The 52941-nt window shown below is 66.9% G+C and carries 48 protein-coding genes and 3 tRNA genes (1 of these 51 cut by a window edge); 19 read left to right on the top strand and 32 right to left on the bottom strand.

Annotation, left to right across the window (positions count from 1 at the left end):
* Positions 1 to 219: 219 nt before the first annotated feature.
* The 5 genes from IHE57_RS05295 (at position 220) to IHE57_RS05275 (ending at position 5459) form a co-directional block, all read left to right on the top strand.
* Positions 220 to 1329 carry a mannose-1-phosphate guanylyltransferase gene (locus IHE57_RS05295; RefSeq protein WP_209371313.1) on the top strand — a complete coding sequence of 370 codons (1110 nt, stop codon included), beginning with the start codon at positions 220 to 222 and terminating at the stop codon, positions 1327 to 1329.
* 163 nt (positions 1330 to 1492) lie between these two features.
* Positions 1493 to 2671, top strand: a complete 1179-nt coding sequence (locus IHE57_RS05290) for an amidohydrolase (RefSeq protein WP_209371311.1) — start codon at positions 1493 to 1495, stop codon at positions 2669 to 2671.
* Positions 2672 to 2709: 38 nt separating this feature from the next.
* Positions 2710 to 3858: a BMP family ABC transporter substrate-binding protein gene (locus tag IHE57_RS05285; protein ID WP_253719911.1), complete on the top strand. Its 1149-nt coding sequence runs from the start codon at positions 2710 to 2712 to the stop codon at positions 3856 to 3858.
* Positions 3859 to 3957: 99 nt separating this feature from the next.
* A complete protein-coding gene (locus tag IHE57_RS05280; RefSeq protein ID WP_209371349.1) occupies positions 3958 to 5061 on the top strand; it encodes an adenosine deaminase in 1104 nt (367 codons plus the stop codon).
* Between the two features lie 5 nt (positions 5062 to 5066).
* The gene (locus IHE57_RS05275; protein ID WP_343071756.1) at positions 5067 to 5459 is read left to right on the top strand and encodes a hypothetical protein; all 393 of its coding nucleotides are present in this window, start codon (positions 5067 to 5069) and stop codon (positions 5457 to 5459) included.
* A 291-nt stretch (positions 5460 to 5750) separates the two neighbouring features.
* Here the strand turns inward: IHE57_RS05275 and IHE57_RS05270 are convergent, their stop codons facing one another.
* The 4 genes from IHE57_RS05270 to IHE57_RS05255 form a co-directional block, all read right to left on the bottom strand.
* Complete coding sequence (locus IHE57_RS05270) at positions 5751 to 6929, bottom strand: FAD-dependent oxidoreductase (protein WP_209371309.1); 1179 nt, start codon at positions 6927 to 6929, stop codon at positions 5751 to 5753.
* Between the two features lie 55 nt (positions 6930 to 6984).
* Positions 6985 to 7695 (bottom strand): hypothetical protein, encoded by a 711-nt coding sequence (locus IHE57_RS05265; RefSeq protein WP_209371307.1) that lies wholly within the window; start codon positions 7693 to 7695, stop codon positions 6985 to 6987.
* A gap of 174 nt (positions 7696 to 7869) precedes the next feature.
* Positions 7870 to 8559: a GNAT family N-acetyltransferase gene (locus tag IHE57_RS05260; RefSeq protein ID WP_209371305.1), complete on the bottom strand. Its 690-nt coding sequence runs from the start codon at positions 8557 to 8559 to the stop codon at positions 7870 to 7872.
* Between the two features lie 50 nt (positions 8560 to 8609).
* The gene (locus tag IHE57_RS05255; protein WP_209323425.1) at positions 8610 to 9104 is read right to left on the bottom strand and encodes a MarR family winged helix-turn-helix transcriptional regulator; all 495 of its coding nucleotides are present in this window, start codon (positions 9102 to 9104) and stop codon (positions 8610 to 8612) included.
* A gap of 198 nt (positions 9105 to 9302) precedes the next feature.
* Between IHE57_RS05255 and sucC the strand changes: the two genes are divergently transcribed.
* The 4 genes from sucC to IHE57_RS05235 all read left to right on the top strand — a co-directional run bounded on the left by sucC (position 9303) and on the right by IHE57_RS05235 (position 13796).
* Positions 9303 to 10472 carry an ADP-forming succinate--CoA ligase subunit beta gene (gene sucC, locus IHE57_RS05250; protein ID WP_209371304.1) on the top strand — a complete coding sequence of 390 codons (1170 nt, stop codon included), beginning with the start codon at positions 9303 to 9305 and terminating at the stop codon, positions 10470 to 10472.
* Positions 10473 to 10490: 18 nt separating this feature from the next.
* Positions 10491 to 11387, top strand: a complete 897-nt coding sequence (sucD, locus tag IHE57_RS05245) for a succinate--CoA ligase subunit alpha (protein WP_209323423.1) — start codon at positions 10491 to 10493, stop codon at positions 11385 to 11387.
* A 472-nt stretch (positions 11388 to 11859) separates the two neighbouring features.
* Positions 11860 to 12927: a threonine aldolase family protein gene (locus IHE57_RS05240; RefSeq protein WP_209371348.1), complete on the top strand. Its 1068-nt coding sequence runs from the start codon at positions 11860 to 11862 to the stop codon at positions 12925 to 12927.
* A gap of 71 nt (positions 12928 to 12998) precedes the next feature.
* Positions 12999 to 13796 (top strand): 5'-nucleotidase, lipoprotein e(P4) family, encoded by a 798-nt coding sequence (locus tag IHE57_RS05235; protein WP_209323422.1) that lies wholly within the window; start codon positions 12999 to 13001, stop codon positions 13794 to 13796.
* 93 nt (positions 13797 to 13889) lie between these two features.
* On the opposite strand, the gene IHE57_RS05230 is transcribed toward IHE57_RS05235, so the two are convergent.
* Positions 13890 to 14297, bottom strand: coding sequence for a universal stress protein (locus IHE57_RS05230; RefSeq protein WP_209323421.1), 408 nt, complete (start codon positions 14295 to 14297; stop codon positions 13890 to 13892).
* Positions 14298 to 14496: 199 nt separating this feature from the next.
* Between IHE57_RS05230 and IHE57_RS05225 the strand changes: the two genes are divergently transcribed.
* A complete protein-coding gene (locus tag IHE57_RS05225; RefSeq protein ID WP_209371302.1) occupies positions 14497 to 15747 on the top strand; it encodes a class I SAM-dependent methyltransferase in 1251 nt (416 codons plus the stop codon).
* On the opposite strand, the gene IHE57_RS05220 is transcribed toward IHE57_RS05225, so the two are convergent.
* The 4 genes from IHE57_RS05220 to IHE57_RS05205 form a co-directional block, all read right to left on the bottom strand.
* Positions 15728 to 16696, bottom strand: a complete 969-nt coding sequence (locus IHE57_RS05220; RefSeq protein WP_209323419.1) for an HAAS signaling domain-containing protein — start codon at positions 16694 to 16696, stop codon at positions 15728 to 15730. The two genes, IHE57_RS05225 and IHE57_RS05220, sit on opposite strands and share 20 nt — an antisense overlap.
* Entirely contained in the window at positions 16693 to 17040 is a 348-nt protein-coding gene (locus IHE57_RS05215; RefSeq protein ID WP_209323418.1) for a PadR family transcriptional regulator, read from the bottom strand. Before IHE57_RS05215 ends, IHE57_RS05220 begins: the two co-directional genes overlap by 4 nt.
* A gap of 138 nt (positions 17041 to 17178) precedes the next feature.
* Positions 17179 to 18537 (bottom strand): APC family permease, encoded by a 1359-nt coding sequence (locus tag IHE57_RS05210; protein ID WP_209323417.1) that lies wholly within the window; start codon positions 18535 to 18537, stop codon positions 17179 to 17181.
* Between the two features lie 15 nt (positions 18538 to 18552).
* Positions 18553 to 20196: an amidohydrolase gene (locus tag IHE57_RS05205; protein WP_209371300.1), complete on the bottom strand. Its 1644-nt coding sequence runs from the start codon at positions 20194 to 20196 to the stop codon at positions 18553 to 18555.
* A gap of 148 nt (positions 20197 to 20344) precedes the next feature.
* Between IHE57_RS05205 and IHE57_RS05200 the strand changes: the two genes are divergently transcribed.
* The gene (locus IHE57_RS05200; RefSeq protein WP_209323415.1) at positions 20345 to 20974 is read left to right on the top strand and encodes a TetR/AcrR family transcriptional regulator; all 630 of its coding nucleotides are present in this window, start codon (positions 20345 to 20347) and stop codon (positions 20972 to 20974) included.
* Positions 20975 to 21050: 76 nt separating this feature from the next.
* On the opposite strand, the gene IHE57_RS05195 is transcribed toward IHE57_RS05200, so the two are convergent.
* The 7 genes from IHE57_RS05195 to IHE57_RS05165 all read right to left on the bottom strand — a co-directional run bounded on the left by IHE57_RS05195 (position 21051) and on the right by IHE57_RS05165 (position 28183).
* Positions 21051 to 21132, bottom strand: a tRNA-Leu gene (locus tag IHE57_RS05195).
* 105 nt (positions 21133 to 21237) lie between these two features.
* On the bottom strand, positions 21238 to 21711 hold the full coding sequence (gene bcp / locus IHE57_RS05190) for a thioredoxin-dependent thiol peroxidase (RefSeq protein WP_209323414.1): 474 nt from the start codon (positions 21709 to 21711) through the stop codon (positions 21238 to 21240).
* A gap of 172 nt (positions 21712 to 21883) precedes the next feature.
* A complete protein-coding gene (locus tag IHE57_RS05185; RefSeq protein WP_209323413.1) occupies positions 21884 to 23635 on the bottom strand; it encodes an acetyl/propionyl/methylcrotonyl-CoA carboxylase subunit alpha in 1752 nt (583 codons plus the stop codon).
* Between the two features lie 3 nt (positions 23636 to 23638).
* The gene (locus IHE57_RS05180) at positions 23639 to 25285 is read right to left on the bottom strand and encodes a 5-oxoprolinase subunit B/C family protein (RefSeq protein WP_209323412.1); all 1647 of its coding nucleotides are present in this window, start codon (positions 25283 to 25285) and stop codon (positions 23639 to 23641) included.
* Entirely contained in the window at positions 25282 to 26109 is an 828-nt protein-coding gene (locus tag IHE57_RS05175) for a putative hydro-lyase (RefSeq protein WP_209323411.1), read from the bottom strand. The genes IHE57_RS05180 and IHE57_RS05175 overlap by 4 nt, the downstream gene beginning before the upstream one ends.
* Complete coding sequence (locus IHE57_RS05170; RefSeq protein WP_216629495.1) at positions 26106 to 26891, bottom strand: LamB/YcsF family protein; 786 nt, start codon at positions 26889 to 26891, stop codon at positions 26106 to 26108. The genes IHE57_RS05175 and IHE57_RS05170 overlap by 4 nt, the downstream gene beginning before the upstream one ends.
* Before the next feature lie 2 nt (positions 26892 to 26893).
* Positions 26894 to 28183 (bottom strand): NRAMP family divalent metal transporter, encoded by a 1290-nt coding sequence (locus IHE57_RS05165; protein ID WP_209323409.1) that lies wholly within the window; start codon positions 28181 to 28183, stop codon positions 26894 to 26896.
* 209 nt (positions 28184 to 28392) lie between these two features.
* On the opposite strand from IHE57_RS05165, the gene IHE57_RS05160 reads away from it, so the two are divergent.
* Entirely contained in the window at positions 28393 to 29031 is a 639-nt protein-coding gene (locus IHE57_RS05160; protein WP_209323408.1) for a GntR family transcriptional regulator, read from the top strand.
* A 66-nt stretch (positions 29032 to 29097) separates the two neighbouring features.
* On the opposite strand, the gene IHE57_RS05155 is transcribed toward IHE57_RS05160, so the two are convergent.
* From IHE57_RS05155 to IHE57_RS05130, 6 genes are all read right to left on the bottom strand, one after another.
* Positions 29098 to 29170 (bottom strand) — tRNA-Lys (locus IHE57_RS05155).
* Positions 29171 to 29353: 183 nt separating this feature from the next.
* On the bottom strand, positions 29354 to 29674 hold the full coding sequence (locus IHE57_RS05150) for a GroES family chaperonin (RefSeq protein ID WP_209323407.1): 321 nt from the start codon (positions 29672 to 29674) through the stop codon (positions 29354 to 29356).
* A complete protein-coding gene (locus IHE57_RS05145; RefSeq protein ID WP_209371298.1) occupies positions 29667 to 29954 on the bottom strand; it encodes a DUF3618 domain-containing protein in 288 nt (95 codons plus the stop codon). Before IHE57_RS05145 ends, IHE57_RS05150 begins: the two co-directional genes overlap by 8 nt.
* 95 nt (positions 29955 to 30049) lie before the next feature.
* The gene (locus IHE57_RS05140; protein WP_209323405.1) at positions 30050 to 30772 is read right to left on the bottom strand and encodes an ASCH domain-containing protein; all 723 of its coding nucleotides are present in this window, start codon (positions 30770 to 30772) and stop codon (positions 30050 to 30052) included.
* A gap of 88 nt (positions 30773 to 30860) precedes the next feature.
* Complete coding sequence (locus IHE57_RS05135) at positions 30861 to 32447, bottom strand: hypothetical protein (RefSeq protein WP_209323404.1); 1587 nt, start codon at positions 32445 to 32447, stop codon at positions 30861 to 30863.
* Positions 32448 to 32578: 131 nt separating this feature from the next.
* Positions 32579 to 34330: a hypothetical protein gene (locus IHE57_RS05130; RefSeq protein ID WP_209323403.1), complete on the bottom strand. Its 1752-nt coding sequence runs from the start codon at positions 34328 to 34330 to the stop codon at positions 32579 to 32581.
* Between the two features lie 223 nt (positions 34331 to 34553).
* Here IHE57_RS05130 and IHE57_RS05125 point away from each other — a divergent pair.
* The 3 genes from IHE57_RS05125 to IHE57_RS05115 all read left to right on the top strand — a co-directional run bounded on the left by IHE57_RS05125 (position 34554) and on the right by IHE57_RS05115 (position 36518).
* A tRNA-His gene (locus tag IHE57_RS05125) sits at positions 34554 to 34626 on the top strand.
* A gap of 114 nt (positions 34627 to 34740) precedes the next feature.
* On the top strand, positions 34741 to 35607 hold the full coding sequence (locus IHE57_RS05120) for a ribokinase (RefSeq protein WP_209371296.1): 867 nt from the start codon (positions 34741 to 34743) through the stop codon (positions 35605 to 35607).
* A complete protein-coding gene (locus IHE57_RS05115) occupies positions 35604 to 36518 on the top strand; it encodes a dihydrodipicolinate synthase family protein (protein WP_209323401.1) in 915 nt (304 codons plus the stop codon). Before IHE57_RS05120 ends, IHE57_RS05115 begins: the two co-directional genes overlap by 4 nt.
* Positions 36519 to 36585: 67 nt before the next feature.
* Here the strand turns inward: IHE57_RS05115 and IHE57_RS05110 are convergent, their stop codons facing one another.
* From IHE57_RS05110 to IHE57_RS05080, 7 genes are all read right to left on the bottom strand, one after another.
* Entirely contained in the window at positions 36586 to 37404 is an 819-nt protein-coding gene (locus IHE57_RS05110) for a siderophore-interacting protein (RefSeq protein ID WP_209323400.1), read from the bottom strand.
* Between the two features lie 203 nt (positions 37405 to 37607).
* Complete coding sequence (locus IHE57_RS05105) at positions 37608 to 38939, bottom strand: glutaminase (RefSeq protein WP_209323399.1); 1332 nt, start codon at positions 38937 to 38939, stop codon at positions 37608 to 37610.
* A 116-nt stretch (positions 38940 to 39055) separates the two neighbouring features.
* Positions 39056 to 40300, bottom strand: a complete 1245-nt coding sequence (locus IHE57_RS05100) for a M20 family metallo-hydrolase (RefSeq protein WP_209323398.1) — start codon at positions 40298 to 40300, stop codon at positions 39056 to 39058.
* 128 nt (positions 40301 to 40428) lie between these two features.
* On the bottom strand, positions 40429 to 41157 hold the full coding sequence (locus IHE57_RS05095; protein ID WP_209371294.1) for an LmeA family phospholipid-binding protein: 729 nt from the start codon (positions 41155 to 41157) through the stop codon (positions 40429 to 40431).
* Between the two features lie 28 nt (positions 41158 to 41185).
* The gene (locus tag IHE57_RS05090; RefSeq protein ID WP_209371293.1) at positions 41186 to 41929 is read right to left on the bottom strand and encodes a LutC/YkgG family protein; all 744 of its coding nucleotides are present in this window, start codon (positions 41927 to 41929) and stop codon (positions 41186 to 41188) included.
* Entirely contained in the window at positions 41926 to 43434 is a 1509-nt protein-coding gene (locus tag IHE57_RS05085) for a lactate utilization protein B (protein ID WP_436627481.1), read from the bottom strand. Before IHE57_RS05085 ends, IHE57_RS05090 begins: the two co-directional genes overlap by 4 nt.
* A complete protein-coding gene (locus tag IHE57_RS05080) occupies positions 43431 to 44426 on the bottom strand; it encodes a (Fe-S)-binding protein (RefSeq protein WP_209323395.1) in 996 nt (331 codons plus the stop codon). Before IHE57_RS05080 ends, IHE57_RS05085 begins: the two co-directional genes overlap by 4 nt.
* Before the next feature lie 280 nt (positions 44427 to 44706).
* Here IHE57_RS05080 and IHE57_RS05075 point away from each other — a divergent pair, with 280 nt between their 5' ends.
* Positions 44707 to 45627, top strand: a complete 921-nt coding sequence (locus IHE57_RS05075) for an SCO6745 family protein (RefSeq protein ID WP_209371292.1) — start codon at positions 44707 to 44709, stop codon at positions 45625 to 45627.
* A 2-nt stretch (positions 45628 to 45629) separates the two neighbouring features.
* On the opposite strand, the gene IHE57_RS05070 is transcribed toward IHE57_RS05075, so the two are convergent.
* The 3 genes from IHE57_RS05070 to orn all read right to left on the bottom strand — a co-directional run bounded on the left by IHE57_RS05070 (position 45630) and on the right by orn (position 48454).
* On the bottom strand, positions 45630 to 47288 hold the full coding sequence (locus IHE57_RS05070) for a SulP family inorganic anion transporter (RefSeq protein ID WP_209371290.1): 1659 nt from the start codon (positions 47286 to 47288) through the stop codon (positions 45630 to 45632).
* Entirely contained in the window at positions 47285 to 47656 is a 372-nt protein-coding gene (locus tag IHE57_RS05065) for an ArsR/SmtB family transcription factor (protein ID WP_209323392.1), read from the bottom strand. The genes IHE57_RS05070 and IHE57_RS05065 overlap by 4 nt, the downstream gene beginning before the upstream one ends.
* A gap of 177 nt (positions 47657 to 47833) precedes the next feature.
* A complete protein-coding gene (orn, locus tag IHE57_RS05060) occupies positions 47834 to 48454 on the bottom strand; it encodes an oligoribonuclease (RefSeq protein WP_366933857.1) in 621 nt (206 codons plus the stop codon).
* Between the two features lie 180 nt (positions 48455 to 48634).
* On the opposite strand from orn, the gene IHE57_RS05055 reads away from it, so the two are divergent.
* The 3 genes from IHE57_RS05055 to IHE57_RS05045 all read left to right on the top strand — a co-directional run.
* Positions 48635 to 50254 (top strand): DUF8094 domain-containing protein, encoded by a 1620-nt coding sequence (locus tag IHE57_RS05055; protein WP_343071754.1) that lies wholly within the window; start codon positions 48635 to 48637, stop codon positions 50252 to 50254.
* Positions 50255 to 50399: 145 nt separating this feature from the next.
* Positions 50400 to 51371 carry a tetratricopeptide repeat protein gene (locus IHE57_RS05050; RefSeq protein WP_209324091.1) on the top strand — a complete coding sequence of 324 codons (972 nt, stop codon included), beginning with the start codon at positions 50400 to 50402 and terminating at the stop codon, positions 51369 to 51371.
* Positions 51372 to 51454: 83 nt separating this feature from the next.
* A protein-coding gene (locus tag IHE57_RS05045; RefSeq protein WP_343071753.1) for a hypothetical protein crosses the window boundary here: on the top strand, positions 51455 to 52941 show its 5' portion. The gene runs 238 nt beyond the window's last position; only the first 1487 of its 1725 coding nucleotides appear in the window; it begins with the start codon at positions 51455 to 51457; the stop codon falls past the right edge of the window.

Here is a 52941-nt window from a genome sequence, read left to right as displayed (position 1 = left end):
GACAGGGCAAATCAGCCATACCAGGACCAGCGACCAGACCCCGTTCAGGGCCTATGAATAAATATAGGGGCACCCCCCCCGGAGGTGGCGTTCAGGGAGTGCCACCCCCGAGGCGGCCCCACCGATGAGGCTGTCCCCACCCGAAAAGGGGAGGAGTCCGCATTCGACACGGCGGACAGCCTCGGAGAACCGGTGCCCGAACTCTGAGACACTGGCACCGTGAACACGCACTTCCACGCCATCATCCCCGCCGGCGGTTCCGGAACTCGTCTGTGGCCGCTGTCGCGCCGGGCGACGCCGAAGTTCCTCCACGATGTGCTCGGCCTCGGTCGCAGCCTGATCCAGGCCACCTGGGATCGGGTGGCGCCCATCGTCGGCGAGGACAACGTCTGGGTGGTCACCGGACGCAGCCACCTCGAACAGATCGCCCAGCAGCTGCCGGAGATCTCGCGGTCGAAGATCGTCGCCGAACCCTCGCCGAAGGACTCGGCGGCGGCGATCGGCCTGGCCGCCATGCTCATCGCCCGTGAGGATCCCGAGGCGATCGTCGGGTCGTTCTCCGCCGATCATTCGATCACGAACGTCGACGAGTTCCGTCTCGTCATCGATCAGGCCATCGCCGCCGCCGAGACCGGCGACATCGTCACGGTGGGCATCATGCCCCGCAACCCCGCTACCGCATACGGATACATCGAGACCGGCGAGCTGCTCGGTCTGCCGGGCGCGCCCACCGCCAGGCGAGCTCTGGCGTTCGCGGAGAAGCCCGCCGCGAGCACCGCCCGCACCTACGTGAACTCGGGCCGCTACCGCTGGAACGCGGGTATGTTCATCGCCAAGGCGGCGTCGCTCCTCGATGTCCTCGCCGAGGAGGACCCGGCCCTCTTCGCCGGACTCTCCCGCATCGCCGAGGCCTGGGACACCGCCGCTCACGACGAGGTGCTCGACGAGGTCTGGCCCGGGCTGGAGAAGCGGGCCATCGACTATGTGGTCGCCGAACCCGCCGCCGCTGCCGGCCGTGTGATCGTCATTCCCGGCGACTTCGGCTGGGACGATGTCGGCGACTTCGACTCGGTCGCGCGTCTGCGCCAGCCGGTGCCGGGGGAGCCGCGCGGAGTGATCTCCATCGGCGGCAACACGGACCTGCTGGAGGTCGACGCCTCTGGGGTGGTGTTCTCCGAGGGGCCTCGGACCGTTGCCATCGTCGGACTCGAGGATCTCGTCGTCGTCGACACCGACGACGTCCTGCTCATCACCTCCCGTTCGCACGCGCAGGATGTGAAGAAAGTCGTGTCCGTGGCCGGTGAGCGCGGACTCGACGAACTGCTCTGAACCGCACCGCTCGCGCCGAGACCGGCATCGCCGCTGCCGTCGCAGCGGACGACAGTGTGTCGAAATTGGTCGCAATCGGCACAATTGTGACGGTGAGTGCTTAGCATTGCAGTCAATGTTCGACTTCTCCCATCCCCGACCTGCTTTTCCTGAAGGACCCGACGTGATCAGCTCGACAATCGCTGAGATCGGTGCAGAGCTCATCGATTTCCGCCGCGACATCCATGCCCATCCGGAACTGTCCTTCCAGGAATTCGCGACCACGGACAAGATTGTGGCCCGCCTCGAGGCCGCAGGTCTCCAGCCGCAGCGGCTGGAGGGGACCGGCGTCGTCTGCGAGGTCGGAGAAGGCCCTCTGGCGGTAGGACTGCGTGCCGATATCGATGCTCTGCCCGTCGACGACCTCATCGAGGAGGAGTACCGCTCGACGGTCCCCGGCGTCGCCCACGCCTGCGGCCACGACGTGCACCTGACCTCCCTCATCGGCGCCGGCATCGCCCTGCAGCGACTCCACGAATCCCGGCCCGAAGGACTCGGCGGACGTGTGCGACTGATCTTCCAGCCCGGCGAGGAGGTGACCCCCGGAGGCGCGCTGCGTGTGATCTCCCAAGGCGTCCTCGACGGCGTGCCGGAGGTCTATGCCGTCCACTGCGACCCGAACGTCGACATCGGCAGGGTGGGTTCGCGCATCGGCGCCATCACCGCCGCCGGCGACACCGTCATCATCCGCCTGTCCGGCCACGGCGGGCACACCTCCCGGCCGCACCTGACCGAGGACCTCGTCTACGCTCTGGGCAAACTCGCCACCGACCTGCCCTCGACGCTGGGCCGCCTCATCGATCCGCGGCATGCGATCTCACTCGTATGGGGCGAGATCAGCGCCGGGCACGCCGCGAACGTCGTCCCCAGCGAGGGCATCCTGCGAGGCACGCTGCGGTGCCTCGACGTCGACGGGTGGAATCAGGTCGCCGAGGTGCTGCCCGAACTCGTCGACCGCATCGCCGGACCGTACGGGGTCGACGTCGACCTCGAACACCGCCGAGGCGTCCCGCCGGTGGTCAACACCGAGGACCAAGTGACGCTCATCGAATCCGCCGTGCGCGGCGAACTGGGGGAGAACGCCGTGCAGCTGACCCCGCAGTCGATGGGCGGAGAGGACTTCGCCTGGTACCTCACCCACTGTCCGGGTGCCCTCATCCGTCTGGGCACCCGCACCCCCGGCGGCACCACCTACGACATCCACCAAGGTGATCTGCTCATCGATGAACGCGCCGTCGCGATCGCCGCCCGCGTCTTCACTGCCACCGCTCTCAAGGTCCTCGAGCGTGACCGGAGCCGGTGATTACCGCGGTCGTCGATCGGGCCGATAATCTTGAACCCATGAGGATGAGAGCTCGGGGCATTCTGATCGGCGCCGTCGGTGCGGCCGGCGCACTGATGCTCAGCGCCTGCTCCGTGACAGCTCCCGAACCGCTCGAGGAATCGAGGCTGGGCTGTCTCATCTCCGCCCCTGCCGGGTTCGACGACCATTCGTCCGGGGCCCTGACCCTCGAGGAGACGGAACTGGCGCGTGCGGCCGGTGTCTTCTCCGGCACCTCGAGTCAGCGTGTCTCGGGAGGCGGGGCCACCTCGGCGGCCCTGCAGCGGATGCACGGGCAGGACTGTGCACTGACCACGGTCATCGGACCCGGCGGTGCCGATGAACTCGCGGAGTTCGCCTCCGCCCACCCCGATGATCTGTTCCTCGGAGTCTCCAGCGGCGGGCAGGACCAGCCGAAGAACGTGCTGAGCATCGACTTCGACCTCGTCCCACCGGCCTTCATCGCCGGCTATACCGCGGCCACGGCCTCGGAGACCGGAGAGGTCGGCGTCGTCGTCTCGCACCACTTCCCCCAGGCGGAGAAGATCCTCACCGCCTTCGACGCCGGAGTCGACCTGTACAACGAGGAGAGGGACGAAGGCGCCGACGAGGTGAAGTCCTACCGCAGCGCCTCGGCGATGAACCGCACGGTCGACGACACTCGTGCGGCGGGCGAGGAGTACTTCACTCAGGCCTTCGACTCCGACGTCGACGTTATCGTGCCCTTCGGGTCGGCCGCCGCCATGGGGGCGGTCACCTCGGCGGAGGAGGAGCGGAAGGACCTGCTCGCGTCCGCGGAGGAGGCCGAGGACTCCGATGATGAGGGCCCGAGCCTGCCGAAGCTCGTCTGGTACGGAACTGCCGGAGGATTCAACAAGACGATCGTGGCGACCGTGGAGCCGAACATCCGCCGGGGGCTGCGCACGATGTTCCCGGACTGGCCGCAGAGCAAGAATCCCGACGAGGTGGCTCCGGCGTCGAAAGCGCAGCCGGAGGAGGTCGGCGGCTTCCGCGTCGGCGACCGGCGGTACCACGGCACGATCGACAACGGCGGAGTCCGGATCGTCGCCGAAGACGGTTTCCTCTCCCGCGTCTCCGACGCCGGGCGCGGCATCACCGATCTGCGCGAGCGGATCAAGAGCGGGGAGATCGACCCGGAGAAGGGGTGAGCGCTCGCCTCGGGCGCGGAAGCCGGAGGCGGAGCCGGCCCGAAATCCTCCCACGCCGCACCGCCGATGTTCGGCGTCATCGGATAAGCTGAGGCGGTGATGAATGTACCCGCCGGCGTCGCTTCGGACGACCCCATCCTGCAGCTGCCCAAAGTCTCCCTCCACGATCACCTCGACGGTGGCCTGCGCCCCGAGACGATGATCGAACTGGCCGAGCAGAGCGGACACGAACTGCCCGCCGGCGACCCGGAGTCGCTGCGCGCCTGGTTCTCCGAGTCCGCGAACTCCGGTGACCTCGTCCGCTATCTCGAGACGTTCTCCCACACGGTGGCGCTCATGCAGAGCCGTGAAGGGCTGCAGCGCGTGGCCAAGGAATGGGTGCTCGACCAGGTCGCCGACGGAGTGTTCTATGCCGAGGCCCGGTGGGCTCCCGAGCAGCACCTCGAGGGAGGGCTCGAACTCGACGAGGTCGTCGACGCCGTCCAGGAAGGGCTCGAAGCCGGTGTCTCCGAGGCCGCAGCCGAGGGCAAGTACATCCGCGTCGGTCAGCTCATCACCGCCATGCGCCAGGCCGACAACTCCCTGGCTGTCGCCGAACTGGCCATCCGCCACCGTGAGAAGGGAGCGGACTCCGGCGTCGTCGGCTTCGACATCGCCGGGCCCGAGAACGGCTTCCCGCCCTCGGCGCACCTGTCCGCCTTCAACGCCCTCCACCAGGCCTATGTGCCGGTGACGATCCATGCCGGTGAGGCCGCAGGCAAGGAATCCATCCACGAGGCGATCACCATCTGCCACGCACAGCGTCTGGGCCACGGTGCCCGCATCGTCGAGGACATGGACATCGTCGACGGAGAGGGTCAGCTCGGCAGCCTCGCCGCGTGGGTCCTCGACCAGCAGGTGCCGCTCGAACTGTGCCCGAGCTCGAACCTGCAGACCGATATCGGCGGCACCATCGCCTCCCACCCGATCACCGGGCTGAAGGACCTCGGCTTCGCCGTCACCATCAACCCGGACAACCGGCTGATGTCGGGCACGTCCGTGACGCGCGAGATGCGTCTGCTCGTCGACGAAGCCGGATGGACGCAGACGGACCTCGAATGGGCCACCGTCAATGCCGTGACCGCGGCCTTCCTGCCCTTGGATGTGCGCGAGCGCATGCTCGACGAGATCCTCATCCCAGGTTTCGCCCGGGTGACCATTTGACCGACGTGAGTTCGACCGATGTGCCCACCCCCAGGGCGATGCTGCTGGTCGTCGTCGTCCTCGTGGTCCAGGCATTGGCCCTGGTCGGTTCGGCGCTGTCCTTCGTCATCACAGCCTTCACCGCCGGTGAGCTGGCAGCATCGCTGCTCGGCCTGGCCGTCATGTTCCTCATCTTCGCGGCCGGGGTCGGTGCCGCAGCGCGCGGCGCGTGGCGTCTGCACCGCTGGGCCCGGCCGGCCGCGATCGCCTTCGAACTGCTGGTCATCGTCTTCGGCTTCACCGTCATCGGCGGTTCTCTGTGGCTGGGGCTGGCCTGTCTGGTCACCGCCATCGCCGTGATCATGGGCTTCTTCCTGCCCGCAGTCGTCGACGCCTACAACCGGGCGCTGCACGACTGACATTCCGGAATACCGTGCCTCCACGGGAGAGGTCGGGAATCACCGCGCCTCCGCGAAAAAGCTCGGGAATCACAGTGCCTCCACGGAAGAGGTCGGGAATCACCGCGCCTCCGCGGGAGGGGCCCGGAAACACGACGCTGTGAGTGAGAGATGCTTTGCGATCGCGCTCGTACGGCCGAAGAGCCAGCTTAAGTGGTCCAAATGGGCGGATTTTTCCGGGGCCTGATCCGCCCAAAGCGCCCACCCAAGCAGCGTCCCGGCGAATTCCGCACCTTCCTTCGCACAATGAACTCACCGAGGTGGGGCCGGAGGTGACCATTTCTGGACGCTCGCGGCCTGAGCGGCGATGAGCCTCGCCGGAACGGCGGAGAAGATCGCGTCCCGCGCACCGGCCAGCAGCGGAGACTCGAGCTGGAACACCTGCCCCATGAATCGGGACTTCTTCGCGATCGACTGAGAGCGCGACCGACGCAGCGCATCATACCGGTGCAGAACCGCATCGAGATCCGTCTGCCGACCTGCGGGGTGACCTGTCAGCAGCGGGGTCAGCAGAGTCGTCAGCGTAGCTGCATCTTCGAGGGCCTGGCCGCCTCCCTGCCCGAGGTTCGGCGTCATCGCATGCGCGGCATCGCCGAGGAGCACGATCCGGCCGCGATGGTACCGGGGCAGCGGACTCGACAGGTCGGCGATCGGGGTCCGGTGAACCGCCTCGGCGTCGGTGGCGGCGATGAGTTCGGCGATGGGGGAGTGCCATCCTGCGAACATCTGCTCGACGGTCGATTTCTCATCGGCGAAGACCGCATCTTCGGGCATATTCGCGACGGCGAACCAGTAGACTCGGCCATCGGCCAGGGGCGCGATGCCGAACCGGCGGCCGTGCCCGACCGATTCCCCGGCCTGGCCCGACAGATCCACCGGCACCGAGGTGATGCCTCTCCACGCGGAGTATCCGGCGTATTGCGGGACAGCCCGTCCTCCGGCGACGACGGGGCGCATGCGGCTGTGCAGACCATCGGCGCCGATGATGAGATCGAAGCGCTCTTCGGCCTCAGGCGGCGCGGCGTCGGTGCTGAAGGTCAGAGCACCCAGGGGCGTCGCCGAGACCGCCTCGGCGTCTGTGCGCACCGTGTCCGGTGTCAGCCCGGCGAGCAGGAGCCGGTGGAGATCGGCGCGGTCGACGACGCGCAGAGCGCCGACCGCGTCCTCGGGGACACGTGCGATCCAGCGTCCGTCGGCGCGGCGTTGGCCGGCTGTGAAGCCTTCGACTCCACGGTCTGTCACGGTTTCGAATTCCGCCCGCAGTCCCAGCACCTCCAGAGCCTTCAGCCCATTGGCGAAGAGGGAGAGCCCCGAACCGCCGGCGCGGACTGCGGTGGCGCGTTCGAAGACGGTCACCTCGGCGCCGGCCCTCTGCAGCCCCACGGCCGCGGAGAGCCCGCCGATGCCGGCTCCGACGATGGCGATCCTCATATGACCATCGTTCCACGTCCGAGCTCAGCCGACGAGTGCCTCGGCGCCGATGCCGCTACTGGAGGTATTCGCCGCACGCCTCGGTGAGGAAGTCGCCGGCGACGCCGCCCTCCTTGCCGAGGCTGATCGCGGTCTTCTGGATGCCCCACCACACCTTCGGCGAACCGCCCCACTGCTGGCGGAACTCCTCGCGTCGACCGGGGTCCTCGGCGAGATCGTCGGCGGCGAGCCCGATCCTCTCCTGCGCGTCGTCGGCGGTGCAGCGAGTCTTGTCGTCGGGTCCCTTCGGATCGAGTTCCGGGATGTCCTCGTCGTCGACGGTCTTGAGGGTGTAGGCGGAGCTGCCGATCTCATCGACTTCGAAGGTGCCGTGGATGAGCAGGAAGGGAGAGAGATCGTCGTCGACGTTCTCGGCGTCCACGGTGACGCTGACGCTGTCGGGAGTGTCTGCGGTGACGGTCATCTCGCCGGAGTCGGGCACCTCCGGGTTGCCGGTGTGGACGTAGACCTTGAGATAGGCCTCGGTCTTCTTCTCAGCGGCCTCGGCGAGTCCCTGCCACAGTGGGTCGGCGTCTTTCTCACCGCCCGGCGAGGTGTCGACGACGGTCACCTCGGGCGCGCCCTTGGGCGTCTCGATCGGAGTGACCTCCTCTTTGCTCACCGACGGCCGCGGCTGGGGCCGGGTCTCCTCGGGCGTCGACACGCAGGCTGTCGTCGTGGCCAGCAGTGCAGCGGCGGACAGAAGAGCAAGTGGGCGAAGTCGCATGGTTCCTCGAGGTTTCGTCGGCGTCCCTGGGGGATGAGGACCCGCACTCTGCAGGTCCACGTCCTCAGCCTAATCCGAGTGGGGGCGAGAGCCGGGGCGGACGCGCGGTGCCGTGACGAACGGGGGCTGGCGAGAGCCCCGGGAACCGGGTCGAACGGGGACGAGGTGAGCGGCTCAGACGCCTCGGTGGACGGCGATGAGCTCCCGCAGTCCCTTCCTCTGTCCGCCGCGGTCATCGAAGTTCGCGTCGTCGAGCCACTCGATGTACGCCGCCCGCAGAGCCGGCCATTCGGCGTCGATGATCGAGAACCAGGCGGTGTCCCGGTTACGGCTCTTGACCACGAGGTGTTGCCGGAACACGCCTTCGAAAGTGAATCCGAATCGTTCGGCCGCACGCTTCGACGGTGCGTTGCCGTCATCGCACTTCCACTCGAACCGGCGGAACCCGCGGGCGAAGGCGAGATCGGCGCAGAGGAAGAGCGCCTCGGTGGCAGCGCGGGTGCGCGACAGCGCCGGACCCCAGAGGATGTGGCCGATCTCCATGACGCCGTTCGCCGCATCGATGCGCATGAGCGCCTGCCGTCCCACGGCCCGCCGGGTGGCACGGTCGACGACGGCGAAGAAGAGTGGGTCGGCGCCGGCGGCCGCCTCGGCGATCCAGGCATCGAAGTCCCCGCGCTCGGTCTGCGGGGTCTGCGGCAGATAGCGGAAGCGCTCCTCGATCCCGTCGGGCGCGGAGACCGCGGCGAAGAGACTGTCGCCGTGAGCGGCCGGATCCAAGGGTTCGAGATCGACCCAGCGACCGTGGATCGCTTCGCGCCGAGGCGGCTGTGCGCCGGTGTAGTTCGTGAGCTCATCGGTCATGGCTGGCTCCTCGTGGTCGAAGTCGGTCGGGTGTGTCGGGCCGGTCGGCGTCAGTCCTCGTCGCTGTCGAATCCGGTGGAGAGCTCGCGCAGCAGGGCGGCGAGCTTGCGGCTGCCCGCGGGGGTGAGACCGCTGAGGATCGCGCGCTCCTTGACGAGCAGATCCGCCAGCGCCGAGTCGACGGTGGCCCGCCCGCTGTCGGTCAGCTGGACCAGCACACCGCGACGATCTCCCGGGTCGGGCCGGCGCTCGACCCAACCGCGAGCGACGAGGCGATCGATGCGATTGGTCATCGTGCCGCTGGTCACGAGCGTCTCCTGGAGCAGCGTCGACGGGGAGAGCTGGTAGGGCTCGCCCGAGCGACGGAGGGCGGAGAGCACATCGAAGGCCCACCCCTCGATGCCGTAATCGGAGAAGCTCGTCTTCCGTGCAAGATCCAACTGCCTGGCCAGGCGCGAGACACGGGAGAGGATCTCCATCGGGGAGACATCGAGATCCGGACGCTCGCGACGCCAGGCTGCGACTATTCGGTCCACTTCGTCCATGGACCGATTTTACGTCCATATCAAGATTCTTGACGACAAAGATACTTTTTGACGAGATATTCCTTACGCTCGAGGGTCTGTCCAACCTGCAGGTTTGGAGCCGCGGGTGCGTTTGGGAATATGGTTGTCTTTGGTTCTTGCATCCGTCAACGAACCTGCAGGGGCAAACCACCCGGCAGTGAGAGCGAAGGAATACACGTGGATCTTTTCGAGTATCAAGCACGTGACCTGTTCGAGAAGCACGGAGTGCCCGTGCTCAAGGCCCAGGTCGCGACGACGCCAGAAGAAGCGAAGACAGCTGCCGAGGCCCTCGGCGGCGGAACCGTGGTCGTGAAGTCGCAGGTCAAGATCGGCGGCCGTGGAAAGGCCGGCGGCGTCAAGGTGGCGAAGAACCCCGATGAGGCCGAAGCCCGCGCCAAGGACATCCTGGGCCTGGACATCAAGGGCCACATCACCGAAAAGGTGATGATCGCCGAGGGTGCCGACATCGCAGAGGAATACTACTTCTCCGTCCTCCTCGACCGCTCCAACCGCACCTACCTGGCGATGTGCTCCAAGGAAGGCGGAATGGAGATCGAGCAGCTGGCCGTGGAACGCCCGGATGCGCTCGCCAAGATCCCCGTGTCGGCCATCGACGGCATCAACGCCGACAAGGCCGCCGAAATCGCTCAGGCCGCCGGCTTCGACGCCGACACCGCTGCGAAGGTCGCCCCCGTGCTCACCAGCCTGTGGACCGTCTTCGAGTCCGAGGACGCCACCCTGGTCGAGGTCAACCCGCTGGTCAAGACCGGTGCCGGTGACATCCTCGCCCTCGACGGCAAGGTCTCGCTCGACGACAACGCCGACTTCCGCCACACCGAGCACGAGGAGCTGCGCGACATCAGCGCGGAGAACCCGCTCGAGCTCAAGGCCAAGAAGCTCGACCTCAACTACGTCAAACTCGACGGCGAGGTCGGAATCATCGGCAACGGCGCAGGTCTGGTCATGTCGACCCTCGACGTCGTCGCCTACGCCGGTGAGAAGCACTCGAACGTCAAGCCGGCGAACTTCCTCGACATCGGAGGCGGCGCCTCGGCTGAGGTGATGGCCAACGGACTCGACGTCATCCTCGGCGATGACCAGGTCAAGTCGGTCTTCGTCAACGTCTTCGGCGGCATCACCGCCTGCGACGCTGTGGCAGACGGCATCGTCAAGGCCCTCGAGATCCTCGGCGACCAGGCCACCAAGCCGCTCGTCGTCCGCCTCGACGGCAACAATGTCGAGGAGGGACGCGCCATCCTCAAGAAGGCCGCGCACCCGCTCGTCACGCTCACTGACACGATGGACGGTGGAGCCGACAAGGCCGCCGAACTGGCTGCTGCCAAGTAAGGAAAGGTCTTTACAACAATGTCTGTCTTTCTGAATTCCGATTCGAAGATCATCGTCCAGGGCATCACCGGCGGAGAGGGCTCGAAGCACACCGCTCGCATGCTCGCCGCCGGATCGAACGTCGTCGGCGGTGTCAACGCCCGCAAGGCCGGCACCACCGTCAAGCACAACGACAAGGACGGCAACGAGCTCGAACTGCCCGTCTTCGGCTCCGTGACCGAGGCGATGGAGGCGACCGGCGCCGATGTGTCCGTGGCCTTCGTGCCCCCGGCGTTCTCCAAGGACGCCGCGATCGAGGCCATCGACGCGAAGATCGGTCTGCTCGTCATCATCACCGAGGGCATCCCGGTCCAGGACTCGGCAGAGGTCTGGGCCCGTGCGCAGGCGGCCGGCAACGCCACCCGCATCATCGGACCCAACTGCCCGGGCATCATCACCCCCGGGGAGTCGCTGGCCGGCATCATCCCGGCCAACATCACGAAGAAGGGCAAGCTGGGTCTCGTCTCGAAGTCCGGCACCCTGACCTACCAGATGATGTACGAGCTGCGTGACCTCGGCTTCTCGACGGCCATCGGCATCGGCGGAGATCCGGTCATCGGCACCACGCACATCGATGCACTTGAGGCCTTCGAAGCTGACCCGGACACCGAAGCCATCGTCATGATCGGCGAGATCGGCGGAGACGCCGAGGAGCGTGCCGCGGCCTTCATCAAGGACAACGTGTCGAAGCCGGTCGTGGGCTACGTCGCAGGCTTCACCGCGCCCGAGGGCAAGACCATGGGCCACGCCGGCGCCATCGTCTCCGGCTCCTCGGGAACCGCTCAGGCCAAGAAGGAAGCCCTCGAAGCCGCAGGCGTCAAGGTCGGCAAGACCCCGACCGAGACCGCCGACCTCATGCGCGAACTCCTCGCCTGAGAGTCGCCGGCCCGGCGCTGAGGCTCTGACGCTCTGAATCTGCGCCTCTGAGCCGATTTCACCGCGGCCCGTCTCCCCACAGCGGAGGCGGGCCGCGGTGTTGTGTATCCGATGCGTCGGGCGATGTGCGGGGTGCTTCAGCCGATGTGCGAGGTGTTTATGCGCTGACGTATCCACCAGGGCTCGATGCTGCCACGACGCACCGTTGCCGTCTCGTCCTACCATTGCACGCGCATCAAACATCGGTCCTCGCAGAACACCCCGCTGCAGCGGGTGTGGATGAAACCACCGATGAGGGATGGCCGAGCCCAGGACCGCCGTGCAAGGACGGCGGCCGAGAGGCTAGTCTGAGAATGTGAACACCCAGGCATCTGACCAGACAGCGCAGTCCCAGAACCCCTCGAACGCTCCCGCCGCACCTGCCGCCGCCAACGCCCCCGCCGGCGCCGCCACCGCGCACTCTCAGTCCCCGATTCCCGCGGTCGACACCAGCCCGGATGCGCATCCGCGCAACTTCGGCTCCGACAACTGGGCCCGAGCCCACCCCGAGGTCATCGCCGCGATCACCGAGGCGAATGTCGGCCACGCGCCCGGCTACGGCGGCGACCCGTGGACCGCGCGTTTCCACGAGCTCATGCAGCATCACTTCGGGCCTGAGGCTCAGGCGTTCCCGGTCTTCAACGGCACCGGAGCCAATGTGCTCGCCCTGCAGTCCGCATTGCCGAGGTGGGCCGCTGTCATCACCGCCGCCTCGGCGCACATCAACTACGACGAGACCGGCGCCCCGGAGAAGGTCGGCGGACTGAAGATCGTCGGCGCCGCCACTGAGAACGGCAAACTGACACCGGAGACCATCAAGGGCGCGATCATCGGCCGTGGCGACGAGCACAATGCCCAGCCCCTGGCTGTGAGCATCTCCCAATCGACCGAATGGGGCACCACCTACACGCCCGAGGAGATCGCGGCGATCGCCCGCACTGCACACGAACTCGACATGATCGTCCACGTCGACGGATCGCGTCTGGGGAATGCCGCCGCCCACCTCGACCTCGGCCTGGGGGACATCACGAGCGCGGTCGGCGTCGACATCATCAGTCTCGGAGGGACGAAGAACGGACTGCTCGGCGCCGAAGCCGTCGTCGTCCTCAACCCGGACATCGGTCAGGGCATGCGCTTCCTGCGCAAGATGAACCTGCAGCTGGCTTCGAAGATGCGTTTCCTCTCCGCCCAGCTGTGCGCTCTCTACGAGGGCGACCTGTGGCGCCGGTCTGCCGCTCACGCCAATGGGATGGCCCAGCGCCTTGCGAAGGGCCTCGCCGAGGTGATCGCGGAGAACCGCGTGCCCGGACTCGAGATCGTGCAGAACGTCGAATCGAACGTCGTATTCGCCCGAATGCCCGCCGAGGTGACCGCCCGTGCCCGGCAGAAGTTCGCCTTCGCGAACTGGCCGCTTGAGAAGGACATTGTCCGTCTCATGTGTGCCTTCGACACGACCGCCGACGACGTCGACGCCCTGATCGCCGCCATCGTCGGAGACTGAGCCGGACGGCTCGAAGAGATGAGGTCAGCGACCGCTGATCTGCAAGTGATGCCGATGAAGAAAGAAGATGAATGAAGAAGGTCCTCGTCCCTGCCCTGACTGTGCTGCTCGTCCTCATCCTGGGCGTCGTCGGCTACATCCTCAACTCGGGGCCGACTCCAGGTGAGGCGGGATCCGAAGCCGCCGATGACTGCGATGTCTCTGCCTACACCATGGGGGTGAAATGGCAGCAGCAGAGCGCAGAGGCCATGGCCCTGCAGGGACAGACCTACGAGCTAGCCAGCAGGCAGCTCGATAAGGCCGTGGCCGCCGCGCCGAAGGGCGAGGACCTGGCCATCATGAGCGATCTCGATGAGACGGCCATCGACAACTCGAAGCTGCTGGCTCGCGATATCGCGAAATGCCACGACTTCAGCGGCTGGGACACATGGGACGACTGGGAGAAGAACGGGGAGCCCACCCTGATCCCCGGTGCGATGGAGTTCTTCAAACATGCCGATGAGCTCGGAGTCGACATCTACTACGTCTCGGACCGGACCGAAGACAACCATGCTGCCAATGTCGCCGCTCTGCAGAAGCTCGGTCTGCCGCAGGCCGACGACGAGCACGTCATGCTGCTCGGCCCTCCGAAGGACGAACGGCGCGCGAAGGTCGAATCGGACCACACCCTGCTCATGCAGCTCGGCGACACCCTCCATGACTTCGATGGCGCCTTCGCCGATGCCTCGATCGACGAGCAGCGCAAGCTCGTCGAGGACAACAGCGCGAAGTTCGGCTCCGAATGGATCATCCTGCCCAACCCGACCTACGGCGACTGGAGCGAAGCCGAGCTCGACGAATGGGACGCACCGGTTCGCACCGATGACTGAGTCGCGCGACACGTGAGCACCGATGCGAAGAATGCCCCGCACCATCGCAGGTGCGGGGCATTCTCGTTCAGAGGGATGTCGAACAGGAGGGAGTCACTTCTTCGTCCGGTCGACCTTCACGGAGACGACGGGGACATCGGAGTCGAGGATGATGCGCTGAGCCGTCGAGCCCATGATGAGCTTGCCGACGGGGGAGCGGCGACGGGATCCGATGACGATCATACGAGTGTCGGCTGTCGCTTCGGCCAGCGCCAGCAGCTCTTCGACGGGGTCGTTGCCGCGGAGGAACTGGAGGATCTCATGGGAGACCTCGGAAGACTGCAGCGTCTCCTTGAGCTCCTCGATGTCCTTGCTGGTGGCCACTCCGCGTTCGTCAGGAGTCTCACCGATTCCGGCATTGAGCACGACGACGACATCGTCGAATGCGCGGGCCTGTTCGATGCCGAAATCGACAGCGGCCCTGCCTTCCGGCGAGGGGGAATAACCGACAAGGATTGTCATGATCTCTCCTGATGCGACATTGGACGAAGCTCCCTCAATTTGTAGCACACCCGCCCTTGTCCGACGGGTGTCCGTCCGGTCCGCGGAGCGATAAATCTTCGGATCCGGTCGAGATGTCTCCCGGGCGATCTCCGAGAGCTCGGTCACGGTCAGGCTCATGGGAGGCAGCTCGGCGGTGCAGTCCCACTAGACTGGTCGGATGCCTGCTTCTCTGCTCTCTCGCGACTCCGCCGCCCTCGAACGCAGTCGGAAGCTGTTGGCCGAATTCCCGTCCTTCGCCGACCGGCCCGGGCTGCCGCAGGCGCGGATGCTCGTCGACTACATCCTCGGCAGGCGCGCCGGCGAACTCGACGTCTCCGGGCGTGACGCCCAGGGCACCTTCGTGCCCGCCGAGGCCGTCGCCCGCCAACCGCAGCGCATCATCGTCGTCGATGATGCCCACGGCATGCAGACGACGCTGATGGGACGTCTCGCCGAGGTCGAGACCCGGCATGACCGGATCGACGAGGAGCGATCCGTCGAAGACACCGTCGAGGTAGCCGAAACCGCGGCCGAAACCGGAAGCCCGCCCGTCGAGGACGGTCAGGATCCCCACGAGACCTGGGCGGTCGTCAATGCGCCCAAGGCGACGAACGCCCTGGCCGAGACCATCGCCACGCTTCACCCGTCGGTGACGACGATCATCGTCATCGGACGCAGCGATGCGATGTCGCGGGCGGTGAACAAGGAGCTCGCCCGCGGTTTCGGCCGCGTCGATGTCTCTCCCGGAGTCGGCAAGCATCGGATGATCATCGGCAGCCGCCCCCTGCCGACCCCCAGCCTCTCCCGTTTCCCCGAGCACGGCACCATCACCCATCCCGGCAACGGAGACCTCGAGGTCAGAGCGCATGGTGCGTGCTTCTCCGGGATCAGGAAGGACGAAGGATCTGCTCTGCTGCTCGACTCCGTGCAGAGCCTGCTGACGGCCTCTGGCACCGGAGAGGAAGCTGCTCCGGACTCCGAGTTCGCTCCCGGCTCCGTGCTCGACCTCGGCTGCGGGAACGGCTGGCTGCTGACCGCGGTCATGCAGGCCACCGGCGCCGCCCGCGGTGCCGGACTCGACGTCTCTCGAGCGGCAGTCGCCTCGGCGCGAGCCACCGCAGAGGCCAACGGCATCGACGTCGACATCCGACTCGCCGACGCCGCCGACAGCACCGACCCCGAGCTGAAGGGGCTGGGCGAATTCGACCTCGTTCTCCTCAACCCGCCGTTCCACCAGGGCACGGCGATCGAGACCGACAGCGCCGAGGCGATGATGGCCGCAGCGGCCAGGCACCTGGCGCCCGGCGGAGTCGTGATCACTGTGTTCAACTCGCATCTGCGCTATCGCGGCCGACTCGAGGCCATCATCGGCGACAGCGAGCAGCTGGCGCGGAACAAGAAGTTCACGGTCATCGCCAGCCGCGGATGACCCGCCAGGTGCTCACCTGGTCCCAGACGACGATGATCCAGATCGCGATGACAGTGATGACCTGTTGCACCTCGGCGCCCGAGGCGCTCGTCAGCTCCGGGTGGAAGACCGGCTGAGTGAGCATGGCGGCGGTGAGGAAGACGGCCATGGCCACATCGATGATTCCGCCGATGATCGCCACGGTCGGTCGTGTCGAGGCGGTCACGAACCTGACGATTTCGACAGCGGCCAGGAGGGCGAGGAAGGCCCAATAGCCGACCAGCCAGCCTGTGCCGAGGTCCGGATTGATGAACGTTCCACCGCGGTTGAGGTGGCCGACGTAGAGCAGGGTCGTCGGAATGAAGGGGATGGCTGCCAGCGCGAGGATGAAGACCAGCCCGAGGGCCGCCTCGGCGCGGGTCTGCCTGCCGCGGATATCGCGGCGATCGAGGTCATCGATCGTCCACGGGACCTTCTGACGTCCGGGCACGCGCGGGAGCGCATCGTCGTCGACTCGGCGGTCGCCGAGGCCGATGAGGATCGTGATGACGGCGAAGGCGGTGAGCAGCGCGGTCACGGTGTTGCCGATCGCGGGTCCGATGGCTTCGCCGAGGTGGGCCTGCGGCGTGGTGGCGAAGGTGACGACGATGTTGTCGAGCAGGGCGATGAGACCGACGATGGGCAGGATCCAACGCAGCGTCCAGAGGAAGAGCGGATATGACTTCGGGCCGATGAAGTGCTGCGGCGAGTTCGAATACTCCCGCGACAGCACAGCGGGGTCGCCGAGTTCTTCGAGCACCTCGCGTTCGACCGCGGCCGTATGTTCGGGACTCGGCTGCGGATCCTCGCCGAGGCGGTCATCGATCATATCGCTGATCGTCGCGGTGATCTCGGCGGCGATATCGGAGCGGGAGCCCTCGGGCAGATGGCGGATGACGTTGTCGATGTAGATGCCGGTGAGCACAGTCATGGTGTGCCGTCCTTCCAGAGTTTCGTGATGCTGGAATCGAGGTCCAGCCAGTGCGTGTGGAGTGCGGCGGCGACTTCGGCGCCGCTGTCTGTGACGGTGTAGTACTTGCGGGGGCGGGCCTGTTCGGTGTTCCAAACGGCTGAGAGCAGGCCCTGCTTCTCGAGGCGCCTCAGCAGGGGGTAGAGGGTATTGGCCTCGGTGGGAATGCCGGCCTCGGTGAGCGTGGTCAGCAGTGAGTAGCCGTACTGGGGTCGGCGGCAGGCGACGAGGCTGGCGAAGACCACGGTGCCGCGGCGCAATTCCTGTTCGTGGGTGGCCAGTGCTTTCTCTGCATCCTCGTCCATGCACCACACAATAGTGTGTGTCACACACTATTACAAGAGGCGAGGTATGGCACGGTCAGAGATGAACCGCTCCTCGCCTTCCGGGCAGGCTGCGGCACCGGTCCCTGTCCGGGCCGGGCGCTGTGCCGGTGGGGTCGTTTACTCGGTCAGGTCGAGCATCGGAGTCGGGCGGCGGAAACCGCGGGTGACGAACGCGAGGTAGGCGACACCGAGGAGGAGCCAGATCACGCCGATGAGAAGCGTCCGCGGTGACAGGCTCGTCCACAGCCACAGGGTGAGGCAGAACCCGATCCCCGGCAGCACGAGGGAACTGAGGATCGCGTCGCCGCCCCGGTGCTTCTCGTCGATGATGAAGTGCTTGATGACCGAGAGGTTGACCGCGGAGAACGCGATGAGCGCACCGAAGCTCACCATCTCCGAGATGAAGCCGAGGTCGACTGCCAGTGCAAGCAGCGAGACCACGCCGACGCAGAGAGTGGCGAGCACCGGAGTGTGGAACCGCGGTGAGAGCCGTCCGAAGAAGCTCTTCGGCAGCACGCCGTCGCGGCCCATGGCGAAGAGGATGCGCGAGACCGAAGCTTGCGAGGTCAGTGCCGAACCGCAGGCGCCGGCGACATAGGCGGCTGTGAAGAAGATGGTGAGGAATTCGCCGCCGGCGGCGGCCATGACGTCCAGGGCGCCGGAGTCGACATCGGCGAAGTCATTCGACGGATAGACCAGCTGCGCGAGGTAGGACAGCACGATGTAGATGAGGCCGCCGGTGATCGTCGCGATGACGATCGCTCGCGGCACGGTGCGCTTCGGTTCCTTCGCCTCCTCGGAGAGGGTCGAGACCGCGTCGAAGCCGAGGAACGACAGACACAGGATCGCGGCACCGGCCATGACGCTGTCGAATCCCGGCGCGGTGCCGTCGCCGGTGAATGGGGCGGCGAGATCGACCGTTCCGGCTCCGGTCATCGACGAGATGCCGAGTGCGGCGAAAGTGACGATGAAGATCGCCTGAGCGGCGATGATGACGATGTTCGCCCGGGCCACGGAGACGATGCCGATGACATTGAGGACCGTGACGAGGCCGATCGCCGTGAGCACGAACACCCACGCGGGAATCATCGGGAACGCGGCAGACAGGTAGATGCCGATGACGAGGTAGTTGATCATCGGCAGGAACAGGTAGTCCAGGAGCAGCGCCCAGCCGGCGACGAAGCCGATGCCGGCGCCGAAGCTCTTCTGCGTATACGTGTACGCAGAGCCCGCGAAGGGCATCGCCGCGGCCATCCTCGCATACGACCGGGCGGTGAAGACCATGGCCAGCAAGGTGACGACATAGGCGGCAGGCACTCGTCCGCCCGTGACCTGGGTGACGATCCCGTAGGTCGTGAAGATCGTCAGAGGGACCATGTAGACGAGGCCGAAGAAGACGAGGGAGGGCACCCCGAGGGCGCGTTTGAGCTCAGTGTCTCCGCCCGCGGCCGTGGTGCTGCTCTGCTGATGGGGCATGACGGTCCTTTCGGCTCAGTCTCCGGTCTGCACGGCGACGCCGCGGAGGTAGGTGCTGCGCACGGATGCGAGCGCGAGCTCACGAGGTGCGAGTTCCCGCGGGTCACGGGCGAAGACGATGAGGTCGGCGCTCGCCCCGGGGCTGATCTCTCCCCAGGGGGCGGGGGAGCGGTCGGCGAAGGCCTGGTGGGCGACAGTGGCCGAGTACGCCTCGAGTGAGCGGTCGATGTCGAGGATCTCGTCCGGCGTCCAGCCGCCCGCGGGCTCGCCGTCCTCGTTCTGCCGGCTGACTGCGATAGCCAGACCCTCGACGGGATCCCCCGAGGTGCACGGCCAGTCCGAACCGAAGGAGAGGCGACCGCCGTCGTCGAGGATGCTGCGCATCCGATACTGGGTTCTCGCACGTTCTTCGCCGAGGCGGGGCACGGTGAGCACGGTCATGAGATCGTCGAGCTGTGCCCACAGGGGCTGCATATTGGCGATGACGCCGAGCTCGGCGAAGCGGGTGAGGTCGGCCGAGTCGACGAGCTGGGCATGCGCGATGACCGGGCGACGATCGCGCGGCCCGTTCTGCGCAATGGCCGCTTCGATGGCATCGAGCGCCTGCCTGACTGCGGCGTCGCCGATCGCATGGATGTGGACCTGGAATCCCTCGGCGTCAGCGGCGCGAACCGCATCGGCCAGGGACTCGCCCTCCCAGACGCGCAGACCGTGGTTGTGCAGGGACGAACAGTACGGTTCGAGCAGTGCTCCGGTCTCGTTCTCGACGACTCCGTCGGCGAAGAACTTCACGGTATTCGCGCTCAGCAGCGGGTCATCGAGTGCTGTGACGCGGTCACGGGCGCGGACCATCTCGGGCAGCTGCCGGGTGAAGCGGCGGGGATCGGCGTAGAACGCGAGGTTGAAACGCAGCTTGAGGCGCTGCTGCTCCGAGGCGGACAGGTAGGTCTCGACATCGGCCGGTTCGACCCAGGCGTCCTGAACCCAGGTGACGCCTCGGGCGAGGTAGTAGTCGGCTGCGAGTTCCAGTGCCCGCAGACGGACGGATTCGTCATGGGGTGGTTGCACTGCGTCGACGAGGTCGACCGCGCCCCATTCGCGCAGCGTGCCCAAGGGGGAGCCGTCGTCGCGGCGCGGAATCTCTCCCAGCTCGGGTTCGGGAGTCTCGGCAGTGATCCCGGCGAGTGCGAGAGCCCGGGAGTTGCACCAGACGGTGTGATAGTCCCAGGCGCGGAGGACGACCGGACGGTCGGCCACGGCCTCATCGAGCCAGCGGGCGTCGAAGAGCCCGCCTTCCACGAGGCTGCCGTCATAGGAGGCTCCGGTGATCCACTCGTCGTCGGGATGGGCTTCGGCGTAGCGGCGGACCTCTGCGACTATCTCGTCGACGCTCGAGCACGAACGCACCTGCGGTCCTTCCGCTTCCATCCCGCCGAAGATCGGATGGGCGTGTCCATCGCCGAAGGACGGCATCAGGAAGCCGCCGTCGAGATCGACGAGCTCGGGTGCGGCCTCACCGGTCGCCCGGGAGGCCAGGTGACGATTCACTTCGGCGGTGCCGACGGCGACGATGACTCCGTCGCGGATGAGAAGGGAATCGGAGGCCTCGGCCCCGGGTCCGAGCCAGATGGTGCCGTTGTGGAAATGCGTCGTCGTCAATTCGTTCCTGCTCCCGCTTCGCTGCGATCTGTCAGTGCCGTTCATCCGGATACGAACACTGTTCGTATGTGTGGCGAGCAACACGATACACTCCTAACGGAAATACGGAAAGCAGCGGCAGCAGGCAGCAAGGGAAGCGAGGGCCGACATGCGACTCGATCAGGAGCGGCTCGTGTCCGCCGCGCTCGCCCTCGTCGACGAGGAGGGCTCCGAGGTGCTGTCCATGCGCACGCTCGCAGCACGTGTCGATCGGCAGGTGTCCTCGCTGTACAACCATGTGTCCGGTCGTGCCGAGCTCATCGAACTCATGCGCGCCCGCATCGTCGCCGACATCGATGTCAGTGCGTTCGCCGCGTCGTCCACCTCGGCGGACGCGGTGCCCTGGGATGTGGCGCTCGAGTCGTGGGCACGATCGTATCTGCGTGCCTTCGCCGCCCATCCGAACCTCATCCGGCTGCTCGCGACGACATCGATCGGTGATCTCTCGACCTATCAGATGTATGACGCGGTGGTCGACGGCCTGCGCCGAGGCGGTTGGCCGGAGTCGCGGACCGTGGCCGTCATGCGCACGGTCGAAGCCCATGTCCTCGGCTCTGCCCTCGACATCATCGCCCCCGACGATCTCATCACCCAGGACTCTGCTGACACACGGTTCTCCGAGATCCGTGCGGCCCTCGATCCGCGCTTCGCCGAGTCCTCATCGGCCGCGGCAGCATTCGAACTCGGTCTGACAGCGCTGATCAAGGGCCTGCGGCAGGAGGTGGGCTCTGGCGGCTGACCGCAAGGTGCCGTGCGGACGAAACAGCCCTCCACCTCGACCCGCACGGGACTGGTGAAGGGCTGTCGTCGATCTGTACGCGAGAGGGGACTTGAACCCCTACGTCCGAAGACACTGGAACCTAAATCCAGCGCGTCTACCAATTCCGCCACTCGCGCCAGGCGGCCTCACTCGGCCGCGACGCCCTCAAGACTAGCAGGGCGCCGTCGCGATGCTGAAAACGCTCAGGAGCGGTGGAAGACCCGTGAATCCGATGGCTCGGTTCAGGCCGCGTCGATCCCCAGCGCCTTGCGCACGCGGGCGACGTGGCCGGTGGCCTTGACGTTGTACTGGGCGAGTTCGACCTTGCCCTCGGCATCGACGACGACGGTCGAGCGGATGACGCCCTGGACGACCTTGCCGTAGTTCTTCTTCTCGCCGAAGGCACCCCATTCTTCCATCATGGTCTTGTCCTCATCCGAGAGCAGATCGAAGTTCAAGCCCTCCTTCTCGATGAACTTCTGCAGCTTCTCCGGCTTGTCCGGGGAGATGCCGAGGACGACGAGACCGGCGGCCTTGAGCGCCGAGAGCGAATCGCGGAAGTCGCAGGCCTCGGTCGTGCAGCCCGGAGTCATGGCCGCGGGGTAGAAGTAGACGACGACGCGCTGGCCCTTGTAGTCGCTGAGGCTGACCGACTTCCCGTCCTGGTTGACGAGCGTGAAGTCCGGGGCGGTGTCGCCGACTGACAGACGTGGCATGGATGCTCCTTCTAGTGTGGGCGGTGTTCCTGGTGCGAGGCGGGCATGCCGGGACCGCACGGCCCATGGCAGTGTCGCACCAACGACACCCACCACTCTATTCGGAGTTCGCCTCCGCCCCCAATGCGCGAATTCCGCGCAGCGGCGACGGCACCGAGGCGGCCCGAGCTCTTCAGTCGACCCGTGCGATGATCTCGCCCACGGCCAGGACGTCACCGACGGCGGCCACCTGACGGAATGTGCCGGTCTCAGAAGCCTCGACCCTTGTCTCCATCTTCATCGCCGACAGCACTGCGACCTCGTCGCCGGCCTCGACCTCTTCGCCGTCGTCGACGAGATAGTCCACGAGGCTGCCGGGCACCGGCGCGGTCACCGTCCCTGCACTCGACTGCATATCGTCGCCGTCAGAGGCGGTCCGTTCGCCTGGTGCGCCCTGACCAGCCGCGGGTCCGAGAGCGGTCAGCAGCCCAGCGGGCAGCCCGATGGTGGTGATCCTCCCGTCGATCTCGATCGGCATGCGCCGCAGATGCTCGTCCGCCAGTGGCTCTGGTCGCTTCTGTGCCTCGAGGCGTGGCATGAGATCGGCTTCGATCCACTGCGTGTGGATGCCCTCGGCGCTGTCCGACCCGAGTGAGGTGAACGCGTCGTCGGCGAGGATCTCCAGTGAGCACGGCAGCACCGTTGCCGGTCCTGCGACGCGCAGCTCTCTGGCCGCGGTGATCGTGCGGGCGATCGCGGAGTCCCGGTCGGGACCGTGGACGATGAGCTTGGCGAAGAGGGAGTCGAAGGCCGGCTGCACCGTGTCCCCGGCGCGCACTCCGGCATCCCAACGGACCCCGGGGCCTCCTGGGACGTCGAGGCCGTCGATGTGTCCCGGGGTGGGCAGGAAGCCGCGTCCGGGATCCTCGGCGTTGATCCGCAGCTCGATCGCGTGCCCTCGGGGCTGCGGCGTCGAGTCGAGGGAGAGGCCCTGGCCGAAGGCGATGCGGAACTGTTCGCCGACGAGGTCGACGCCCGAGGTCACCTCGGTGACGGGGTGTTCGACCTGGAGACGGGTGTTGACCTCGAGGAATGTCATGGTGCCATCGGCGGCGAGCAGGAATTCGACGGTGCCCGCGCCGCGGTAGTCCACCTCGGCGCAGATGGCCTCGGCCGAACGGTGGAGACGTTCACGCTGGTCTGCAGTCAGTCCCGGAGCGGGGGCCTCTTCGATCAGCTTCTGGTTGCGGCGCTGGGCCGAGCAGTCGCGGTCTCCGACGGCCACGACCCGACCGGTGCCGTCGCCGACGATCTGGACCTCGACGTGGCGGGGGCGCTCCAAGTACTTCTCGACGAAGCATTCGGAGCGGCCGAAGGCCTCGGTCGCCTCACGGGTGGCCGAATCGAAGGCTCCGGCGACCTCGGTGAGCTCGTGGACGATCTTCATTCCGCGCCCACCGCCGCCGTGGGCTGCCTTGATGATGATCGGCAGTCCGGCTTCGGCGGCGAAGGATTCGACTTCGGCGGCGTCCTTCAGCGGCCGATCGATGCCCGGGGCCAGGGGAGCCCCGACCTTCTGCGCGAGCTGCCTGGCGGTGACCTTGTCGCCCAGCGCCGTGATCGTCTTCGCGGTCGGGCCGATCCAGATCAGACCGGCTTCCTCGACTGCGGCGGCGAAGTCGGCGTTCTCCGACAGGAAGCCGTAGCCGGGGTGGACGGCATCGGCACCGGCCTGCTTCGCTGCTGCGAGGATCGCGTCGATGCTCAGGTAGGTCTCGGCCGCAGTGGCCCCGGGCAGGGCGAAGGCGGCGTCGGCCAGGCTCGTGTGCAGGGCATCGGCGTCCTGATCCGCGTAGACGGCTACCGAGGTGTGTCCGTGCTCGGCGCAGGCGCGGATGATGCGGACGGCGATTTCGCCGCGGTTGGCGATGAGGATGGTCGACATGGTTCAGCTTTCGTTATCAGTCGTCGTGGCCGAGGTGGTGAAGCGCAGCTTCACTCCCGGCGGCAGCTGCGCGGCGAAGTCGAGGTCGTCGACGCTCGCGATGATCGGGTAGCCGCCGGTGAGCGGATGGTCGGGTCCGAACAGGACCGGCTGCCCGTTCGGCGGGACCTGGAGGGCGCCGGTGACCGCGCCCTCACTGGGCAGCTCCCCGGTCCGGGCCCGCTCCAATGGGACGTCACCGGACAGGCGCAGACCGACTCGGTCGGACTCATGCGTGACCGTCCACTCCTGGCCCAGCAGTGTGTCGATTCCTGACGTGGTGAACCAGTCTTCGCGGGGCCCCAGGGTCACCGTCATGGTCACGGTGTCCCCGGGCCGCGGCAGGTCCCGGTGCGTCAGCGGGACATGGGGGTCGACGAGGTGGGGCGCGGTCCGCGGATCGCGCAGGGGCAGGAGGCTGCCCTTCCCCAGCGCCGCAGGGCCGAGTCCCGCGAGGGTGTCGGCGGAGCCGCTGCCGAGCGCCGTGCCGACGTCGATCCCGCCGCGCACGGCCAGATACAGGCGGATTCCCCGATCGGCGCTCCCGAGGTCGAGTTCGTCTCCGTCGGCGATGGCGAAGGCCTCGCCGAGGCAGGGGCGATGGACAGTCCCGTCGGCCCCTGTCACGGTGACGGTGCCTTCGGCGCCGGTGACGGCGGCCACTGACTCACCGGTGAGGCGCAGGAGCGCGCCGCCGCCGAAGCTTTCGAGCCCGGCCGCGGACTCGGCGTTGCCGACCAGCCGGTTGGCGGCAATGAGCGCGGAGCGGTCGGCAGCGCCGGCGCCGGAGACGCCCATCGAGGCGAAGCCCGGACGCCCGAGGTCCTCGACGAGCAGCTGCAGGCCGGGCCGGAGGACCTCGAGAGCACGGGGCGGTGTGCTGGGCTCCGCGGCAGAATCGGCTTCCTGCGTCGCCGCGGGCTCCGAGCTCTCCTCCTCAGCCGTCGCCTCGTCTGATCCCGGTCCTGCACCGAGGTGCAGGGATTCCCGACCGGCGTCGTTGAACTTCACGATCGTCCCCGGCACGAACAGCGCGGGCGGCTGCCGGTCGAGATCCCACAGAGTCGCCTCGGTGCGGCCGATGAGCTGCCAGCCGCCGGGCGAGGACCGCGGGTAGACACCGGTGAATTCCCCGGCCAGGGCGACGGCGCCCACGGGCACGCGGGTGCGCGGGGAGGGACGGCGGGGAACCTCGAAGAGCTCATCGTCCCCGGCGAGGTAGCCGAACCCGGGGGCGAACCCGGCGAACGCGACCTGCCAGGTCGCGGCCTGGTGGCGGGTGATCACCTCGGCGGGGGAGACGGAGAGGAGGTCGGCGACCTCGGCGAGGTCCTCTCCGTCGTAGCGGACATCGATGGTGACCGCTCGGGCGTCATCGGTCGTCGACTCGGTGTGCCCGAGCTCGCGGATGGCCTCCGCGAGTGAAGCCGCCCGGGTGCGTGCGGGGTCGAAGCTGATGAGCACGGTGCGCGCTGCCGGAACGAGTTCGACGACGCCGGGCAGTTCTGCGGCTTCGAGGCTGCGGTGCAGCGCCATCGTCGTGGCCAGGTCGGTGCATTCGACGAGGAGGTGATGCTTCGAGGCGGTGTGGAAGGTCAGTTGGGAGGTCATCGGCGATAGGTGTCTTCCGGTTCGTCGGTGATGAACATGCGCCCCGGCGAATGGGTGATCGCGAACGGAACCTTCGAAGCCCGGATCGCGGCCTGCGGGGTGACTCCGCAGGCCCAGAACACGGGGATGTCGCCCTCGGCGATGACCGGCGGGTCACCGAAATCGGGGGAGCCGAGGTCGCTGATGCCGATCTGGGCGGGTTCGCCGATGTGGACCGGGGCACCGTGGACGGCGGGGAAGCGGTCGGTGATGCGCACCGCCTCGGCGACCTGAGCGGCCGGGATCGGGCGCATGGACACGACCATGTCACCGCTGATCCGACCGGCCGGGACGCACGCGGTCGAGGTGCGGTACATCGGCACGTTCCGCCCGGCCTCCTGATGGCGGATCGGGATGCCGGCGCCGGTCAGACCCGATTCGAAGGTGAAGGAGCAGCCGATGAGGAAGGACACGAGGTCCGGGTGCCGCTGCCACACCTCGGTGGCATCGGTGACCTCGTCGGCGAGTTCGCCGTCCCTCCAGATCCGGTAGCCGGGGAGATCGGTGCGCACGTCGCTGCCGGGGGCCAACGCCGATTCGACCTGTCCGGGTTCGAGGACATCGATGACCGGGCAGGGCTTCGGATTGCGCTGTGCGAAGAGCAGCACGTCGAAGGCCCAATCGGCGGGCACGGAGATGAGGTTGGCCTGGACCAGGCCGGGAGCCATCCCCGAGGTGGGGCCGTCGAATCCGGCCCGGATCCGTCCGCGGGCCCGGCTGCCGTCGGTCTTCGACTCGGCCGAGGGCGCGGCAATCGGTGTCCCGGCGTCCGACGACGCGCTCATCGACCGGCTCCGGCGAAGGCCGAGACGGTGACGCCTTCGGACTCGAGGAGAGCACGGGCGGCGCGGGCCATGTCGATCGAGCCCTGCGAGTCTCCGTGGAAGCAGATCGACTGGGCGTCGACGTCGACGAGGCTGCCGTCGATCGCCTCGACCTGACCGGTCTGGACGAGGCGCAGCACTCGGGCGGCCACGTCATCGGGGTCGTGGAGGACGGCGTTCGGTTCGCTCCGGGAGACCAGGGACCCGTCGGGGTTGTAGGACCGGTCGGCGAAGGCCTCGGCTGCTACGGTCAGCCCTGCCTCGGCGGCGATGCGGTTGGCCACGCTGCCGGCGAGGCCGAGGAAGACGAGGGAGTCGTCGATGGCTGTGATCGCGTCGACGACGACCTTCGCCTGCGCCTCGTCGCGGACGATCGCGTTGTAGAGGCCGCCGTGGGGCTTGACGTAGGCGACTTCGCCGCCGACGGCCGTGGCCAGGCCGATGAGCGCGCCGATCTGGTATTCGACCTGGGCCTGCAGGGTCGCTGCCGGCACGTCGAGGGCGCGTCGGCCGAAGCCTTCGTAGTCGTCATAGCCGGGGTGGGCGCCGATGACGACGCCGCCCTTGACGGCGGCATCGACGGTGGCATGGATGCCCTCGGGGTTGCCGGCATGGAATCCGCAGGAGACATTGGCGCTGGTGACCAGGCCGAGCATGGCCGCGTCATCGCTGACGACGCGGTCGGGCACGTTCTCCCCGAGGTCCGAGTTGAGGTCGATTCGCGTTTCGCTGTTGACAGACAATGTCACCCTCCGATTCCGATCATTGCGAAGATGGGGCCGATGGACTGCACGGCTGTGTACCACGTGACCAGTGTTGCCGCGGTGCCGATGATGAGCAACCACTTCGGATAGGAATCCGTGCGCAGCAGCTGAGGTCTGAACCAGCCGATGTACATGAAGATCGTCAGGCCGATGGGCAGGATGAGGCCGTTGAAGCCGCCGACGAAGACGAGCAGCGTGGCCGGAGCGGTGCCGACGATGAGATAGACGATGAGTGAGACGACGATGAACGCGACGGTCGCCAGCTGCAGCGGCCAGCCGCGGGCGAGGCGTCGGGAGAAGGCGGAGAGGAAGGTCGCCGAGGTGTAGGCGGCACCGATGACCGAGCTCAGCGCCGCGGCCCAGAAGATCGCACCGAAGATCCGCATCCCGGCGTCTCCGAGGACGGCGGCGAAGGCCTGACCGGCGGGGTTGGCGACCTGGCCCTGGACGTCGATGGCGACGCCGGAGGCGACGACTCCGAGGATGGCGAGGAAGAGGATATAGCGCATGACGCCGGTGACGAGGATGCCCGAGAGCGCCGAGCGCATCACGGATCGCGAGTTCTCCGGGCCGGTCTTGCCGGAGTCGAGGTAGCGGTGGGCACCGGAGTAGGTGATGTAGCCGCCGACGGTGCCGCCCACGATCGTGGTCACGGTCGCGAAGTTGATGGTGTCGGGTACGAAGCTCTGCCTGAGGGCCTCTCCGACCGGCGGATCGGAGACGACAGCGACGATGCAGGTGAGAACGATCATCCCGATGCCGAGGACGAGGACCACAGCGTCGACGACCTTGCCCGCGCGCTTGAACAGGAAGATGCCGATGGCCAGAACGCCGGTGGCCAGGCCGCCGAGCTTCGGATCGATGCCCAGCAGTGCGTTGAGTCCGAGTCCGCCGCCGGCGATGTTGCCGATGTTGAAGGCCAGGCCGCCGACGACGATGAGGATGGACAGGACGATGCCCGAGCCGGGCACCGCCGAGGACGCCAGCTGCGCGGCCCGCTTGCCCGATGAGGTGACCATTCGCCAGATGTTGAGCTGGATGGCGATGTCGATGAGGATCGACACGAGGATGGCGAAGGCGAATGCGGCGCCCATCTGCGCGGTGAACGTCGCCGTCTGCGTGATGAATCCGGGGCCGATCGCCGAGGTGGCCATGAGGAAGATGGCGCCGACGATGGCGCTGCGGCTGATCTTCGCGCCGAGTTCGCTCTTGAGCCCCGCTGGTTCGTCCGAGGTGGGCTCCGGCGTTGGTGATTCCGGTGCGTGTGACATGGGAGTCTCCGACTGTCTCTGTGGTCGATTGTGTTTCCTGGGCGCCGCCGGTATGACGACAGCAGTGTCTGTGTCCTGGCGCACTCCGAAGAAGTGGTAAACAATCTAGCATGCATTGTTGAACAAAGATAGACGCGCATCACATTGCTCGCGCACAGTTGCTGAACACCATGTGGGTGTTCGATTCGGAGATTCATTAGGATGGAGATGTGAATCACGACTCATCCCTGGTCAACAGACTCACCGACCGACTCATCGCAGGAGAGCTCCGTCCCGGAGACCGCCTGTCCGAGGCTTCTTTGGCCAAGGAGTTCGATGTCTCCCGCAACACGCTGCGCGAGGCCTTCCGGGTCCTCGGCGAGCAGGGGCTGGTCACGCACATCCCACATCGCGGCGTGTCCGTGGCCTCACCGAGCACGGCCGATGTCGTCGACATCTATCGGGTGCGCCACCATGTCGAGTGCTCGGTGCTCGAGCATGCCCCGCGCAATCATCCGAACGCCGCGCATATGGAGGCCGCCGTCGAGGCGGCTGCGAAGTTCGCGGCGGAGGAGAACTGGCTGGAGGTCGGGACGGCGAACATGGCCTTCCACAATGCCGTGGTCTCGCTCTCGGACAGCCGGCGGCTAGCGCGGTCGTTCGCCAATGTGCTCGCCGAGCTGCGGCTGGCCTTCCTCAAGGTCGAGGTCCTCGACTTCCTCCATGCGCCCTTCATCGAGCGCAACCGGGAGGTCATCGAGGTCTACCGCAATGAGAGCCCTGCCGCCGCGGCCGCGAAGCTCGGCACCTACCTCGGCGATTCCGAACGACAGGTCCTCGGTGCCTACGCCCGCGCCGGTCAGGGATGAGTGCCCGCGTAGTGAATGCGAAAGAACCGCTCCCGACCGTAGTCGGAAGCGGTTCTGTCGGCGCTGTGCGCCCCCCGGGACTCGAACCCGGAACCCACTGATTAAGAGTCAGTTGCTCTACCAATTGAGCTAGAGGCGCCTGCCGCGCTCGTTGCGCAACGAGAATTAATATTACTCAGGTGTTCGCCGTTCATGCAAACCGAGATCGGGCCGATCCGGATTTTGTGATGAACGTCGCAAGCCCCAGGTCAGAGGCCGATACGAACGACGCTCTCGACTCGGAATCCACTGTTTCGGAGTCCAGCTGACGGCGTCCCGGACCTCACAGGTACATGCCTGCGCTCGACTGCTCGGCCGGTTCGGAGATCGCATGGACGTCGCGCTCACGCAGGAGCACATAGAGCTGCCCTTCGAGCTCCACCTCGGCGAGCTCTTCGGGATCGTAGAGGACGGTGTCGCCGAGGTTGGCCTGCCTCACGTGCGGGCCGGCCGCCACGACCTTGCCCCACACGAGGCGTTTGCCCATGCTGGCGGTGGCCGGGATGACGATGCCCGCCGAGGACTTGCGCTCGCCGGCCTCCGGACCGGGTTCGAGCAGGATCCGGTCATGGAGCATCCGGATCGGAAGAGCGCAATCAGCCACGCTTGTTCCGACCGGACAGACCGACGACGAGAGCGGCCACACCGAGGACGGTGCCGGCGCCGAGAGCGAGGACCTCAGGCTTGGGCGAACCGTCCTCCTCGACGACTCCGGACTTCGCCTTGTTGACGGCGCGCGTCACCAGCACCCTGAGATGGATGCGGCCGATGAGTTCGTCGATGTTGTCTGCGATGCGCTCTTCGCGCAGGCGGATCGACTCCGCGAGCTGTGCGGTCGTTGCCTGGTCGACGGTTACATCTGAGGTGTAGACGTTGTCAGTCATCGGGTCGAGTCCTCCCGGTCGAGAATGCCTGGTGCGCCTGTGGCCCTGTGCCACAGTGCTTCGCTGTCCAGCTTAGCGGCTGGGAACTGCGAGTGTCAGATATCGGACGCGGTTCGACGGAATCTTACGATCTCGACCGTGGCGTCATCCGGCATGGCGGGGTAGTGGGCGTGGAGGTTCGCAAGGTAGCGGTCCAAACCTCCGGGACGGCTGAGCTCCAGATCGGTCGCACTCAGCTCGCTCAGTCGTTTCGGGGTCACCGAGGTGATGACGACGGGCGCCGGGCCGTGTTCGGTGTCTTCGAAATAGGCCAGTGCCCTGCCCGTGCGGTGCGCTTCGTTCCAGCGCACCGACAGAGTCTTCTTCCCCGCGCGGAAAGCATCGACGTACCTGGCGTTGAAGCGCAGCAGCCGCATCGGTGCGGCGTCAGGATGCCGGTAGGAGTGGGGGAGGAGCGCGGGGATCGGTGCGATCGTCTCTCCGCCCGTGGACTTGTCGGTGATGGCCACCAGCGCGTCGGGGTGGAGGTCGAGGATCACCTGCCGGCAGCGACCGCAGGGTGGGAGCACCCCTCGACCGTGATCGCCGACTGCAGCGATCGTGACCAGCGAACCGGCGCCGGCGGCGGCAGCAACCCCGATGGCCACCATCTCGGCGCAGGGGCCGCCGGTGAAGTGATCGACATTGACTCCGGTGTGGATGCGGCCGGTGGTGTCCATCGCGGCTGCGGCGACCGTGTGGTGGGCGTCGGATCCCAGACTCGCCGCGAGTTCTCGGGCCGAGGCGATCACGCGTCGTTCGGAGTCGAAGAGGTCCATGCCTGCGATCTTAGGCGAGTATTGCCGGGGCGGACCGGGACGGAGAGGAAAATCCTCGCCGAGGCGGCCAGGCCCAGTCCGGCGGCCCTCAGTCCTGCTTTCCGCGACGTCCCATGAGGTAGATGATGAATCCGACTGCGGCCATTCCGGAGGCTGCGAGGACGAAGACGGGCCAGGAGCTCACGATCGTCGAGATGATGGACTCGCCGAATGAGGTCGACGGCTGCTGGTTCGCCCGTGGGGAGGGCTGGTCGCCTCCGGTGATGAGGTCGGTGTCGTCCTTGGGCGTGGGCGCGTCGGGATTCTGTGGCACGGGATCCGAATAGTCGGGGTGCTGAGAGTCGTCCTCGTCGCCGGGCAGCCATTCGTCGCCGGCGGTTCCGGGGATGGTCTCCCGTGCGTCTTGGGAGCCGTTGCCGGTCGACGGATCCGGGGTGGTGCCGTCGGCGTCGACCGTGCCGAGTGGGGAGCCGGAGCCGTCCTTGTCGTTGCCAGAGTCCTTCTCCTCGTCCTTTCCGGACGTCGAGTCCGATCCTGAGCCATCGGAATCGCTGCTGCTGGAGGCATCGGACCGCGAGCCGGTATCGGACTTCGATTTCGTGCCGTCGGAGTCCTTGTCGGTCGACGAGTTGGCCCGATCCTTGCTGCCGGAGTCCTTGGAAGTGTCGCTGCTGGCCGATGATGTGCTGTCGGAGGACTTGGCGCTGTTGGCCGACGAATTGGCGTCGGAAGAGTTGCCGTCGGAGTCCTTGTCAGCAGATTTGCTGTCGGCGGTGTCAGTGCCGTCCTGCGCGGCAGTGTGGGATCCGCTGTCTGACCCGTCCTTGTCCGCTGCCGAGCCTGTAGTTCCCTCTTTGGATCCGTCTGTCTCAGCGCTGGAGGATCCGCCTTCTGGGTCAGGATACCCACGGCCGGAGACGACTGTGACTTTTCCGCCCTTTACGTTGAATTTCCACTTGGGGTTGGCCGTGAACCCGGTGAAACGTACCGGTTCTCCACCGCTTGCAGGCACAACAAAGCCGTCGGAGCGGAGCCTCAGGTCTTCTGGGACACCTGCCTGAGACGCCGCGGACGGCAGAGGATTCCCGCTGTCATCGGTATCGCCCCCGTAGGTAGTCGATTGCGAGGAGCTTTGGACCGGAAGACGCACTGGCTGTCTCTTCCGAAGTTTGAACTTCTCTTCCTTCCAGCTCTTGGGCATGCTGCCAGGCTCATTCGCGGGTGAGGGGAGTCGCAGAGTCTGGTTATTGTCATCCCATTCGGCCGGTAGCGGTGCCTTGATCTCGCAGGGCCCGTCGACGCCCGGAGTTGGTTCGCCTTCTTCGGGAGGAGCGCAGGCCTTATCGTAGTCGTCATCGGGCTCGTCATCGCCGCCATTCGAGCCGTCGTTGGTGTCCTTGCCCGCCTCGTCCTCGCTGGCGGAGTCGGCTTCGGTGTCGCTGTCCGCGGCTGCAGTCGATTCGGCTTCGGAGGAGCTCGCCTCATCGGATCCATCCGTGCCATCGGCGGCTCCGGTCGCCTCGGCGTTGGCCGCTCCGGCGTCCGCGACGGTCGTGGGACTCGGCTCTGCGAGCGCCGGCGGCGAAGTGAGAGTGCTCGAAACCGGAAGCGCCACCAGGGCAATCGCAGCGCCGATGGCGGCGATTCTGCGGTTGAACTGGTGTGAAGCTGACACTGCGTTCCTTCGCGGTGGGGATTCCGGCTCTATTGGATCAAGGGGACATGACGTTCAGGCACATCGGTCCCATCTTAATGTCTCGACCGGATGTGTTAAAACCTCGGTGATGTTTCGTCGTGGCGTTCGGCTCAGCGGTCGTGGGAGTCGGACTTCTTCGGATACGCCCGCACAGTGGAGTCGTCTCCCATCACCAGAGCCGATTCGCCCCCGTCGACGACCGCGAGGAGATCGGTGTCGGTCTTGAAAGCGTGTTTGCCGGCGAGCAGGCAGGAGGTGTTCGTATCCATGGTGCACGGGACGATCGTCCCGCGCGGCTCCGAGAGGTGGATGTCGCGGCTCGAGACGTCCATGAGCAGCAGACCGGACTGCAGGTCGAAGAGGTAGGGGCCGATGTAGGCGCGCTCGCCTGCCTGGCCGCGCACCCAGGACTTCTCGCCGACGATGTCGGTCGTCGTGGTCACGGTCGAGAGGATGGATCCGTCCTCGAGGGAGTGGACGACGAGCTGGATCCGGTGGCCCGAATTCGTCGACGCACCCTGTTCGCCCCACAGGGTGATGGCCTTTCCGTGCCCGGCGGAGATCCAGTCGATGATCTGCAGGTTGTCGGCGGGACGCTCGAGGTCGATGCTGCGCTCCTCGCCGGTCTCGACGTTCTTGGCCTTGACCGGGCCGTTCCAGTCGGAACTGTAGAGCTCGTCGTTCTCGATCGCCATCGGCGTCGAGCCCGGCTTCGGGGTCGGCACGTTCTCCAGCCCGTCGGTTCCGAAGGTCGAGAGCTGATTGCCGGATTTGATGAGCACGCTCTTGCCCGCCGAGGTGATGCGTGCCTTCTCGGGCAGCTGATAGGACTTCGGCTTCTTCTCCCCGTCGAAGAGCGCCTCGGCGGTGTCGCCCGCCTGCCAGAGCAGAGCCGGCCGGCCGTCGATGACGGTGTCGACGGCGAAGGTCGGGGCCTCGTCGATCTTGGTCTTATAACGGGTCTTGCCGGTGTCGGGGTCGAGGACCTCGAGCTTCTTCTTGTACACGAGGAGGACGCCGCGGTCCGAGGCGGTCACCGACGCCCGCTTGGGCACCTCGGTCTCCCAGGTGGGGGAGTTGTCGTAGCTCGGCACCACATCGCTGGTTTTGTCGACGGAGAGTTCGGAGGCCGGGTTGATCTGCTGCTCGGAGCCGATCGTCTGCGGCGCCTCCGAGGTGTCGACGGGCACGATGTTCGGAACGACGAACGCTCCGATCATGAGGATCGCGAGACCGATGAGCACAAGCCCTGGGACCGTGATCTTCTTCAGTCTCTGCGGTCGGCTGCGCGAGGAGTGCTTGCGTACGCGAGTCTTCTTCACCTTCGGTGCGGCGGGAGCGGCGGGGCCCGAGAACGGGGTGCCGAGCGGATAGCCGTCACCGCCTGCGCCTGAGGGGTCGGACGAGCCGCCCGATCCCTCGGGCGTGCCTTCGGCTGCTGACGAGGAAGCCGCTGCGCCCTCACCAGCCATCCCTTCATAATCGCGGGAAGGATCAGAGCCCGTCTCCGCACTCTCCGCACTCTCCGCGGCTGCGGCCGACCCCGCGGCGGGGTCGGCCGCCTCGGCGCCGGTGTGTGGTGCAGTCTTCTCGGCGGAATCCGTCGCGTCGGCTTCTGTATCCGCAACTGGTTCGTTGCCTGCGTGTGCCGCGGCGGTGCCGAGCTTTCCGTTCTCGTCGAGGAAGACTTCGGTCTTCTTCGTGCCGTCGTCGATCGTCACGGTCAAGGGAGTCGCGGTCTCCCGCGCATAGTCGCCGAGGTAGGCGATGGCCTGTCCGGTGTCGGAATAGCGACTCGTCGCCCCATTGAGGGAGATGTAGGTGAACCCGTCATCGGAGACGGAGATCAACGCACGAGTCATGTACAGGATTCCTTGAGAGGTGACGAGGACAGGGCCGAACTTATCCTAATGAATATCGAGGACGGCTCCTACCGCTTTTCCGAAACCGTTATACATCGCTACTGAATCGTTGCACGTGAGATCTGTGTCTCATTGTGCGCGACGGGCGGATCCGGTTTGCCCGGGTGTGGCGGGTGAGGTTAAGATATATCTTGCTGTCTGCACCTGTGGTGCAGCGCATGTGGTGGGTATAGCTCAGCTGGTAGAGCGCCGCGTTGTGGTCGCGGATGTCGCGGGTTCAAGTCCCGTTACTCACCCCGAACCGGAAGCCCCGTGATCCGTCCGAATGAGTGGATCACGGGGCTTTCCTCATGCCGACTCACCGATTCGCTGCCCGGTCGCCGGCGGGTCAACCCGGGATAATGGTGTCTATGACCATCGCCTGCGCACTCACGGTCGTTGGCAGCATCAACGCCGACATCACCGCCACCACCGACCGCCTTCCGGCCGCTGGCGAGACCGTCGGCGGGGGTCGGCTCTCGCGCTCGCCCGGCGGCAAGGGCGCGAACCAGGCCGCGGCGGCCGCCCGGCTCGGCGCCCGTACCCGGATGGTCGGCGCCGTTGGCCGCGACGCCGAAGGCCAGGAGATGAGGCAGGCGCTGCGAGCTGCCGGAGTCCTCGTCGACGACATCGCCGAGGCGACCGCCGAGACCGGGACCGCTCTCATCATGGTCGACTCCGCCGGGGAGAACCAGATCGCGGTGTGCGAAGGTGCGAATGCCGAGGTCAGCCTCGATGGGATCGAGTTCGGCGAGGACGAGACCGTGCTCACGCAGCTCGAGATCTCCATGGACCTCATCACCGAACTCGCCGCCCCCGTGCCCGGTCACCTCGTCATCAACGCCGCCCCGGCCCTGCCTCTGCCCGCCGAGGTGGTCGACCGCGCCGATCTCATCATCGTCAATGAGACCGAGTACTCCCTGCTGCCGCAGCTTCAGGAAGCGAGGCTCGTGGCCGTGACCTACGGGGACCGCGGTTCGGCCCTGCTGGCCCACGGTGAGCAGATCGGCTTCGCCGAGGCACTGGCACGGAAGCCGGTGAGCACCGTCGGTGCCGGCGACGCCTTCTGCGCTGCCCTGACCATCGGCCTGCGCTCGGGACTGCCCGGCGAAGAGGCATTGCGTGCGGCCAACCGCGTCGGAGCCGCGACGGTCATGGATGCCTCCGCGCAGCCGGAGTTCCTCACGCTCGACCACTACCTCGACAGCTCGACCCCTACCGTGAAGGACGAACGATGACCTCATACGACGACTCCCTGTTCACCGGCCTCAGCGCCTTCCCGCTCACCCCTCTGCGGGACGAGGGCATCGACGAGGACGCCTACACCGGCCTCATCGAACGTCTCGTCCTCGCCGGAGTCGATTCGATCACGGCTCTCGGGTCCACCGGCTCCTATGCCTACCTCGACCGGGATGAACGCGCCCGTGTTGCGCAGCTGACCGTCGACTCCGCGCTCGACCTCCCCGTCATCGTCGGCATCGGAGCGCTGCGCACCAGGGACGTGCTCGCCAATGCCCGCTCCGCCGAGGCCGCGGGTGCGAACGGACTCCTCCTCGCCCCCGTCAGCTACCAGCCCCTGACCGACGACGAGGTGTTCGAACTCTTCCGCACAGTCGCCGAGTCCACCGAACTGCCGATCGTCGTCTACGACAATCCGGGCACCACGCACTTCACCTTCACCACCGAGCTCTACGCGCGCCTGGCCGCACTCGACGGAGTGGCCTCGATTAAGATCCCAGGCCATCCGCTCTCACCCGCGGGCTGGGACGAGCGCATCGGCGAGATCCGTGCCGCCGTCGGCAACGAGATGATGATCGGCATCTCCGGCGACGCCTTCGGTGCCGACGGACTCATCGCCGGCTGCGACGCCTGGTACACGGCCGTCGGCGGAACCGTGCCCGAGCCGCTGCTCGAGATCACTCGCGCCGCTGAGCTCGGCAATGCCGAGCAGGCCCGTGAACTCTCCGCCGAACTCCAACCGCTGTGGGACCTGTTCGCCGAATTCGGCGGCAGCCTGCGGGTGACCGCGGCCATCGCCGAGCACCTCGGCCTCATCGGGTCCGACAGTCTGCCGCTGCCGGTGCGCGGACTCGACGAGGCCGCGAAGCGCAAGGTCGCTGAAGTCGTCGAGAGCCTCGAGCTGGACTGAGTTCCCGCCTCGACCGCCCACCGGATCGCGGCTCGCGCCGAGCGCACAGCGCTCGACTTTCCGCGATTCAGTCGATCTTGCCGATGGGTTCGCGTTTCTCGGCCTGGAACTGGTCCTCTGCGCGGCCCCGCGCCCAATACGCGGAGATCGACAGCGACTCTCTGGGGACCTCACGCTCCTTGAGGATCTTCCTGATGGATTTGATGGTCTCGCGCTCGCCGTGGGCGAAGACCTGCGGCATACCGGCCGACCACTCGAGTTCGCGCACCGCGGCGATGAGGTCCTCATCCGAATCCACCCACTTCACCTCGACGCCGGCGGGCGGGGCAGGTAGCACCCGATCCGCTGCGGCGACATGGGCCACGACGAGGCCGCGGGCGTCCTCGGGCATCGCCTCCAGTGCGGAACTGACCGCAGGAAGAGCGGAATGATCGGCGATGAGCAGGTGCCAGTCCGACTCCGCCGAGGGCGCATACTTCCCTCCGGCACCGGACAGGACGAGTGTGTCGCCCGGGCGGGCGTCTTTCGCCCAGGGGCCGGCGACCCCCTCATCGTCGTGGATGACGAAGTCGATGCTCAGCCACTTCTCTTCAAGATCGATCTCGCGCACCGTGTACGTGCGTCTGCTCGGCAGCTTCTCCGGAGCCTGCTCCCGCAGTTCGGTCAGATCATAGGGCGGCGCGAGCCCGTGAGCGGGATCGGCGAAGAGGAGCTTGACGTACTTGTCGGTCGACTCGTTCGCCGTGATGTTGTCGAAGGTCTCACTGCCGCCGAGGCGGATCCGGACGAGGCGCGGGCTGAGCTCGGTGACCTCGAGAACGGTCAGGATGGCCTGCGCGCGGGCAGGGCGTGCGCTGCGGGTGGGAGTGTTCGGTGCGGTCGTCATCAACGGCCTTTCTGCAAGGGGTCGCTTCCACGCGCGAGCGGCCGCGTCGGGGACGGGCGAGCCGCCTCGGCGCTGTGGTTCGGTGAGCCTCACCTTATCAGGCGCGTTTCCTGAACCAGCGAGACCCCTTCGCCCGGCTTCTTCGCCTGGCTTCGCATCGGCCCGTCCCATCACACGAGTTCGCTGCACATCAGGGCCCGGATTCACCGAGAGCGTTCGGCCATCTCCCTGCGGCGGTCGTCGCGGATGCGTTTGAGTCCCTTGACGGATTTGAGCGAGTCGAGGATCGTCACGCCCGGCAGCGCCGAGTTCGGACCCTTGCACTGCATCATGTCGTCCGGGTCCATGAGCACGACGCGCATACCGTCTTCCTCGAGCCGGGACAGCGCCTCGGTGAGCATGGTCCTGGCCACGGAGTTGACCTCATTGACCCGCCGCAGGTCGAGCACGAAGGTGTCGGTGTGCGATTCCGGTTCGTCCATGGCGCGGATGACGTTCTCCGAACCGCTCCACTGGATGAGGCCCTGGAGACTGCAGATGCGGACCATCTTGCCCTGTCCGTCGACGAAGCGGCGGTCGCGGCGGATGATTGAGCGCGCAGGTTCCGGCGCATCCATGATGTGCAGGCTCAGACGGTTCGACAGATCCTGGAAGATCTTCGCCCCGCGTACGCTCGTGCCGTGCTTGTCCAGGCGCGGGGAGAACGTGGCGATGCCGACCTGACCGGGCATGACACCGAAGACACCGCCGGAGACCCCGCTCTTGGCCGGGATCCCGATCTCCGTCATCCAGTCGCCGGCGGCATCGTACATGCCGCAGGTCATCATCACTGCGAGCACCTGGCGGTTGACTCGTGGGGAGAGCACGTGTTCTCCGGTGAGGGGATTGATTCCGCCGCCGGCCAACGTCGCGGCCATGATCGCGAGGTCCTTGACGGTGACGAGGACAGAGCACTGTTCGATATAGCCGCGGACGACCTCGTCGGGGTCGTCGAAGAAGATGTCGTAGGACCGGAGCATGTTCGCGATCGCGACATTGCGGTAGGCCTCGCGCCATTCGCCGTCGGCGACGTCTTCGTCGATCGTCAGCTCCCGGCCGGCGAACCGGGACAGTCCGGCACGGACGAGCTCGGTGCGTTCGGGCAGGCCGGCACCGGGCTCGCCGAGGATGGAGTGGATGGTCATGGCCCCGGCATTGATCATCGGGTTGAGCGGTCGCCCCGACATCTTGTCGAGGGAGAGTTCGTTGAACTTCTCACCGCTGGGTTCGACGCCGACCTTCTCGAGGACTCCGGCCAGTCCCTCCTGTTCGAGGGCGAGCCCGTAGATGAAGGGCTTCGACATCGATTGGATGGAGAACTCGTGATCGGCGTCGCCGGAGGTGTATTCGATGCCGTCGAGGGTCGAGATGCAGATCGCCAGCTTCTCCGAATCGGCCGCGGCCAGATCCGGGATGTAGTCCGCGTTCTCCCCGGACCGGTCGGGGCGGAAACGGTCGAGCGTCTCATCGAGGAAATCCGGGATGGGCGATCGCATGGCACCTCCTGCATGTGACTGACGTTCATCGACCGCCGTTTCGGCCGACTGCCATTCTCACACATCGCCCGCGCGCACGGCGGCTCCCCAGCTGTGAGGACGCCCACCTGCGGCTGTCAGCCGGCGTACCACCGATCGACGCGCAGCACGGTCTCGAGCAGCACGGAGACGCCGGGCATGATGTCGTCGAGATCGGTGAACTCCTCAGGACAGTGGCTGCGTCCGTCGACCGAGGGGACGAAGACCATCCCGACCCGGGTCTTCGCGGCGATGATTCCGGCATCGTGGCCGGCTCCGGAGAACATCGTCGCCCTGCTGAGGCCGAGATCGTCGGCGACGGAGGCGATCGTCGATGTGACCGGCTCATGCAGTGGGACCGGCGCGTCGTCGGTGGTCCATTCGACCTCGACCGAGACACCGCGCCGGCTCGCCTCGGCAGCGGCGGCATCAGTCAGCCGACGTTGCGCTTCGTGGAGCCACGACCCTTCGGGACCGCGGAACTCTCCCTCGACGACGGCATTCTGGGACACGACGTTGACGGCCTCGGGCGTGAAGCTGATCTGTCCGCAGGTGCCACGCGTGTTCTCACCCGAACCTGCGATCGACTCGACCGCCAGCACGGTGCCGGCGGCGGCGCAGCCCGCGTCGGCGCGGACGTCCATCGGGGTGGTCCCGGCATGGTCCTGCCGTCCGGTGAAGAGCGCGCGGAAGTGGTTGATCCCGGTGATCGTCTCGACCACGCCGATCTGCCTTCCGGCGCGTTCGAGCTCGGGACCCTGTTCGATGTGGAGTTCGAGGAACGCGGTGACCCGAGCGAAATCGTAGCGGGCGTTCAGGAACGCCTCGGGATCGATCGCGGACTCGGGAAGGGCTTCGGCCAGAGTGCGACCAGTGGGATCGACTGCGGCCAGGGTCGAACGGTCGACGAGTCCGGTCATCGCCCGAGACCCCACACAGAAGAGGCCGAAGTCATTGGGCTCCTCGTTGAAGAACACGACGATGACGAGATCGTGGTCGAGACGGACGTCGTTCTCGCGCAGCAGCCGCACGACCTCGATCGCTCCGAGAACACCGGTGATCCCGTCGAACCGACCGCCGCCGTCGACGGTGTCCGTGTGCGAGCCGAGCATGATCTCGCGCCCGCCGAGGCGACCGCGCAGGAGGCCGATGACGTTGCCGGCCCCGTCGATCCGGGTCTCGAGACCGGCCTGCTTCATCAGGGTGCGAGCATAGTCGCGCCCGGCGACGTCCTCTTCGCTCAGCGCCCGGCGGGTCCAGCCCGGTCTCGAGGAGTCGGTGAGGGCGGCGAGTTCTCCGAGTTCGGTCGCGAAGCGTTCGCGGACCGGTGAGATGATGCTCATCGTCGAGCCTTTCAGGGTCTGGTCAGCCGGCGTCGGTGCCGGCTTCGGGTGCCGAGTACGACTGTAGCGAGCGCGGCGGTGACGAGCGAACCCGCGAACCGGGCGAGCATCGCTGAGCTGACCTGGCCTCAGTCCAGCGTCACCCCGGAACCGTGCAGGCGCACGGACAGTCCCGCCTCGGTGGCGGTGATGTCGGTGAGTTCGAGACCGGCGGGCAGGAAATCGAGGTCGATGACGATATCGGAGATCTCCGAGGTGAGGAAGCCCGGCAGCGATCCCACATCGACCTTCGCCGAGCCGAGCCGGATCGTGGTCGCATCGACGACGGCGCGTCGGCCCTCGGCCGTCGGCTCGATGCCGATGAGCAGGTCCTGGCCCAGCAGCGAGCCCTTGAGGAAGAGCTCGCCGTCGACGGTCGTGAACGTCATCCCCTCGGGCAGGGAGGCATGCTCGGCCGCGAGCGCATCGAGCGTGGAGTGGGGGAGCACCGCGGTGGCGTCGACGGTGCCGATCGGTCGGAAGGTGTCGGTCGGGACGTCGTAGAGGCGTGCGTCGACGTCGGTGAAGTCCACGTCGTCGTAGGTCGCCTCCGCCGCCGTGATGTGCACCGTCTCGAGCTTCCCGGCGGCCAACTGGGTGAGCACGGGGAAGCCCTCGACGGAGACGTCGGCCTCGCCGTAGTCCTGCAGCCCGTCGGCGATGCGCTGCTCGGTGGTGTAGTCGACGATGCGATCGGCCGCGATCACCCCGATGATGAGGGTGATGACGATGACGATCGCGGAGACGAGGACCGTCGTCCTGCGCGACCTCCGCCGAGGCTGCTTCTGCGGGTATTCGAGAGTTCTGGCCGTGGTCATGGACTCCATTGTCCCGCAGATTCGACACTCACTCGTTCAGGATCACGACATCGAGGGTGCGCGGACCGTGCACTCCTTCGACTCGGCTGAGTTCGATGTCGCTCGTGGCCGAGGGCCCGGAGATGAACGTCAGCGGGTCGCGTGCGTCGAGCCGGGAGATCCCCTCGGGCACGATGTCGACGATATCGGCCACGCGGACGATGCACACATGGTGGTCGGGCACGAGAGTGACCGCCCGGCGCCCGCACACCTGCGAGCCGTCTAAGACGATCGTTCCCGTCTGGGCGATCGCCACCGCCGAGGCGGTCACCACCGCCCCCTGTGCGTCGAGCTCGTCGACGGTGAGCTCCTCGCCCGGGGCGTCGACGCGGACCTCACCGTCGAACCCTGACAGCCAGGAGGTCTCCAGACCGTGGGGGACGACGACCGAATCATGGGCCTCGATCAGCTGCGCGATCGTCTCAGCGGGATCGCCCGTGGCGCGATGGACGTTCGCTTTGTAGTCGACCAGACGGTCGATGAGCAGATCGACGAGTTCCTCACCCGTATGCGTGCCCTCGTGGCGGTACCCGACATCGGCGGCCGTTGCGCTCGCCTGGCTCGCCGAGGCGGCTGAACCGGATTCGTCTGCCGCACCTGCAGAACCTGCCGCACCTGCGGACCCCGCCGAAGCGGGCGTTCGGGCAGTCGAGGACACATAGTCCCCGCCGCCGCGACGACCGAGAGCCTCGTTGATGCGGGCGAGGATCTCCTCGCGAGCGGTGCTGGTCATTTCTCGCCTTCCTCTTCGGCCCACAGCTGACGGAAGCTCTTGTTCGGCAGAGCCGGGATGTCGCGACTCGACGTCCAGGCCCCGGCGATGCCGGGCAGGGCGTTGATCTGCTCGCCGCGGGTGACCGCATGCGCCAGGGGCAGGCCCTTCTCCGTCGCGGTCATCCGCTTCCCGTCGCTCATCATCCACGACGCGCCGGTGAGGGCGGCATCGAGCTGCGAGGACACGGGAGAGTGATTGGCCTGGACGTCCTCGCCCCTGAGGTGGACGAGGATCTCGGGGATGTTGATCTTCACCGGGCACACGTCATAGCAGGCGCCGCACAGGCTCGAGGCGTAGGGGAGGGAGCCGTTGCCCTGCTCCTCCACCCCGGTCAGCAGGGGCGAGAGGATCGCGCCGATGGGTCCCGGATAGGTCGAGCCGTAGGCGTGTCCGCCGGTGCGTTCGTAGACGGGGCAGACGTTCATGCACGCCGAGCAGCGGATGCAGTTGAGTGCGGTGCGGCCGTGCTCATCGGCCAGCGCCCGGGTGCGGCCGTTGTCGAGGAGGACGAGATGGACGTTCTGGGGCCCGTCGCCCTCGGCCCTCCCCGTCCAGAACGAGGTGTAGGGATTCATCCGCTCACCCGTCGACGAACGCGGCAGCAGCTGGAGGAAGACCTCGAGGTCGGCGAAGCGGGGCAGCAGCTTCTCGATGCCCATGACGGTGATGAGCGTCTCCGGCAGGGTCAGGCACATGCGCCCGTTGCCTTCGGATTCGACGACGCCGAGCGAGCCGGTCTCCGCGATGCCGAAGTTCGCTCCGGAGATCGCGACCTTCGTGGTGAGGAACTTGTGCCGCAGGTGTCTGCGCGCCGCCTCGGCGAGGACGGCGGGCTCATTGGTCAGCTGTCCTGCGTCGGGCATCTTGTCCATGAAGATGTCGCGGATCTCGTCGCGATTGCGATGGATGGCGGGGACGAGGATGTGGCTGGGCTTGTCCTCGCCGAGTTGGACGATGAGTTCGGCGAGATCCGTCTCGAAAGCGTCGATGCCTGCGGTCTCGAGATGTTCGTTGAGACCGATCTCCTGCGTGGCCATCGACTTGACCTTGATGACCTCGCGACGGCCGTTCTCCAGCACCGGAGCGTTGTCTGCGACGAGATCGGTGACGATGGCGTTGGCCTCATCGGCGTCCCGGGCCCAGTGGACGATGCCGCCGGCGGCGCTGAAGGCCTCTTCGAACTGCGTGAGGTATTCGGGCAGGTTGGCCATCACCTCGTTCTTCGTCCGAGCCCCGGCCTCGCGCAGTGCCTCCCAGTCATCGAGTTCAGCGACCACGTCGGCCCGCTTCTCACGGATCGTCGAAGTGGCATGCCCGATGTTGTTGCGCAGCTGCTGATTCGACAGATGCTGATGCGAGACGTCCGGGAAGGACTCCGGCTCGATGATGTTGCCCTGTCCGCCCGGAAGATCGGTCTGCTGCCGACGCTTCGGCGGAAGCAGCGGCATTCCCAGGAAAGTCATCGCAGGCTCCCTCCGCTCACTGCTGCTCCTTCACTCGGGACCCGGAGCGGGTCCTCCTTCGTCGATGCGAGGATCCGCGCGAGGTGCACGGTGGCCTGACCGACTCGGAAGCCGGCCTGCACACGGCTGGGCTCGACGGGCGCGCTGCCGTCCTCGCCCGGGGTGCGATGGTCGTCGTCATCGGCTCCGACCACCGCGGTGAGGTGCTCGGATCCCTCGTTGCCGACCGTGGTCGAGCTCGTCTCCTTGACGTGGACGGCAGTGATGTCGGGCGCGCCTTCGAAACGGCCCGTCCGCTCGAAGCGGGAGATCCCGCCGCCGATGTGCAGCAGACACGAGGCGTCGCCGCCTGTGCACACATCGGCGGCGGTGGCCTGAATGGTGCGGACCTTGTCGGCGAGCATCGCGGACGAGACCTCCGGGTTCTTCACGGAGAAGGTGCCGCCGAAGCCGCAGCAGGAATCGGCCAATGGCAGTTCGACCAGGTCGATGCCTTCGACGGACCGGACGAGGGAGGACTGCCGGTCGCCGAGGCGGAGCAGGCGCATGCCGTGACACGAGGGATGGTAGGTCACCCGATGCGGAAAATAGGATCCGAGGTCGGCCGCGGCATCGGTGACGCCGAGGACGTCGGTGAGGAACTGGGTGAGCTCATAGGTGCGCTCGGACACCTCGGCGGCCGCCTCGGCGAGGGCCTCATTGCCCATGCGGCGGGCGATCAACGGCTGCTGGTGCCCCAGGGAGGCCACGCAGGAGGCCGAGGGGGCGACCGCGGCGTCCCATTCGGTGTTGGTGAAGGCCCGAACGTGATTGGCGATGACGGGTTCGGCCTGGGCGAACTTGCCGGAGTTGATGTGCATCTGCCCGCAGCAGGACTGGCCCAGGGGGAAGATGACCTCGTGGCCCAGCCGACGGAGGACGGTCACGGTCGCCTGCGCAACCTCGGGGTACATCGCATCGACGATGCAAGTGGCGAACAGTGCGATCTTCATCTGACCTCCAAGCCGGACATTGCGGTTGTGCAGGTCGCGTTTCGGTCCGCTCGACATCGCGGGCGAGACGATCCTCCGGCACTCCGTGCTCAGACGGTAGCACCGGGCCGGTGGAGAGCAAACACCTGCGCCCGGGTCCGACCGTCGGGAGCCGCCGCGGCGGGCTGCGCGCGCCGGCCGCTGCCGCGGTGAACCGATTAAGAGAGCATGGGACTGCGCTAATTGCCGACCGCAGCAACGAACCGTTTACCCGCAGCGATGCTGACCATAGGATGACGACATGGAATCCCAGCGCACACAGAGCATCCGAACGGTCTCCGCCCGACTCAACTCGATCCATGCGGCGATGTACTTCTCCTCGACGGTCGGCGCCGTCTACGCCGAACACGGCCTCGAGCCCGGAGTCGAAGGCAATCTGGTCGCCCGCACCGCTCCATTGGGGCGAGTGGAACCGGGAGTCGTCAGCGCCGCCTATTACAACTACTCCCCGAACTTCATCGCCGATCTGCTGCCCGGCCTGTGGGAGAAGGTGACTCCGGAGGAGATGGTCCGGGCCCGTTTCGACGCAGTGGCCGCCTACATGCACGAACTCTTCGGCGACCGCGATGACATCGCGCTGCTCACCGAGGCGGCCACACAGGTGACCGAGACCATCGAGCCGGTCCTCGCCGCGATGGACTTCGCCGGCCGCACCCTGGCCGCGGCCACCGCCGACACGATCGGCCGACATCGGCCGAACACCGCCTTCGAGAAGCTGTGGGACTCCGCGACCATTGCGCGCGAGTTCCGCGGCGATGGCCACGTCGCCTCCCTCGTCACCGCCGGAGTGCCCGGCATCGACGCCCTCATGCTCGACGTCGCCGCCGGTACAGGCTTCCGACCGCGGGCGGCGCAGAAGACCCGCGGCTACACCGACGAGGAATGGCAGACCGCGCAGTCCGGGCTCGCCGAGGCCGGCCTCATCACCGTCGACAAGGACGAACGCGGATTCGACCTGCCGGCGATCACCGAGGCCGGGCGCGAGCTCAAGGAGCAGGTGGAGCTGCTGACCGACGGCACCGTGGCCGCGGCCTGGTCGGTCCTCGACGACGAGCACATCGAATACCTGCTCTCACCCACCCGCACGCTCGTCAAGGTCATCGCGCAGTCGGGTGCGTTCCCGACGAGCGTGTTCGCGCAGCCGGCGAAGAAGGCCGGCTGAACTCAGCCCGCTCGCTCCACATGGGAGCGGGCGTGGGTGACGGCCGCGGGCAGTTCGTCGAAGAGGTGCCGGTGGTGGCGGAGGGCGCCGAGCACTCCGACCTGCCGGAACAGTCCGGCGTGGCCGTCCTTGACGCCCTTGATGAGCACGGTGATTCCGCGCCGTTCGAAGGCCCGGACCATATCGCTGAGGATGTGGGCGCCGGTGGCGTCGACGAGCTCCAGCTGGGACATGCGCAGCACGACGACCGTGACTCCCTGCAGGCGCATCACCTCGTCGAAGACCCGGTCGGCGGAGGCGAAGAACAGCGGTCCTCCGAAATGGACGATCGCGATCGACTCGTCTCCCGGCCTCGGCTGGGTGCTCTCGGACAGGCGCTCGATGCGCACGGCGGTGGTGGACGAGAGCTTGCGCAGAGCGAAGAACGCGGCCACCACGACGCCGATGCCCACGGCCACGATGAGGTCGAAGGAGACAGTGATGAGAGCGGTGATGACGAATCCCGCGGCGTCGGATTTCGTCGACCGCAGGATCGCACGCATCGTGCCCAGGTGCACCATGCGCACGGCAGTGACGAAGAGGACCCCGCCCAAAGCGGCGAGCGGGATCCGACTGACCGGAGCGGCGGCGACGAGCACGATGAGCAGCAGCACGAGCGCGTGGACGATGGAGGCCAGCCGCGTGCGTCCTCCGGCGCGGATATTCACCGAGGTGCGGGCGATGGCGCCGGTCGCGGGGATGCCGCCGAAGAGTGAGGACCCGATCGAGGCGATGCCCTGCCCGACCAGCTCCCGATCGGGCTGATAGGCCCCGGCATCCGACATCGACGAGGCGACTCGCGCCGAGAGCAGCGATTCGATGGCCGCCAGCGCAGCGATCGTTCCCGCCGCTGGCAGCAGCGTTGGCAGCGTGGCCGGGTCGATGATCGGCAGAGTGGGGGAGGGCAGGGACTGCGGAATGCTGCCGATCGTCGCCAGCGGATTGGGCACGAGGCCGGCGATGACGGTGACGATGACGATGCCGATGAGGGAGCCGGGGATCGAGGCGTGGATCTTCGGTGCGAGCACCATGCACGCGGCCACGATCGCCACCGCACCCAGGGAATAGGGCAGATAGGCCCAGTCGGCGGCAGCCACGAGCTGCACCGCTGCTGCGAAGGCATTCGTGCTCATCTCGCCCGGGGAGAGATCCGCGGGCGTGGTCACGAAGGGGACCTGTTGGAGGAAGATGATGGCGGCGATGCCCACGGTGAAGCCCTCGATCACCGGCCACGGAATGAAGGAGACGGTGCGGCCCAGCCGCAGCAGGCCGGCCGCGGCGACGATGATGCCGGCGATGAGGGTGACGGCGACGACCGCCTGTGGCCCGTGGCTGGCGACGATGGGCACGAGAACGACGGCCATAGCCCCGGTCGGACCGGAGATCTGGACGTGCGATCCGCCGAAGACCGCGGCGAGGAAGCCGGCGACGATGGCGGTGATGAGGCCCTGCTCGGCCGTCAGCCCCGAACTGACCCCGAAGCCGAGGGCAAGCGGCAGGGCGACGATGCCGACGGTGGCTCCGGCCAGCAGGTCCTTCGGCCAGGACCGGCGCGCCTCACGGTAGTCCGCGAGAGAGGGCAGCAGGCCGCGCGCGTGTCGCAGCACCGATGCCGGACTCATCGGCTTCCCGCGCCGGGGATCTGCGGCAGCGTGCGCGCCTCCGAGAGCCGCACCTCGTCGTCCTCGAGCATGGTCAGCAGCAGGCTCCTGGCCACGGCGAGCAGCTCGGCGGTGCGACGGTCGGCCAACCGGTAGTAGACGTGGCTGGCTCGCCGTTCCGATTCGACGAGGCGGTGCCGGCGAAGCACGGCCAGATGCTGGGACAGATGCGAGGCCTCGAGGCCGGTCTCGGTCTGGAGGTCGGCGACGCTGACCTCCTCGGCGCCGGAGAGCAGCTCGAGGATGCGGATGCGGAAGGGGTGGGCGAGGCCCTTGAAGAGATTCGCCTTCACCTCGTAGAGGGGACGCTGAGACTGATTCAATGGCATGATGAATCCATCATATCGCTGAGTCACGGAAAGCAGTGCGGAGTCTCACGCGGCGGGCAGTGGGAGTCTCAGGCAGTGAAAAGCCCGGTCCCGCATCAGCGGAACCGGGCTGCGATAGGATTGCCGTCGCATATCAATCGAGGAGATCGCGGTCCGATCGCCCCGGGGAGGAGGCGATCAGCTCTCGTCGGTCTGTTTCGAGAAGTTTCCGGCCACCTCGGCGGCGATCGACTTCGCTTCGTCGGAGCTCGGCCCCTCGGCGGAGAACACGGCCTTCCGGTAGTACTGGAGCTCGATGATCGAGTCGATGATGTCACCGAGCGCCCGATGGCCGCCGTGCTTGGCGGGGGCCTGGAAGTAGGCGCGGGGGAACCACTGCTTGCTCAGTTCCTTGATCGAGGATACGTCGATGATCCGGTAGTGCAGGTGGTCGACGAGTTCGGGCATCTGCTTGTTGAGGAACACTTTGTCGGTGCCAACCGAATTGCCGCCCAGCGGGGCCTTGCGCGGCTCGGGTACGTGCTGCTTGACGTATTCGAGGACCTGGGCCTGCGCCTCAGCGGCGGTGGTGCCCGAATCGAGTTCGGTGATCAGCCCCGAGGTGGTGTGCATGTCCGTGACGAACTCGTTCATGTTCGCACGCGCCTCCGCCGAGGGGCGGATGACGATGTCGATGCCCTCGTCGAGGGGCTTGAGATCGAAGTCGGTGACGATCACGGCCACTTCAATGAGTTCGTCCCTGACCTCGTCGAGGCCCGTCATTTCGCAGTCGATCCACACAATCCTGTTATTGCTCACCGGGCCAGCTTAGTTCAGGCCGGACGCTCGGAGCATCCCGGGCCCGTCTGCGGCCCGCACATCTGTGAATGCCGACACACACTGAGCGTGGGCACAAAGGCGATGTTCGGCATGTGACTTAAACTTGGAGAGTCCCCGAACCAGGGGTGCCATTTTGCTCGGCTGAGGGAAGGTTCGCTCGTGCGCTACACATTCGCTGTGATTCTCATGGTGGTGGGTGTCGTCGTCGGTGGCCTCGGCATCCTGCAGAAGACCCTGTGGGCGCCGGAGGATACGATCACTGCCACCGCGCAGATCGACACCGACAAACCGGCGGTCATCGTCGACCCCGGAATGCTCAACCTCTACAGCACCCCCGCCACTCTCACGGTCAAGGGCAGCGGTGACCTGACGATCGCCCAGGCGCCGATCGAGAACGTCGAAGCCTGGGCGGGGCAGTCCGCCTATGACCGGGTCACCGGGCTGGCCCAGGAGGGCAAGCTCACGACGAAGTCTACGGACGGCGAGGAGAAGGTCCCCGACCCGACCGGCGACGATCTGTGGCAGGCGCAGGTCAGCGGCACCGATTCGGTCGAACTCGAATGGAACGACGATGCCAACCGCACCGGCTTCCTCATCGCCGGCAACGGTGAGCCCGGACAGATCAAGACAGTCACCATCTCCTGGCCCAACCACGCCGACACGCCCTGGGCGCTCCCGCTGATGATCACCGGCGGCGTCGTCTTCATCGGAGGTCTCGTGCTGCTCTTCCTGGGTGCGAACCGTGCGAAGAGGGAAGCGAACCGGCGCAAGGCGCGCCAGGAGCGCCGCCGCAAGCTCGCCGAATTCGGAACCGCTTTCGCCATCGTCCCCGTGCTCGCACTCAGCGCCTGCGGCCCGGAGGAGCTGCCGAAGCCCGAACCCTCGCAGGAGCCGAGCTCGGCGGGCGCCGGAATCACCGACGACCAGGCCGAACGGATCCTCGAGTCAGTCGCCCAGGAGATCAAGGCCGCGGACAAGGGCGCCGACAAGAAGGCTTTGGCCAAGCGCGCCACCGGCCCTGCCCTGCAGCAGCGCGAGGACGCCTACAAGGTGAAGAAGAAGGTCGAGGACCAGAAGCTGCCGCCCGCCGTGGCCAGTGGGGACATCGTCGCGAACTACACCTCCGCGACCGATGCCTGGCCGCGGGTGACCAGCCTCATCACCTCTGCCGGCGGAGACACGCAGCTGCTCGTGCTCACGCAGGAGGATCCGCGCAGCGACTACAAGCTCTGGTCGCAGACCCAGCTGGTGGCCGGCACGAAGCTGCCCGAGCTGCCCGACTCCCGGCAGGGAGCGAAGATGCTCGAACCCGGCGCCAAGGACTTCGTCGCGACCCCGGAGAAGGTGGTGGCGAACTATGCGAAGGCCCTCGGCGAAGGCAAGGGATCGAAAGAAGCGAAGAAGTTCGAGTCCGACGACTTCTCGAAGTCGATCTGGAAGAACCAGAAGGAACAGAAGGCCAGCGCCGAAGAGGGCAAGGCAGAGGTGAAGTACGACTACACACCGGGCAAGGAACTCGTCGCTCAGGGCACCGCCGGCGACGCCGCCATCGTCACCGGCGTGATCGAAGCCGAGTCGACCATCAGTCCGGAGTCGAAGGACGGCCGCACCGGCACCCTGTCCCTGTCGTCACCGCAGAAGGAACTCCTCGGCACGGACTCCACGCAGCAGCCCGTGACCACGACGACCACGCAGGTGCTCACCTTCCTCGTCCCCAAGGACGGGAAAGTCAGGCTCATCGGCGGGCTCGAAACGCTGGCAGGAGCGCAGGCGGGCTGATCCGGACCCTTCGGCACCGGCGAGGCCATGGGGGAATAGCCGCAGGCTGACGGGTGCTGATACGTTCTGTTGGACAGATAAGGACCAGGTGAGAGACCGACGTCGCCGGCCCCACCGATCGCGTCACAAAGGAGACCACGTGTCAATGGACCCCTCGCAGGAGAACACACAGCAGAATCAGGGACTCGACCTGTCGGCTGTGCGGAGTAAGAACCTGCCTCCGGAGCAGGCCGGAAATGCGGGACAGGCACCTGCCGGGGCGGGCCCTGCCGGCGCAGGAGCAGCCGGTGCGCAGGACCCGAACGCGGTCGCCGTTCCGTCCCTGGTCTTCGACGTCGACGAGGCCGGTTTCAACAGCGTCGTCGCGATCTCGGACCGAGTGCCCGTCGTCATCGACCTGTGGGCCGAATGGTGCGAACCGTGCAAGCAGCTCTCGCCCGTGCTCGAACGCGTCACCGAGGCCTACGGCGGGCGGTTGGTCCTGGCCAAGGTCGACGTGGACGCGAACCCGCGCCTGCAGCAGGCCTTCGGCGTCCAGTCGATCCCGACGGTCGTCGCGATCGTCAAGGGCCAGCCCGTGCCGCTGTTCCAGAGCGCCCTGCCCGAACCGCAGGTCAGGGCCTACTTCGACGAGCTGCTCAAACTCGCCTCCGAGAACGGCGTCACCGGCTATGCCGTCGCCGACGGCGCCGAACCCGAACCGTCCGGCCCCGCACACCCCGAAGCGGAGGAAGCCCTGGCCAAGGGCGACTTCGACACCGCGGAGAACCTGTTCAAGGCCGCACTGGCTTCCTCACCAGCCGATGAGGAGGCGAAGTTCGGTCTCGCCCGCGCCGGGCTGGGCCGGCGCCTCATCGACAAGGAACCCGCCGAACTCATCGCCGCCGCCGATGCCGACCCGACCGATGTCGAGGCGGCGAAGGCCGCCGCCGACGCCGAGGTAGTCGGGGGCAATGCGAGCTGCGCCTTCACCCGACTCATCTCCCTCATCCGCACCACGGCGGGCGAGGAGAAGGAATCCCTGCGTCTGCGCGTCCTCGAGCTCTTCGAGGTCCTCGGCGCCGACGATCCAGCCGTGACCAAGGCACGGACCGCACTCATGAGGGCACTGTTCTGATCCAGCGAATCCGTCTCATCACCGCCATCCTCTTCGGCGTAGCCGCTCTCACGCTCGCCGGACTGGTCATCTCCGCGCTCTCTGTGGTCGGCACCGACGAGATCACCGAGACTCCCGGGTTCAAGGTCGACGACGGCGCCTATGCTGTCGTCCTCGACGAGGCGATCGTGCCCTATTCGGGTTCGAGCGTGACCGTGACGGCGAAGAACTCGAAGGGCACGGAGCTCTTCATCGGCACCGCCAACGGCGTCGACGCCGACAGCTACCTCGACGGGGTGGCGCAGGAGCAGATCAGCGATGTCTCCTTCCCGAAGGAAGCCGAGCATCGCTTCCTCCCCGGACAGTCGAAGCCGGAGGCGGCCATCGCCGAACGCGATTGGTGGATCAGCCAGGATGCGGGGAAGTCGGTGGCCAAGACCTTCGACCTCGACGCGGAACCGCAGGTGCTCGTCATCGCCCCAGCGAACGCCGATGACGATCTCGAAGGAACGACGGTGAGTCTGAAGATGCGCGTCAACGGTGTGCTCGGACTCAGCCTGCTCGGCGTGGCCCTGGGCATCATCCTCGCCGGATTCTGTGTGTTCTTCTTCATGCGCTGGTGGCAGTCGCGCATCCGGCCGCCCAGGAAGGACGTCGACCGCACCGGCACCGGGAACACCGGTGGCGGCAGCGGCGGTTCGCAGGGTGAAGACCAGCAGACACCGACCGACCGCACGGACCGCGCTGCGGCTGCCGACCAGGCCGGTCCGGAGACCCAGCCGATCTCGACGGTCGAGCCGGGTTCGACCACCCCGGTGCCGCCTCGGCGACGGGACCTGCGCAATCGTCGCTCACTGCGCGCCGTCACGGCCGCGACTCTGGGCACGGGGCTCGTGCTCAGCGGCTGCACGAGCATGCCGATCGCCAAACCCAGCCAGCCGGACACCACCCCGTACGAACGCACCGCGCTGCGGCCGGGCGAAGCCGGGGAGTTCATGACGAACTACACCGAGGCACTCGACAAGACGCTCGGGGACGAGGGGGCCGACCTCGACAAGATCCAGGCCGCGCCGCTCATCGAGCGCACTCGCGCCCAGGTCCAGATCGCGGACAAAGCCAAGCAGAAGCTGCGGGCGCCGAACTTCACCGAGGTCGTCGCCGGCAGCCCGAGCTTCACCGAGTACCCGATGTGGTTCTACGCCTTCGGCACCGCGGACAAGAAATCCACCGACGGCGACAAGCAGCTGACCCAGGTGATGCTCGTGACGCGGGAATCGGCCTCGAGCGATCCGCTCGTGCGCTCGTCCTCCTACATCCCCACCGATCAGATGCCCAGACTCATGGCCGATGACCGCGGCGCAGTCGAGCGGGGGCCTGAATCATTCGACGAGGAGATGGATTCCTCGGCCGACGAGGTGGCCTCCTACCTCGTGGACGGCAAGGCGAAGTCGGGGTCGCCCGAAGGACTCAAGGAAGGCGGGTTCAAGGGATTCCGCGGCTACCTCGACGGGCTGCGGGACAAGGACTCCGGCTTCGACAAGGTCGATGTCGACTGCAAGCCCTATGACGATCTCGCTTTCCAGGACATGAC

It is taken from the genome of Brevibacterium renqingii, assembly GCF_017808105.1.
In the GTDB taxonomy this organism is placed as follows: domain Bacteria; phylum Actinomycetota; class Actinomycetes; order Actinomycetales; family Brevibacteriaceae; genus Brevibacterium; species Brevibacterium renqingii.
Note: the sequence above shows the minus strand (reverse complement) of the source record. Positions and strands in the feature narration are given on the sequence as shown.

Excerpts from the sequence above, each read along its gene's own strand:
- IHE57_RS05100 (WP_209323398.1), bottom strand. The coding sequence starts at position 40,300 with ATGAGCATCATCTCACCGGTCCGCGAACGCTTCGCGACCGAACTCGGA.
- IHE57_RS05145 (WP_209371298.1), bottom strand. The coding sequence starts at position 29,954 with ATGACTGACAACGTCTACACCTCAGATGTAACCGTCGACCAGGCAACG.
- IHE57_RS05110 (WP_209323400.1), bottom strand. The coding sequence starts at position 37,404 with ATGACGACCGCACCGAACACTCCCACCCGCAGCGCACGCCCTGCCCGC.
- IHE57_RS05180 (WP_209323412.1), bottom strand. The coding sequence starts at position 25,285 with ATGACCTCCCAACTGACCTTCCACACCGCCTCGAAGCATCACCTCCTC.
- IHE57_RS05185 (WP_209323413.1), bottom strand. The coding sequence starts at position 23,635 with ATGTCGACCATCCTCATCGCCAACCGCGGCGAAATCGCCGTCCGCATC.
- IHE57_RS05255 (WP_209323425.1), bottom strand. The coding sequence starts at position 9,104 with ATGGACGAAGTGGACCGAATAGTCGCAGCCTGGCGTCGCGAGCGTCCG.
- IHE57_RS05235 (WP_209323422.1), top strand. The coding sequence starts at position 12,999 with ATGAAGAAGGTCCTCGTCCCTGCCCTGACTGTGCTGCTCGTCCTCATC.
- IHE57_RS05130 (WP_209323403.1), bottom strand. The coding sequence starts at position 34,330 with ATGACTCGTGCGTTGATCTCCGTCTCCGATGACGGGTTCACCTACATC.
- IHE57_RS05070 (WP_209371290.1), bottom strand. The coding sequence starts at position 47,288 with ATGAGTCCGGCATCGGTGCTGCGACACGCGCGCGGCCTGCTGCCCTCT.
- IHE57_RS05270 (WP_209371309.1), bottom strand. The coding sequence starts at position 6,929 with ATGAGGATCGCCATCGTCGGAGCCGGCATCGGCGGGCTCTCCGCGGCC.
- IHE57_RS05095 (WP_209371294.1), bottom strand. The coding sequence starts at position 41,157 with ATGACCACGGCCAGAACTCTCGAATACCCGCAGAAGCAGCCTCGGCGG.
- IHE57_RS05115 (WP_209323401.1), top strand. The coding sequence starts at position 35,604 with ATGACCTCATACGACGACTCCCTGTTCACCGGCCTCAGCGCCTTCCCG.
- IHE57_RS05085 (WP_436627481.1), bottom strand. The coding sequence starts at position 43,434 with ATGACTTTCCTGGGAATGCCGCTGCTTCCGCCGAAGCGTCGGCAGCAG.
- IHE57_RS05230 (WP_209323421.1), bottom strand. The coding sequence starts at position 14,297 with ATGACAATCCTTGTCGGTTATTCCCCCTCGCCGGAAGGCAGGGCCGCT.
- IHE57_RS05175 (WP_209323411.1), bottom strand. The coding sequence starts at position 26,109 with ATGAGCGCGTCGTCGGACGCCGGGACACCGATTGCCGCGCCCTCGGCC.
- IHE57_RS05265 (WP_209371307.1), bottom strand. The coding sequence starts at position 7,695 with ATGCGACTTCGCCCACTTGCTCTTCTGTCCGCCGCTGCACTGCTGGCC.
- IHE57_RS05080 (WP_209323395.1), bottom strand. The coding sequence starts at position 44,426 with ATGAAGATCGCACTGTTCGCCACTTGCATCGTCGATGCGATGTACCCC.
- IHE57_RS05105 (WP_209323399.1), bottom strand. The coding sequence starts at position 38,939 with ATGCGATCGCCCATCCCGGATTTCCTCGATGAGACGCTCGACCGTTTC.
- IHE57_RS05120 (WP_209371296.1), top strand. The coding sequence starts at position 34,741 with ATGACCATCGCCTGCGCACTCACGGTCGTTGGCAGCATCAACGCCGAC.
- IHE57_RS05225 (WP_209371302.1), top strand. The coding sequence starts at position 14,497 with ATGCCTGCTTCTCTGCTCTCTCGCGACTCCGCCGCCCTCGAACGCAGT.
- IHE57_RS05065 (WP_209323392.1), bottom strand. The coding sequence starts at position 47,656 with ATGCCATTGAATCAGTCTCAGCGTCCCCTCTACGAGGTGAAGGCGAAT.
- IHE57_RS05210 (WP_209323417.1), bottom strand. The coding sequence starts at position 18,537 with ATGCCCCATCAGCAGAGCAGCACCACGGCCGCGGGCGGAGACACTGAG.
- IHE57_RS05165 (WP_209323409.1), bottom strand. The coding sequence starts at position 28,183 with ATGTCACACGCACCGGAATCACCAACGCCGGAGCCCACCTCGGACGAA.
- IHE57_RS05215 (WP_209323418.1), bottom strand. The coding sequence starts at position 17,040 with ATGGACGAGGATGCAGAGAAAGCACTGGCCACCCACGAACAGGAATTG.
- IHE57_RS05140 (WP_209323405.1), bottom strand. The coding sequence starts at position 30,772 with ATGGACCTCTTCGACTCCGAACGACGCGTGATCGCCTCGGCCCGAGAA.
- IHE57_RS05090 (WP_209371293.1), bottom strand. The coding sequence starts at position 41,929 with ATGACCAGCACCGCTCGCGAGGAGATCCTCGCCCGCATCAACGAGGCT.
- IHE57_RS05075 (WP_209371292.1), top strand. The coding sequence starts at position 44,707 with ATGGAATCCCAGCGCACACAGAGCATCCGAACGGTCTCCGCCCGACTC.
- sucD (WP_209323423.1), top strand. The coding sequence starts at position 10,491 with ATGTCTGTCTTTCTGAATTCCGATTCGAAGATCATCGTCCAGGGCATC.
- IHE57_RS05280 (WP_209371349.1), top strand. The coding sequence starts at position 3,958 with ATGAATGTACCCGCCGGCGTCGCTTCGGACGACCCCATCCTGCAGCTG.
- IHE57_RS05200 (WP_209323415.1), top strand. The coding sequence starts at position 20,345 with ATGCGACTCGATCAGGAGCGGCTCGTGTCCGCCGCGCTCGCCCTCGTC.
- IHE57_RS05260 (WP_209371305.1), bottom strand. The coding sequence starts at position 8,559 with ATGACCGATGAGCTCACGAACTACACCGGCGCACAGCCGCCTCGGCGC.
- IHE57_RS05050 (WP_209324091.1), top strand. The coding sequence starts at position 50,400 with ATGGACCCCTCGCAGGAGAACACACAGCAGAATCAGGGACTCGACCTG.
- bcp (WP_209323414.1), bottom strand. The coding sequence starts at position 21,711 with ATGCCACGTCTGTCAGTCGGCGACACCGCCCCGGACTTCACGCTCGTC.
- IHE57_RS05220 (WP_209323419.1), bottom strand. The coding sequence starts at position 16,696 with ATGACTGTGCTCACCGGCATCTACATCGACAACGTCATCCGCCATCTG.
- IHE57_RS05285 (WP_253719911.1), top strand. The coding sequence starts at position 2,710 with ATGAGGATGAGAGCTCGGGGCATTCTGATCGGCGCCGTCGGTGCGGCC.